Source organism: Thermus thermamylovorans, assembly GCF_004307015.1.
GTDB lineage: Bacteria > Deinococcota > Deinococci > Deinococcales > Thermaceae > Thermus > Thermus thermamylovorans.
Map to the genome: position 1 here is coordinate 55379 of NZ_SIJL01000008.1, position 53287 is coordinate 108665.

The window sequence follows — 53287 nt, forward strand, 5'->3', positions numbered from 1 at the left end:
GGCCAGCTCCAGGTGGAGCCCTTCCTGATCATCGGCATCATCGCCGGGGTGCGGAGGATTCTGGTGGTGACCGCCGAGGGCCTACAGAAGTTCCCCTTCGCCCTGGACCACCCGGGTTTCCAGGCGGTTTTGGCGGAGCTTTTGCTCCTCTCTCTCATGATCCTGGCCTTGGCCTGGGCCTACCGCCTGGTGCGGAAGGTATAGTGGCCCTGTGCGCTTTGCGGCTTCCATCCTCACGGCGGACCTGACCAGGCTAGGGGAGGAGATCCGGGAAGCGGAGGCGGCCGGGGTGGACTGGATCCACCTGGACGTGATGGACGGGGTCTTTGTCCCTAACCTCACCTTCGGGCCTCTCCTGGTGGAGGCGGTCCGGCGGGTCACGGCCTTGCCCCTGGACGTGCACCTCATGATCGTGCACCCGGAGCGCTACCTGGAGGACTTCGCCCGGGCCGGGGCCGACCTCATCACCATCCACTTCGAGGCCACCCCCCACGCCCACAGGGCGGTGCAGAAGGTGAAGGAGCTCGGGAAGAGGGCGGGGCTGGCGGTGAACCCTGCCACCCCCTTGGAGGCCTTCGCGCCCCTTCTGCCCGAGCTGGACCTGGCCCTCCTCATGAGCGTGAACCCAGGGTTTGGGGGGCAGAAGTACATCCCCGCTGCCACGGGGAGGTTGGGCCGCCTCAAGGAGATGCGGGACCGGCTGAACCCCGGCTGCCTGATCGAGGTGGACGGGGGTGTGAACAAGGACACGGTGGGGGAGGTCTTTGGAGCGGGGGCGGACGTGGCGGTGGCGGGGAGTGCCCTTTTCAACGAGCGTTCCCTAAGGGAGAACCTGGGGGAACTGAGGAAAGCCCTGATCCGCCTGAAGGGTCCGTAAAAGGGCTTATCTCAGATCTAGCTGTGCCCTACTTTAAGAAAAACCCCGCTTTCTCTGGAGTGCTCTAAGATACTCTCCCCTGAGGCTAGCGAAAAGGGCCGCAGTGGCGACCAGCAAAAAGAGAAGAGCTATGGGGCGGTTAAGAAAAATTCCTAGATCACCTCCGGATAAGGTTAGAGCCATGCGCAGGTTTTGTTCCAGTGGTCGGAAAAGGATGATGGCAAGTAAAAGGGGAACTACGGGAAAGTTAAAGCGTTGAAAGACAAACCCCAGGACGCCGAAGAGGAGCATCAGGCCAACATCAAAAAAGTTGTTGCGGATGCTGTATGTCCCGAGAAGCACCAGGGTAGAGATAAGAGATGCCAAGTATGGGCGCGGTAGGTTCAGGGCCAGCAAAAGGAGTCTGGCTCCTAGCAGAGCTACCAGGGAGGTCAGCAGAATAGCCAAGGCTACCACGGCAAAGATCTCGTAGACAAAAGTGGTGTTTTGCTGGAAGAACAAGGGTCCCGGAGCCAGACCGTGAATGATCAGTGCTCCCAGAAGGACCGCTGTCACGGGATCCCCGGGAATCCCAAGGGTTATGAGGGGCATCAGCGCTCCCGGACTGACTGCGCTGTTGGATGCCTCGCAGGCCACCACCCCTTCCGGAGCCCCCTTTCCTAGCAAGGTCCGCCGCTCGCGTGGGAGCACACGGCGTATCGCTCCATACGCAAGGAACACCGCGATTGGCCCCCCCGTTCCCGGGATAGCGCCTACCATCGTACCAATAAGGGCACCTACCGCTGCGACCCGGACCATGGACCATGAGAGGGCACGTTGAAGGAGTTGCCTTACACGAAAGGGCATGGGTTTTACGAATACGTCTTTTCGACCGCCGAGCGCCTGTACCAGCTGAGGAAAAGCAAAGAGACCTATGAGGGCGATAAGAAAAGGAATCCCATCCTGTAGCTCTAGCTGCCCAAGGGTGTACCGAGGAACTCCCGTAACGGGATCCAAACCCACTAGTGCCAGGGCTGCACCGATGCCTGCGGAAAGAAGGCCTTTGAGGAGGTTACCGCTGCTGAAGACGATGACCAAGGTTAAAGCGCTAAGGATTAGCATTGCGACTTCCGGAGGGCCAAAGCGTATGGCGAAGCTGGCGACGACAGGCGTGAAGGAAACCAAAACCAAGAATCCCAGGACACCCCCGAACAGAGAGCCGATGATGGCCAGGAAGAGGGCCAGGTCGGCTTGACCCTTCTGGGCCAGGGGGTAACCGTCCAGAGCCGTTCCCGCTGCCGATGGCGTTCCGGGCATGTTAAGGGTTATGGCGGAAAACGCGCCTCCAGTAAAGCCGGCTACGTAAGTTCCGAGGAGGAGGGCGATAGAGGCTTCAGGAGAGAGGTAAAAGGTAAAAGGTAGAAGCAAAACCATGGTTAGGGTGATGGTGATTCCGGGCAAGGCGCCACCCAAGAGGCCGAGGACAATGCCAATTAGCAGCGAGATTAGCGTTGGCAAAGTAACTACATTGGCTAGCGCGTGCCCAAGCTCTACCATTACCTTCCCCCGATACCCGGCACGGGAACTCCAAAAACCTCGTGAAAAATCACATAGAGACCTATAGTGATTCCGATAGACCAGAACAGCGGCTGCGTAGGCCGATGGGCTAACCTGACCCCACAGAAGTGCAAGACGAGGAGGATATAGGGGGGAGTGGCGATTAAGAAGCCCAACTGGTGGATTCCTAGAGTGTAGAGCCCGGTGAGCCCTACAAGGAGGAATAGGGTTCTCCAGTTACTTTCTTTCCCTGGATCCTGATCCAAGGTCGAAGAGGGTTTGCCCCTGCGGGCGTTCCAGGCTTCAATGGCATTAATAAGGGTATAAGTTGCGAAAAGAAGGGCCAGGATCCCACTCACCAGCAGAGGCACGAGACCAGGGCTAAGATAGGTGGGCGAAAACCCCCCCAAAAGGTCCAGAGCCCCCAGGCCATACCAAATGGCGAAGGCCATTCCGGCTATACCCAAGGTCAGCTCGGAGAGATTCCCCCGATGGACAGGCATCTTTTGGGAGCCCCCTTTCACTTTATTTTCTCCGGCCCGCCCCCTCCTACATGTCTGAGAGACCTGGCCTAGCGGCCTGCTCCTAACGCGGAACGGATCACGAAGTCTTGTTGGTCCAAATAAGCAGCAAAGGCTTGGGGGCCCATGTAGCGGGGGATAAAAGAGTTGCGTTCGCCGAAGTGCCGCCACTCAGGATCTCCCGCTGCCCTTCGGACTGCTTCTGCCAGGATCTGGATCCTTTCTGCAGGTATGCCCCGAGGCCCAACCAATCCCCTAAAGAGTTCAAGGCTTAAGTTGAACCCCAAATCTCTGAGTGTGGGCGCTTCTGGGACTGCAGGATCCCGTTCCCTAGTGGTAACCACCAGAACGCGGAGCTGGCCAGCTTTGACGTGTTCTATGGCCTCGGGGATCGGTAAGGAGGCCACTTCGACGTCCCCCCGAAGCAAAGCGGGTACCCGCGCACCTGATCCCAAAGGGACACGTACAATCTGAATTCTGAGGGCATTGGCTACCGCAATGGCGGCCATGTCTGTACCACTTCCTACCCCCGCGGTAGCGACCCGTACCCTTCCTGGGTTGGATTGGGCAAAGCGGGCCAAGTCTTCCAGCGTTCTCCAAGGAGCGTCTGTCCGAATCACCCAAGCCATGGCCTGGACAGAAACCATGGCTATGGGAGTAAGCTCCCTATGGGAAAAGGGCATTGTGCCCATACGGTAATTGGTCAGCAGCGCAGGCGAAGCCCAAGCGACGGTATAGCCATCTGCGGGTGAGGTGCGTAGGAAAGCGTAACCCACGGCCCCCCCCCCCACCGGGCCGGTTAACGGGCACCACAGGCTGCCCGATTTTGGCTTCCAGAAGACGGGCGAAAACTCTGGCTTCGATGTCCGCCGAGCCCCCCGCTTCGAAGGGAATAACAAGGTTCACTGGCCTTGAGGGAAAGCGTTCTTGGGCCCATGCCCAGAGAAGAGCTATCCCTACACCTAAGAGTGTCGCCAAAAAAACCGTCTTCTTCATCCCGCATCCCTCCTCTTCGACATCAGTCCAAGCACTAACGGGGGACTTCCGGATATCCACCGCGTGCTAACGTACTTAAGAGGGCGATTTTGGCGGCATCTTCCAACAGATCCGCAAGGTAGAAGGCTTCTGCAACAGAGCGCCCTAAGGTTATGGAGCCATGGTTCTTGAGCAGATAAGCCCAAGCGTTCGGGAATAGCCCTATACCTTTCTGTACGATGTTATGCAACATCTCCGATCCCGAAGGCGCATAGTCCAAACAAGGCACGTAGCCAAACCGGGCTTTGGCGCCATCTACCACTAAGGGGAGGGGCGAACCCCAAGTGGCAAAGGCAGTGGCATGGGGGGGGTGAAGGTGAAAAACGGCTTTGACTTCTTCCCTGAGGCGATAGGCTGCCAAATGCATTCCCAACTCTTTAGAAGGGGTCAGATTGCTTGCTTTATCCACAAGTTCGCCATCGAGATTTACCGCTATCAGGTTGCGAGGTGCCGTATCCCTTAGGGAAACGCCGCTGGCGGTGATCAAAATCAGCTCTTCACCGGGGACACGGGCGCTCACGTTCCCTCCTAAACCGGCAATCAGCCGCCGCTCCCAGGCCAGTTTTGCGAAACGGCATAGCTCTTGTTTAATTTCCTCGATGCCTTTACCCTTTGGCACGGCCCCCCCCCAAAAACTTCCTGAGTTCTGAAATGGCAACCTTGACCACTTGAGAGGAATTGATGGGGGCATTGAGAATATGCAAGTGGTGTCGGCTGCTGAGGTTCGACTGCACGGTGCGCACAAAAATCTCTATTCCCTCCGGGTTCCAAAAGGGCCCCCCTTCTTCCCCATACTGGGAAAAGCCTTTCAAAGGAATAATAAGTGCAACGGGGCCGCGAGCAGGGTTTAGGCGGTGGCACAGAGCCTCAGCCACGCGGGCGAATTCTTCCGTCTTCAAAGCGACGTTCGCGTTAAAGGGGTTGTGTAGAAGTGTCTTCCGATCCCTTAGGTGTTCTGGGATCGTTGATGGGGCTCCAAAAACATAGTAATCTAAACCTCCAACCGAAACCACCATGGGGAGCCCGAGTTCGGCTGCAGCCTGTAACCTCCCTGGCTGAGTGGGTGTGTAAATGTCGTAGCCAAGAGCCTCACCCACCAGCTCGTGGGTAGTGAGGTCAAGTACGGCGGAGAACCATCCGGCCCGAATGAGGTCTTCCATAGCTGCTCCCCCCGCTCCCGAGGCGTGGAAGACTACGCCTTCCATTCCCAGGACGGGGAGCTGCTGGAGGCAGTTTTCCACCAAGGGGGTGGTGTTGCCCAGAGCGGAAAGGGCTACTAAGTTTTTAAGGTCTGGGGAAGGCAACAGCGCACCCCAGGATCTCGCCATTTGGAGCAGACTTGTTGCGGCTCGGGATAGGATTTGCCTACTTAGCTGATTAGGGCCACCCACAAAGTCAACAACGGAAAAAATGACAAAGATATCTCGTGAGCCGACGAATGGCCTTATATTCCCTGACGCCACAGTGGACAGCAAGATTTTGGGTACACCCAAGGGTAAGGCTTGGAGGGCGGTGCCGCCTGCAGCGCTTCCTTGATTTCCTCCCAAGGCAAGCGCACCCTGGATCAGGCCTGCTGACCAGAGCCGGACCAGGACTCGGCCCGCACCTTTCCCCATCGCGGCAATGGCCTCGGCCCTGGAAAGCTTGCTCAGCTCTTCCAGGGTAAAGCCTACTGCCCCCCTTTCGGATATTCAATGCATACCCCCTTGACAAGCCAAANTACTGCATTAGCTACTTCTTCCCGCGAAACGCTGGGGGAAAAGGGAGGGGATCGGTGGATGCCGATATCTACCAAGTAAGGTTGAGCGCCTTGATCCTCGAGGACATCGCGTAGGAAGGCGGCTTCCCAGCCCTTAGTATCTAGGGTTGCCACAATGGCCAAGCCGATCCCCCCCATTTTGCCCCCTAATACCAGGCCCGTTCAGGGAAGTCCAAGGTGGTTAGCGTGACGGGAAACCTTTTGGCCTCTTCTACAAAAGCTGCTAGGTGCTCGGCCATCTTGGCCAGGACCTTCTGTCCCTTCTCCGCGGATGCGCGGAAGGGGTTGCCAATCGTCGCCCAGTCCGCGTACTCGTGGTGCTCCATAGGAACCCATATGTTCTCTGACCCTTGGAAGATCACCGTGCCTGTACCATCTTTCTTGCTAAAGGCAGGCCCCATCCAACTCGGGGCGTGAGCCCTTCCTTCCCGTGCCCGCTCCATGAACACGGCGTGGGGAACCAGCGCCATCATGGCTGAGGTTTCCAGTTCTCCAGAGTGCCATCCTGGCGTTTCCTCGGGTGGTCCTTCCAGGATTCCCTTAAGAAGTTCTATCTCTCTCTCTGTGGGCGTTTTGTAGAAGGCTAGGAAAGCACCCGTTGCATAGCGTAGAGCTCGGAGAATCTCGTCAATGGGTTTGGTGTTAGAGCCGTGGTGGGAGACAAAGATGATCTTTTTAAATCCGTGAAAGATAAGGCTCCGAGCGACGTCGTGGAGTACTCGCCTGTAGGTTTCAGCTGCTAAGGTTACTGAGCCGGTGCCTTCTCCGGGCAAGCCCATGTGGTGTGGAGAGTAGCCGAAGGGCATCAATGGGGTGTGCAGGACGTCGGCTGCTTCTGCTGCTTCCTGGACGACGTGATAGGTGATCAGGCTGTCGGTCCCCAGGGGGATATGGGGACCGTGCTTCTCAGTACTACCCACCGGTACGAGGACCGTATCACAGCCCTCCTTTAACCGCTCAGCCACGTCCACATAGGGCATCTCTAGTAGGTTCCTGAGCCGCTTTGACATCTGTTCACCTCCCAGCGTCTACTCCCGGTTGGGGATGGGCGAAGAGGTTTGGGGAGTTGACAGGGCTTAGGCTATCGCATATCATATATTTTGTCAAGCCCTGGGGGTTTAGTCCCTGTGGGTGAGTTGGTGCTAGTGGGGGAAACGAGAATGCGGCGTCGGGTGAATGTGCTTACCAGTGTAGGCGGAGCGGTCGATCGTTCTTTGTTGGCGGATCAGGCCTATGAGGCTATACGGAAGGAGATCCTAAACGGGTCCTATCCTCCCGGAGCTTGGTTGCGGATTGAACCGCTGGCCCAAAAGCTAGGTGTGAGTATTGTGCCAGTCAGAGAAGCCCTTACCCGGCTTGTAGGAGATGGCCTTTTAGAGAAGTTCCCTCATGTTGGGTTTAGGGTAAAAGTCTTTACCAAGGAGGAGATCGTTGAGGTCTACGAACTGAGGTGTGCATTGGAAAAGTACGCGGCTGGGTTAGCTGCCCGGCGCATTCTGCCAGAGGAGATCAGGGCCCTTGAGGAGCTGCACAAAGCTATGGTCAGCCTTGCGCAGAGCCGGAATGGTTTGGTTAAGTTTCATGAATACAACCAGGAGTTTCATTCTAGGCTTATCCGTGCGGCGAAAAACAAGTATCTAGAGAAGATGGCTCTGGAGATCGCCCTAAAAGTGGAGTTCTTAGTGGGGCGAGCGGCTCACATCCCCGGGCGGATACAGCAAGCTTTGGGGGAACACCAAGCGATCCTAGAGGCAGTGAAGGAGGGCAATGTAGATCAAAGCCAAGTTTTGATGGAGGAGCATCTGATCCGTGCTCTTGAAGACTTGCTTTCCTGGTGGGAGGAGCAGAGGGGTGATTCGGGGGGTGAATAGGCATGACCGAAGCTTTCCCTAAGACGATGAGGGCATGGGTGCTCGGCGGTCCGTGGGAGCTGGTTCCTACAGAGAAGCCTGTTCCAATGCCGGGTTCGGCTGAGGTCCTGATCAAGATCCAGGCGGTGGCAATTTGTGGCACCGACCTGGAGATCTTGGAGAAGGGTTTGCCGGCGCAGGTGGACAATGAACTTCCCTTCCACAAGGGCCTTGTTATTGGTCATGAGTACGTGGGAACCGTGGTTTCTTTGGGGCCTGATGTGGATGAGTTCCAAGTGGGAGACCGCGTGGCTGTCGAAGTGCATGCCGGCTGTGGGCGCTGTGAGCGTTGTCGACAGGGCATGTATACGTCCTGCCTGAACTATAGCCGCAGAGAAAAGGGACACCGTGCCAATGGACTGACGACTGATGGTGGGTTCGCAGAGTATGTGGTAAACCACGTCAATACTGTTCACAAAATCCCGGAGCATATCCCATGGGACGAGGCCACCTTAATTGTTACCGCTGGCACTGCTATGTACGCTATAGATGTCCTTGGGGGGTTGGTAGCTGGCGATACGCTAGTGGTCGTTGGCCCGGGGCCAATAGGCCTAATGGCTGTGGCCTGCGCAAAGGCTCTTGGAGCGCGCGTAATCCTTACAGGAACCAGAGATAATCGCTTGGAATTAGGGCGAAGCTTGGGTGCTGATTACGTGATTAACGTTAAAAGGCAACCTGATGTGGTAGAGGAGGTGCGGAGACTGACAAACGGTTTTGGAGCTGATCTTGTAATAGAGTGCTCTGGTGCACCCAACGCGGTGAACGAGGGCCTTTGGATGCTCAAAAGGGGGGGCAGAATTTGCCTTGCGGCCTTTAGTCACGAACCGCCCGTTGTGGACACCGCATATATGGTGCGCAACAACATTTACATGTACGGCATTCGTGGCGAGGGGCAAATGGCGGTGCGCAGGGCCATTGGTTTGGTAGAGCAGGGAAGGCTTAATCTGAAGCCTTTGGTAACCCACCGTTTTCGCTTAGACGACTTGCCGCAGGCGATACGCACAGCCAGAGAGAGGGCAGGAGACGCCATCAAGGTTGTGGTGCTTCCCTAGGCAATAGAGGTGAGGAGGTAGAGGGGGGCCGTGTGTCGTGGTCTATACGCCAGTAGGTATGCCCCTACTAGGAGGCAATAGCCTTGAACCATATGACAGTGTTCCAGATCCTTCTGAGAAAAGGAATGTACGTCCATTCCGTACCACCTGACACCAAGGTAAGACAAGCTTTAGAGAGGATGATCTCTCTAGATATAGGGGCCCTTTTGGTAACGCAAGGAGGACGGCTCCTGGGTATCTTCTCGGAGAAGGGTTTTGCACGGGGTGTGATGTGTGGGAGCTCGGGTTGTTTTTTAGACAGACCGGTTGCTGATGTAATGGAATGGTCAGTTTTCACGATAAATCCCAAACAGACCGTTTTGGATGCCATGACTTTAATGACGGAGAAAAGGGTGCGGCACCTGCCTGTGCTAGACGATAAAGGCCATGTGATAGGTGTTCTCTCCATTGGCGACGTTGTAAATGCCCTTCTAAAGGAACAGGCCTTTTTGATCCAACAGCTGGAAGCATACATCCGAGGGGATAGTTAGGGGAGGAAACGTATGGAAGCACCCATAAAGCGATATATGCGCCCCGGCATCGTCCATTTCAAGGCGTATCCTGTAGAAGAGGGTACCGGTCCTATCTTAGAGAGCTTGGAAAAGCTTGCCGAGGATACCTTCTTCTCGGTGGTAGAGGTGGGATGGATCAAGGATCCCCGGGTTAGGGACGAGGCTAGATATATTCTAGAGCAGAGCCACTTAGAGGTAGCCTACGCTACGCAGCCGGCTTTGTTTAGCCAGAAGCTAAGTCTGAGTGCTTTAGATGCCGAGGTGAGAAGGCGGGCTGTGAACCAAGTGAAGAACTGCATTCGGGAGGCCTGCCATCTTGGGGCACGATGGATTCGCCTTGCTGCCGGCAAGGACCCCGGTCCAGAACGCAGGGAGGAGGCCAAGCAAGTGCTGGTTGATGTTATATTGGAGCTGAGGGAGTTTGCTAGGGATTACGGGGACCCCCTGCTGACCCTCAAGGTGTTTGATAGGGGCGTGGATAAGGAGTCCTTAATTGGTCCGTCTACCGATGCCCTAGATATCGCCAAGGCTGTTAGGAGGCACTACCCAGATTTTGGCTTGGTTGTGGATCTCTCCCATTTTCCCTTGCTGCGTGAGTCCCCAGAGCAAGCTATCCCCATGGTGAAAGACTTTCTCACGCATGTACATATTGGCAATTGTTTTACCAAGGACATTTGCCATGTCGCTTACGGGGATTTGCAGCCTCGCTTTGGGTTGCCGGGGGGAGAGATAGATGTAAACGAGGTTCGGGGCTTTTTCCGCTTGCTCCTAGATGTGGGTTTTTTAAACCCTGACCGCCGCCCGGTGGTTAGCGCGGAGGTGCGGCCCTTGCTGAGAGGCGAGCGGCCCGGTTTGATAGTGGCCAATGCCAAGCGTGTTATGGAGGAAGCGTGGGCGCTGGCCTGAAATAGATTAAGAACTGGCCCCCGTCCTTCTAGGCGGGGGCCTTTTGGTCGGGGAGGCCGGATTTGAACCGACGACCACACGCACCCCAAGCGTGTGCGCTACCAGGCTGCGCTACTCCCCGGCGCGCAAAGGTTAGTCTAGTGCCCCAAAGGGCCTCCGTCAAGTAGACTCGGGAGCATGGAGATCAAGGACCTCAAGAGCCTGGCCCGTTACAGCCCGGAGAAGATGGCCAAGATCCCCGTGTTCCACTCCGAGCGCATGTTCTATGACCTCTACGCTCTCCTGCCCGGGCAGACCCAGAGGGTGCACGTCCACGAGGGTTCGGACAAGGTCTACTACGTCCTGGAAGGGGAGGTGGTGGTCCAGGTCGGGGAGGAGGAGGCCCTTCTGGCCCCGGGGATGGCGGCCCTGGCCCGGGCTGGGGTGCCCCACGGGGTGCGCAACGAGTCGGCGAACCCGGCTCTCCTCCTGGTGGTGATGGCCCCCAAGCCTTGACTGGGGGCTAGGGGAGGCTACCGCCCCACGCCCGCCTCGTCGTTAGTCTGAAGGGCCACCTTGCGGATGGGGGGCCTGGCGGAAGAAGGGGCATGCCTCTCCTCGGGTTGGACAGGGAAGGTTGCAGCGGGGGTGCCGCGTGGAGGCCGCGTCAAGCCACTAGCAGGTGCTGGCCTCGGATTCCGCCAGCCTGGATGCCTGCTGGGGGTTGGCCGAAGGAGGCCGCTTCCGTTCCGCTCTCGAGGTGGCGAGCCTCCCGGAGTAGGATCTTAGGGCTGCCTTTTTCGCGCGTTTTTCACAACCACCCCCTACCCTGCCTTCTAGGAGGCCCTTATGCGGATCCTGATGGTGGAGGAGGTCGTGTAAGGATTTATGTGTAAGGGTCCGTGTTTAATAGGGGGGCACACCTTANTGGAGGACGATCCGGCGGTGGCCAAGGTGCTGGAGCTGGCTCTGAAGCGAGCGGGATACGAGCCTGTGGTGGTCGGTGACCATGCTGCCGCTAGGGGGGCTTTGTGCCGGGACTGGGACGCCGTCATCTTGGACCTCAACCTGCCCGGGGGCTCGGGCCTGGACCTCCTGCGCTACCTGAGGGGGGAGCTTAGGAAGAGCACCCCCGTCCTGGTGCTCTCCGGCCTCAAGCAGGAGCGCAACGCGGCTGAGGCCCTGGCTCTGGGGGCGCAGGATTACCTCACCAAGCCCTTTAGCCCAGGGGAGCTGCTCCATCGCTTGGAGCGGTATGTGGCGGCGCGGTGAGCGGCTTTACGCCCTCTTGGTCTTCCTGGTGGTGGTCCTCGAGGGGGTGGCCCTAGGGGGGCTGGTCCTGGCCTTCTCCGGAAGGCTTCTGGGCCTGTGGGATTACCCCGCGGCCCAGCGGATTCTCTTCCAGGCGCTCCTCCTCACCGGGGTGGCCCTGGCTTTCCTCTCCGCCTATATCCTCCTCTACCACGCTTACACCCAAGCCAGGGAGCTTCAGGACCGGCGGGACTACGAGGCTTGGCTTTCCCGCTTTACCCGCGCCCTCTTCGCCGAGGAATCCCTCCCCCCTCCTCCCTGGCCTAGGCCGGCCCTGGAGGCCTTGCTCGCCCTCAGAGAGATGCTCAAGGGTGAGCTCTCCCAACGCCTGGCCGACTGGCTGCGCCGGGCCGATCCGCCCTGGGACCGGGTGCTGCGGGGGCGGTTTGCCTTCCGTCCGGCGCGGCTGGAGGCCCTCGAGGCCTTGGCCCAGGCCCGCTTGCCGGAAACCTTGGACTTGATCCTGACCTACCTGGACCATCCAGACCCCGTTCTCCGCCTGGCCGCGGCCCGGGCTGGGGCGCGGGTGGCCCGGGAAGAGGGGGTTCTCTCCTTTGCCCAAGCCCTGCTCCAGGCCGCCCTGCCCCGGGGGGCGCTCCTGGAGGCTTTGCTCCTTCTGGAGGAGCAGATCGGGCCGGCAGCGAGCCTCCTTCTCGAGGCGGGGGGCGTGGAGGAACGTTGGGCGGCCCTGGAGGCCATCGGCCGGCTCAAGTTCCAGGGCCTGGCGGAGGCGGCTTCGGCGTTTCTCGAGCATCCCGACCCGGAACTCAAGGCAGCGGCTATGCGCGCCCTCCTACGCCTGGGCCACTCCCCCAAAGGGTTTGAGGAGGTGCTGCTCGCTGCCCTCAAAGACGAGCGGGAGTTCCTGCGGGTCCACGCGGCCCGGCTCCTCGCCCTGCTGCGCAACGACCTGGCCCGCCGGGCCCTGTGGCAAGCCCTCAGGGACCCCTCCTTCTATGTGCGGCGGGCGGCTGCGGAGGGGCTCCGCCTCCTGGATCCCGGGCTTCTTGCCCAGGCTGCCCGAAAACACCCCGATCCCTACGGCCGGGCCATGGCCGAGCAGGTCTTGCGGGAGGCAGCATGAGCCTTCTCCCTGCCCTTTTGTTCGCCTACCAGGTTCTGGTGCTCTGGTACTTTGCCATCCTCAACCTCCTCTACGCCCTCTTCGCTCTCTTCGGGCTCGGCATGGTGGCCCGCTACGCCCGGGAGCTCTCTGAGCTTGCCCTCAAGGACCTTCTGGAGCGGGAGGCCTACCTGCCCATCTCCATACTGGTGCCCACCTACAACGAGGAGAAGTCCATCGTGGCCTCCGTACGTTCCTTCCTGAACCTTCACTATCCGGAGTTTGAGGTGATCGTGGTGGCCGATGGACCCACCGACCGGACCCTGGAGGTTTTGCAGGCGGCCTTCCGGCTGGTGAGGGTGGACTGGGTGTTTCGCCGGGTCCTGCCTGCCCGGCCTATCCGGGGGGTGTACCGTTCCCTGGTCCATCCCAACCTGATCGTGGTGGACAAGGAGAACGGGGGCAAGGCCGACGCCCTGAACGCCGGGCTGAATCTGGCCCGCTACCCCCTCTTCTGCGCGGTGGATGCCGACAGTCTCCTGGACGCCCAGGCCCTCCTCCGGGCCAGCCGCCTCTTCCTGGAGGACGACCGGGTGCTGGCCGTGGGGGGGACCATAAGGCCCCTGAACGGCGCCGTGGTCCGCGAAGGGGCGGTGGAGGCGATGCGACTGCCCCACGGCTTCTTGGAGAAGATGCAGGTCCTAGAGTACGCCCGGGCCTTCTTCCTGGGCCGGGCGGGGTGGAGCGCCATGGGGGCCCTGCTCATCATCTCCGGGGCCTTCGGCCTCTTCCGCCGCGAGGCCGTCCTCCGGGCGGGGGGCTACCGTGCGGACACCGTGGGGGAGGACATGGAGCTGGTGGTACGCCTCCACCGTCGGGCCCGGGAGGAAGGGCGCCCCTACCGCATCCTCTACACCCCGGACCCCATCTGCTACACCGAGGTTCCCTCCGACTGGAAGACCCTCCGCCGCCAGCGCAACCGCTGGCACCGGGGGCTTTGGGAGGTCCTCTGGCGGCACCGAGCCATGCTCTTCAACCCCCGCTACGGCCGCCTGGGGTTTGTAGCCATGCCCTACTTCCTCCTCTTCGAGGCCCTGGCCCCGGTGGTGGAAGTTTTGGGCTACCTGCTTCTACCGGTCCTCTACCTCCTGGGTCTCCTCAGCGCCGAGTTCGCCCTCCTCTTTCTGCTCCTGGCCGTGGGGTATGGGGTCCTCCTCTCCCAGCTGGGAGTGGGGATGGAAACCCTCCTCCTTAAGCGCTATCCCCGGCTCTCCGACCGCCTGGCCCTCCTTTTCCTGGCCCTGCTAGAGGCCTTAGGCTACCGCCAGCTCCTGGCTCTGGAGCGCTTCTTGGCCACCTTCCAGGTGTGGCGCAAGCGGGGGGTCTGGGGGGAGATGCGCCGCAAGGGCCTGGAGGGGGACCGTCAGGGCCCCTAGGGCTCCCCCGGGATCTTTGAACCGGGTAAAATCTCCCCCATGGAGACCGCCATCACCCGCATGTTGGGTATCCGCTACCCCATCGTGGCCGCCCCCATGTTCCTGGTCTCCGGGGCCCGGCTCCTCTTGGCGGTGGCCGAGGCCGGAGGGATCGGGGTCGTCCCCAGCCTCAACTTCCGCACCCATGCCGCCTTCCGGGAGTTTCTGGAAGGCTTTCCCCAGAGCCTGCCCTTTGGGGTGAACCTGATCCTCAAGGACAACCCCCGCCTGGAGGAGGACCTGGGGGCCGTGGTGGAGCGGAGGGTGCCCCTGGTGGTTACGTCCCTGGGGGACCCCACCCGGGTGGTGGAGCGGGTCAAGGCCTACGGCGGTGCCGTCTGGTGCGACGTGGTGGGCCTGCGCCACGGGAGGAAGGCGGTGGAGGCCGGGGCGGACGCCCTGGTGGCCGTGGCCAGCGGGGCCGGGGGGCACGCGGGGGGGATTAGCCCCTTCGTTCTGGGCCCCTGGCTCAAGGAGGAGCTGGGGGTACCCGTCCTCATCGCCGGGGGCATCGCCACCGGCCGCCAGCTCCTCGCCGCCTTGGCCTTAGGGGACGGGGCCTACATCGGCACCCGCTTCATCGCCACCCTGGAGTCCGAGGCCCCCCTGGAGTACAAGGAGGCCCTCCTTCGGGCCACCCCGGAGGAGGTCCAGTACACCCCTGAGGTCACCGGGGTGCCCGCCAACTTCCTGCGGGAGTCCCTGGAACGCTTCCGCCAGGGAGGGGGCAAGGCCTGGAAGGAGGTCTACTCCGCCGGACACGGGGTGGCCTTCATCCGGGAAATCCCTTCCGCCAAGGAGGTGGTGGCCCGGCTTTTGGCGGAGTACCAGGCGGCCAAGGAGGCGCTGCCCTAGGCATGCTGGGGGTGTTGCTTCTCCCCGAGTTCTCGGAGCTGGAGGCGGCCATCGCCCTCGAGGCCGCCCGTCGCCTGCAAGTCCCTGCCTACACCGTGGCCAAGGGGCGTAAGGGCATCCCGGCCCTGGCGGGCTCGGTCTGGACGCCCACCTACGCCTTTCCCGCCGCCCCCCCACCCCGGGCCCTCCTCATCCCAGGCGCCCGGAGGCCCGCCCGCATGGCCCAAGACGCCGCCTACCTGGCCTTTTTGGAAGAGGTCTGGGAGGGACTGGAGGCCCTCTTTCTGGGCTTCAACGCCCATCTTTTTCTGGCCGAGGCGGGAAGGCTCCCGCCCCGGGTGGCGGCGGCGGAGGAGGTGGCCGGGTCCTTGGCCCTGCAGGGCTACGAGGTTCTCGCGTTAGCCTTCCACCGCGAGGGCAAGGTCTACAGCACCCGGGGTGGGCTGGCCCTCCTCCAGGCTTTGGAGGACTGGGCCAAGAAAGCGGTTGTCCTCTGAGTTTGGACAGGCGTACACTAGGCCCATGACCGTCAGGGAATACCAGAAGAAGCGCCGCCGTGACCGCATCTTCCAGGCGGCCATGGCCCTCTTCCGTGAGCGGGGTTTCCAGGAAACCACCGCCAGCGACATCGCCAGGGCCGCCCACATCTCGCGGGGCACCTTCTTCAACTACTTTCCCTACAAGGAGGCCGTCCTCCTGGACTATGGCAGCCTTCTCCTCTCCCGCTTGCGGGAGGAAGTGCGGCGGCGGCTGGCCCAGGGGGTGGACCCCCTGGAGGCCTTGCGCCTCCTCTTCCGCGAGCTCGCCCAGTTCACGAAGGCGGAGAAGGACCTCCTCCTGCCCCTTCTCTACGAACTCCTGAACCCCGACCCCTTGCGGGCCAAGGCCGCCTTCCAGGCCCTCCCCCTTGGGGACCTCATCGCCGAAGTGCTCAGGCCCCTGCAGGAGAAGGGGGTGGTGCGCTGCGATTTGTCTTCGGAGCGCATGGGCCGCACCCTGGCGGACCTCTACTTCCTGGCCGCTTTGCGCTGGGCCGCCTACACGCCCCACCGGGACCTGGAGGAGGAGCTGGACAAGTTTTTGAGCCTGGCCCTGGAGGGTATCCTCGCCCGTGAGGCGGAGCCCGGGAAGGCCCAGGCCTAAGCGCCCGGCCGTGGCGCAAGCCGCGACGGGGTGCTTAGTCCGCCGCCACCCGGAGCCTCTCGGCGATCTCCGGGATCCTGGCCAGGAAGACCCCGGTAGGGCTTCCCGTGGCGGCTACGGCCTCGGGGGTGCCCTCGGCTACGATCTCCCCGCCCCGGTCTCCCCCTTCTGGGCCCAGGTCGATGACCCAGTCGGCGGTCTTCACCACGTCCAGGTTGTGCTCGATGACCACCACGGTGTTGCCCGCGTCCACCAGGCGGTGGAGGACCCCGAGGAGCTTGGCCACGTCGTCGAAGTGGAGGCCGGTGGTGGGCTCGTCCAGGATGTAGAGGGTGCGGCCCGTGGCCTTGCGGCCCAGCTCCGTGGCCAGCTTGATCCGCTGGGCCTCCCCCCCGGAGAGGGTGGGGGAGGGCTGGCCCAGGCGCATGTACCCCAGGCCCACGTCCACCATGAGCTGGAGCTTGCGGGCGATGGTGGGCACGTTTCCGAAGAAGTCCAGGGCCTCCTCGGCGGTCATGTCCAGCACGTCGGCGATGCTCTTGCCCCTGAGCTTCACCTCCAGGGTCTCCCTGTTGTAGCGCTTGCCCTTGCACACCTCGCAGGGCACGTAGAGGTCGGGCAGGAAGAGCATCTCGATCTTCACCGTGCCGTCCCCGCCGCAGGCCTCGCACCGGCCCCCTTTCACGTTGAAGGAGAAGCGCCCTGGGCCGTAGCCCCGCTTCCTGGCCTCCGGGGTCTTGGCGAAGAGGTCGCGGATCTCGTCGAAGATGCCGGTGTAGGTGGCGGGGTTGGAGCGGGGGGTGCGGCCGATGGGGGACTGGTCGATCTCGATGACCTTGTCCAGGTGCTCCAGGCCCTCCAGGGCCTCAAAGGCCCCCGGGGTGATCTTGGCCCGCATGAGCCTCTGCGCCAGGGCGGCGTAGAGGACGTCGTGGATCAGGGTGCTCTTCCCCGAGCCCGAGGGGCCGGTGACGGCCACGAAGCGGCCCAGGGGGATTCGCAGGGTCATCCCCTTCAGGTTGTGCTCCCGGGCCCCCCGGAGGACCAGCCACTTGCCGTTCCCCTTGCGGCGCTCCTTGGGCACGGGGATCCTCTTCTCGCCTCTAAGGTAGGCCCCGGTGAGGCTCTCGGGGCTTTGCAGGATGGTCTCCAGGGGGCCTTCCGCCACCACCTCCCCCCCGTGGATTCCCGCCCCCGGGCCCATGTCCACGATCCAGTCCGCGGCCCGGATGGTCTCCTCGTCGTGCTCCACCACGATCAGGGTGTTGCCCAGGCTTTGGAGTCGCTTCAGGGTGGCGATGAGGCGCTGGTTGTCCCGGGGATGCAGGCCGATGCTGGGCTCGTCCAGCACGTACAATACTCCGGTGAGCCCCGAGCCCACCTGGGTGGCCAGGCGGATGCGCTGGGCCTCCCCCCCGGAGAGGGTGTTGGCCGCCCGGTCCAGGGTGAGGTAGTCCAGGCCCACCCCCACCAGGAAGCCCAGGCGCTCCACGATCTCCCTGAGGATGGGCCGGGCGATCTGGGCCTGGAAGGGGGTGAGCTTCTCCTCCAGGCCCTGGAAAAACTCTAGGGCCTCCCGCACCGTCAGGGCCGAGACCTCAGCGATGTTCCGCCCCGCCACCCGCACGGAGAGCACCTCCTTCTTGTAGCGGGTGCCCCCGCAGGCGGGACAGGGCTTCAGGGACATAAAGCTTTCCAGGACTTCCTTCACCCCCTCCGACTCCGCCTCCTGGTAGCGCTTGGCGAGCCAGGGGATGACCCCCTCGTAGTGGACCTCCAGCCGGAAGGTCTCCTTCCCCCCGCGGCGGAAGACCACCTCAAAAGGCTCGGGGAGGCCATGGAGCACCGCCTGGCGCACTTCCTCCGGGAGGTCCTTGAAGGGGGTCTTGAGGTCGAAGCCCAGGTGCTCCGCCAGGGCCCGGAGCCGGTCCCAGAGGTAGCTCCGGCCCGTGTCCCGCCCCCGGGCCCAGGGCAGGATGGCCCCCTCGGCCAGGGAGAGCTCAGGGTTCACGATGAGCTCGGGGTCGAACTCCTGCCTGTACCCCAGGCCGGAGCAGGCGGGGCAGGCCCCGTAGGGGGCGTTGAAGGAGAAGATGCGGGGTTCCAGCTCCTCTAGCACCGAGCCGTGCTCGGGGCAGGCGAACTTCTCCGAGAGGAGCTCCTCCTCCCCCGTGTCGGGGTAGAGGACCCGCATGAGCCCCTCCCCCCGGAGGAGGCAGAGCTCCACCCCCTCGGCGATGCGGGGGCGCTCCTCCTCCTTGAGGACAAGCCGGTCCACCACCAGGTCGATGTCGTGCTTCTCGTACTTCTCCAGGTTCAGGCCCTGGGCCTCCTCCAGGAGGTAGATGACCCCGTCCACCCGCACCCGGGCGTAGCCCTCCTTCTGGAGTTGCTGGAAAAGCTTGCGATACTCCCCTTTCCTCCCCCGCACCAGGGGGGCCAGGAGGATGGCCCGGGTGCCCGGGGGGCGCTGCAGGAGGCGATCGGTGATCTCGCTGGCGGACTGCTTCTCGATGGGGCGGCCGCACTCCGGGCAGTAGGCGGTGCCCACCCGGGCGAAGAGGAGGCGGAGGTAGTCGTGGACCTCCGTCACCGTGCCCACGGTGGAGCGGGGGTTGTGGCTGGTGGTCTTCTGGTCGATGGAGATGGCAGGGGAGAGGCCCTCGATGCTCTCCACCTCGGGCTTGTCCATGACCCCCAGGAACTGGCGGGCGTAGCTGGAGAGGCTTTCCACGTAGCGCCGCTGCCCCTCGGCGTAAAGGGTGTCGAAGGCCAGGGTGCTCTTCCCCGAGCCCGAGACTCCGGTGATGACGATGAACTTGCCCCTGGGGAGCTCCAGGTTGACGTTCTTGAGGTTGTGCTCCCTGGCGCCCCGGATGACGATGCGGTCCATCCGTGGAAGTATACCACCCCTTCCGGGGAGGGACCAGGGGCTAGGGGCGCAGGTGGATCAGGGGAACCCCCAGGTCGGGGGTCCGGGCCAGGGGGCCATCGGCGGTGAGCAGGGGGGCGGAAAGCCTCCGGGCCAGGGCCACGTAAAGGGCGTCGTAGGCCGTGACCCGCTCCTTGAGGGCCCAGGCCTCCTCCAGGAGGTGGCGGTGGTCCACCCGCCGCAGGGGCCAGCGGGCCAGGTCTTCCAGGGCCTCCCGGGCCCGCACCTCCCCCAGCTTTCCGGAGAGCACCGCCTTGCGCAGGATGGCCAGCACCTCCGCGTCCAGAAGGGCAGGGGCGAAGAGGAGGGCGCCCTGGACCAGGGCCGCCACCTCCTGGCCCAGGGGGGTGCGGAGGAGGTACTCGCCCGCGGCGGAGGCGTCCAGGACAAGCCGCCTCACTCCCTTTCCTCCCGGGCCTCCTCCAGGAGCCTGGCCGCGGGCACGCCCAGGTCCGCGGGTTCCCGCCTCCCGAGGCGCTCCTCCCACTCCTCGGCCTCCAGCTCCCTCCAGAGGGCTTCCAGGGCCAGCTCCTTCAGGGTGATCCCCCGGGCCCGGGCCCGGCGCAGGAGGCGCTCCTTGAGCTCCGGGGGAAGGCCCTTGATCTGGAGGGTGCTCATGGCATGATTGTAGCATGCGGGTAGAATGAAAACATGGCTTCCCGCATGCGCCTCGAGGCGGAAGAGGCCCCCCAGGTGGTGGAGCGCCTCCTCCGGGAGAACGAGGCCGAGGTGAAGGCCTTGGCCGCCTTCCTAAGGCGGCGCCCCCCCGCCCTCGTCCTCACCGCCGCCCGGGGGAGCTCGGACCACGCGGCCCTCTTCGCCAAGTACCTCCTCGAGGCCCGCCTCCTCTGGCCCACCCTCTCCCTGGCCCCTTCCGTCCTCACCCTGTACCGGGCCTTGCCCCGCCCGCCCCTGCCTTCCCTCCTCCTGGCCTTCAGCCAGAGCGGGGAAAGCCCCGACGTGGTGGAGATGGTGGCCGCCTACCGCCGCCAGGGGGTCCTCACCCTGGCCCTGGTGAACCGGGAGGATAGCCCCCTGGCCCAGGCGGCGGAGGTGGCGTTGCCCCTCCATGCGGGGGAGGAACGGGCGGTGGCCGCCACCAAGAGCTTCCTGGCCATGCTGGCCGCCGCGGCCCAGCTCCTCGCCCACCTCCTGGAAGGGGCGGGGCTCCGGGAGGCCCTGCCCGCCCTCCCCGAGGCCCTCCACCGGGCCCTGGAGGCCGGGGGGGAGCTGGCCTACCTGGAGGACGCGGAGGGCCTTTTTGTCCTGGGGCGGGGTTTCACCTACCCCGTGGCCCTCGAGGCGGCCCTCAAGCTCAAGGAGGTGGCCGCCCTGCACGCGGAGGGGTTTTCCGCGGCGGAGTTCCTGCACGGGCCCCAGGCCCTTTTGGAGGAGGGCTTCCCCCTCTTGGCCCTGGTGCAGGGGGACGAGGCCCTGGAGGGCTTCCTGAAGACCCTGGAGGGCCTCCGGGCCAAGGGGGCCCACCTCCTCGTGCTCTCCCCGGAGCCCGAGGCCCTGGCCCTGGCCCACACCCCCCTCCCGGTCCCGGTCTCCCTGGCCCCCGAACTCACCCCCCTCCTCCTGGCCCAGGCCTTCTACCCCAAGGCCGAGGCCCTGGCCCGCGCCCGGGGCCTGGATCCGGACCGGCCCCGGCACCTGGCCAAGGTGACCCGGACCCGCTAGAAGACCTTCTCCCCCAAGGGGACTTCCCGCTCCACGGTGAGGAGGACCACCCGGCCCTCCCCGTCCTTGGCCCCCAGGACCAGGACCTCGGAGGGGAAGCCCGCGATCGCGCGGGTGCCCAGGTTCACGGCGCAGACCACCAGGCGGCCCTTTAGCTCCTCCGGGCGGTAGAGCTCGGTGATCTGGGCCGAGGAGGTCTTCACCCCCAAAGGCCCCAGGTCGATCCAGAGCTTGTAGCTGGGCTTCCGGGCTTTCTCGTGGGGCTCGGCCTTTAGGATGCGCCCCACCCGCAGGTCCAGGGTTTGGAAGGCTTGCAGGGCGTCCATATGCCCAAGTTTAGGGGGCGCAGGGGGGCTGTGATATGGGAAAGGAGGGCGCCCTAAAAGGCGCAAGGGCAAGGCCAACCCCGCCCCCCACTGGGGGGCGGGGTTTTTGCGTCCTGGAGCTGGTGGGCCGTGCAGGACTCGAACCTGCAACCAACCGGTTATGAGCCGGCCGCTCTGACCGATTGAGCTAACGGCCCGCGCCGGGAACCCATTGTAGCACAGGGGTTGGCCTGGAAAGACAAAGGGGCTTGGCCTGCGCTAAGCTGAAGGTGGAGGTGGCACATGACGGTGAACGAGAGCACCGCCGACCGGGTCGTTCGGTTTATCCTGGCTCTGGTCCTGTTCTACTTCGCTTTCCAGTCGGCCTCGCCGTGGAACTGGATCCTGGGCGTGGTGGGGGTGGTCCTGCTCTTCACGGCCGTCACCGGCTTCTGCGCCCTCTATAGGGTCTTGGGCATCAGCACCAAGAGGTAGGGTCGGCTTACCCCTGCCCTGGACCTCGGGCTACCTGGGGTGGCCTCCGTTCCAAAGCCGAGCCGGGGAGCCATGGGCTGGCCCTTTGCTCCTGGGGATTGGATCCGGGTGGAGTTTTGGAAGTTCCCCAGGGATGCTCTCCATTACTGCTGGGAGGCGCGGGTGGTGGAGGTGAGGCCCGGAGGGATCCTAACCCTTTTGCCGCACGGCGGGACCTTCCACCATGTGGCCAAGGGGAAGGCGGTGGTCCTGGACCACGACGCCTATGTGGCCTTCTTCCCCGGGGCCTGGTACTCTGGTGGCCCGGACGTGCGGCAGGGAAGGGTTCTAGAGTATTACTGGAACGTGCAGACCCCGGCGGAGTGGACGGGCAGGGCCTTGCGCCAGTACGACCTGGAGCTGGACGTGAAGTGCCGGGCCGACCACACCTGCGAGGTCTTTGACCGGGAGGAGTTCCTGGCCAAGCGGGCCCTCTACCCCAAGGCCTGGGTGGAGGAGGCGGAAAGGGCGGTGGAGGCCATCTTCCGCCACATGCGGGAGGGCCGCTGGCCCGTTTTGCCTCCCGGGGAACCCCTTCCCTGGATGGAACGGATCTAGGGCGTTAGGATGGGGAGGGGGAAGGGCGCAGGATCCCGGGCTCCGGGCCCCCAAGCTTTGAGGGGAATAGGGGTAGTTGTGCCGGGCGGGACCCAGGGAGTAGAGCCAGGAGGCGCAAGCGGCCCCGTTGCTTGAGGGCGTCCTCCCAGCTCATCTGGGCCAAGCCCAGGGTACGGCCCAAGGGGGCGGGGCCCTAGACTTCGGCCAGACCTTGGGCTAAGCCGTCCGCCGCTTCCCGCACTCCCCGGGAAAGCCCCAAGGCCTCCTCCCCCCGGCCTGCTCGTTGTCCACGATGGCGGCCAGCACCCCGTAAGGGAGGCCGAGGGCGGAGGCGGCGGCGCGGATCTCCCGGGCATGGGGGAGGACGTGGTGGGGGGCGGTGGGCAGGCCCTCGAGGTCCACCCTCTGGCCCCGCCGGGCCTGGCCGATGGCCTCCACCCAGCGCCCGGCCGCCAGGAGGGCGCTTTTGCATTCCGGGTAGGCGGCCCGCTTGCCGGAGCATGGGTTCTTGACCTCGAGGCGCGGCAGGCGGTCGTAAGCCCGGGCGGCTTCCTCCCCCAGGTGGAGGCCGACCAGAGCCTCCCGCTCTTCCCTTGGGTAGGGGAGAAGGTCCCTGAGGCTTGGGGAGGGGGGTAGGGAAGGGGGCATGGTTCAGGGCTGGGGGTCTTCCACCGGGGCCGGAGGCACCTCCACCGTGGCCGCCACGGGATAACCCACGTAGGTGCGCCGCCCGCCCATGGTCCTCTCGAGCACCTCCCGCCACTCGGAAAGGTTCAGGAAGCGGTCCGCCTGGTTGCGAAGCTCGAGGTCGGCGAGCTCATGCAGCCCCAGGAGGTGGATCTCCTTGCCCAGGGAACGCAGGGCGCTGAAGGCGTAAGCCAGCTCCCCAGAGCCGCTGGCCACCACCGCCCGGTCCCAGCGGGGAGCGGTGGTGAGGAGGTCGGTGGCCATCATGGTCTCGAACCGGGGCTCGCCTCGGACCAGGCGGCTCCTTACCGTGTAGCCCATGAAGACCAGGGCATCGATGAAGCGCTGCTGGCGTTCGTCCTCAGGGTCGGTGATGGGCACGTAGTAGAAGGCGTTGTAGAGCTGTTCCGGGGTGGCGAACTGGGTGAGGACCCGGCGGTGGTCCACGTTCCAGCCCAGGCGCTTGGCCGCATGGTACATGTAGGAGCCGTCGATGAAAAGGGCAACCCGCATATGCCCCCATCTTAGGGCAAGGCCCCAGCGGGGGCTACCCCAGCCGGAGCCCGGGGCAACTTTAAGTGCCGGTGCCCGGGCTCCAACGAGGCGGGGAGAGGGGGGTCGCCCCTGGCCTTCTTGGGGCCCCCGTCGTGGCCTGCACCACGACGGGGGGCTTAGGCGGGGGCCTTCTCCTCGGCTCTTTCCGAGGAGTGGCCGGGGTTCACCTTGAGGGCGGGGTTGGCGTAGGCGGCGGCGTGGTTGGCGGCAATGGCCGCCTCCCCGAAGCCCAAGGCGATGAGGGGAAGCTTTCCCGGGTAGGTTACGATGTCCCCGCAGGCGTAGACCCCGGGGATGCTGGTGGCCATGGTGGTGTCCACCTTGATCTTGTTCTTTTCCAGCTCCAGCCCCCAGCCTGCCAGAGGTCCCAGCTTGGTGAGGTAGCCCGCCAGGATCAGGACCGCGTCCACCTCCAGCGCCTGCTCCTCCTGGGTCCCGTTGTGGAAGATCACCGCCTGGCGCACCCAGCGGTCCCCCTCGATCCGCCGCACCTCGTAGGGGGTGAGGACCTTGAGCCGCCTCTCCTCGTGGGCTTGCATCAGCTCCCGCACGCTGGCCTCGTGGGCCCGGAACTGGGGGCGGCGGTGGATGAGGGTGATTTCCTCTGCGGTGCCCAGGAGGTTCAGGGCCCAGTCCACGGCGCTGTCCCCTCCGCCCACGATTAGGACGCGTTTCCCCTGGAACTCGGCCTTGGTCTTGACCGCGTAGTAGACGCCTTTCCCCTCCAGCTCCCGTTCTCCAGGAGCCCCCAGGCGCCGGGGCTCAAAGGCCCCCACCCCTGCGGCCACGATCACCGCCTTGGCGGTGTAGCTGTTGCCCGCGGAGGTGGCGATCCGGAAAAGGCCATCTTCCCTGTGCAGGGTTTCCGCCCGCTCCCCCAGGCTGTATAGGGGGTTGAAGGGGGCCACCTGCTCCACCAGACCTTTTACCAGATCCTTAGCGTACACCTTGGGAAATCCCGCCACGTCGTAGATGTACTTCTCCGGGTAGAGGGCTGTGAGTTGTCCCCCCGGCTCCGGCAAAGGATCCAGAAGGCGAAAGGAAAGGCCCCGCATGCCCACGTAGAAGCCGGCGAAAAGCCCTGCCGGCCCCGCGCCGATGATGATCACGTCCGTGTGCTCCATGGCCCCACCTCTTCCGGCCATTCTACGCCCTGGCCCGGGTCCGGGCGGCCCCATCGAGGGGAGGGACAGAAGGCCCGTGCCTCAGTCCACCCGCAGCACCACCTTGCCGAAGACTCGCCGCTCCTCCAAAAGCCGGTGGCCTTCCGCCGCTTCCCCTAGGGGCAGCACCTGCCCCACCACCGGCCTGAGCTTCCCTGCCTCTACGAACCGCAGTATGGGGAAGAGGCGGCTTTTGGAGCCCATGGTGGAGCCCAGGATACTAAGCTGGCGGAAGAAGACGTGGGCGAAGGGCAAGGTGCCCTCGTAGCCCGAGGAGGCCCCGGCGATGGCGATCTTCCCCCCGTTCGCCGTGGCCCTTATGACCCCCTCGAAGTAGAGGGCGCCGGTGTGGTCCACCACCTTGTCCGCCCCCTTCCCCCCGGTGAGGCGGCGCACCTCCTTGGGCCATTCGGGGTGGGCGTAGTTCACGGTTTCGTCGGCGCCAAGCTCCTTGGCCTTTCTGAGCTTTTCCTCGGAGCCCGCCGTGGCGATGACCCGGGCTCCGAAGAGCTTGGCGATCTGGATGGCGGCCACGCTTACCCCGCTGCCCGCGGCCATCACCAGCACATCTTCCCCAGGGCGCACCCCGAGCTTGTCCACCACCATCTGCCAGGCGGTGAGGAAGGTGAGGGGGATGGCGGCGGCTTCCTCGAAGGAGAGGTTGGCTGGCTTCCGGAGGAGGTTCACCTCGGGCACCACCAGGTACTCGGCGTAGGCCCCCCAGCGGTGCTCGCCCAGGATCTCGTACCGGGGGCAGAGGTTGTCCTCCCCCGCCAGGCACCGCTCGCACCCCCCGCAGGAGAGGCCGGGGTTCACCACCACCTCGTCCCCTGGGGCGAAGGCGGTAACCCCCGGGCCCACCCCCTCCACCACCCCGCTGGCGTCGGCCCCCAGCACGTGGGGCAGGGGTAGCTTGGGGCTGGCCACCCCTTTGCGCACCCAGACGTCCAGGTGGTTGAGGGCCGCCGCCTTGACGCGAAGGCGCACCTCCTTGGGACCCGGTTCCGGGAGCGGCACCGTGGTAAGCCGGAGCACTTCCGGCCCCCCCCTGGCCTCCATGAGCACTGCCCGCATCGTCCCTCCCATACGGGGGATTTTTTCACGCCCCGCCCCGGGGGTCAAGCCAAGGGGCCGCGGCCCACCCGCAAAGGGAAGGAAGCCTCTCCCAGCGGCCTCCTGGGGGTGCAGGCCGGGGTAGGGCACCAAGGGCAGGGGTGGCTCTGAACCTGGACAGACACATGTGAGACGCTGAATGGGATAAAAAGATGGGGAACCGANAAGAGATGAGGAAAAGCCTCTTGTGGGTAGGCCTTTTGGCCCTGGTAGGCACGGCCGGCGCCCAGAACTTCGTCTGGCCCCAAGGGTGGACGACCGCGAGGCCGGAGGAGGTGCGCCGGGGGGGCACCCTGAGGGCTGCGGTCATCTCCGACTACCGCACCTTCAACCCCTTCATTACCGCGGAGGCAGGGAACGTGCCCAGCATCCTGGCGGGGCCTTTGGGCCTGGTGCGGCGGGACCCCACCACCGGGGACTGGATCCCCTACATGGCGGAGTCCTGGACCATAAGCCCGGACCGCCTGCAGATTACCTTCCGCATCCGCCGGGGGATGCGCTGGTCCGACGGTCGGCCCATCACCGCCGACGACTGGATCATGACCTGGCGCATCCACACCGACAAGGACGTGGGCTCCAACAGCTACGACTCCTTCTTCCTGGACGGCCGGCCCATCACCCTCACCAAGATCGACGACTTCACCATCCGCTTCAACTACCCCCGCACGGACGCCGAGGCCTTTAGCGTGGCCAGCTTCGAGCCCTGGCCCGCCCACATCTTCGGCCCCGTGTACCAGCGGGAGGGGGCGGAGGGCATCAAGCGGATGTGGACCCTGGCGGAGCGCCCGGAGAACATCGTCTCGGGCGGGCCCTGGCTCATCGAGAGCTACCGCCCTGGGGAGCGCATCGTTTTCCGGCGCAACCCCACCTTCGGGGAGTGGAACCGGGACGCCGCCGGCAACCCCCTGCCTTACCTGGACCGCTACGAGATCCGCATCGTGGGCGACGTCAACGCCGCCTTGGCCGAGTTCCTGGCGGGCAACATCGACGTCTTCAACCCCACCACCGTGGACCACATCTCCCAGATCCGCCGGGCCATCGAGGAGAGACGCCTGGACGCCACCATCAAGGTCAACGCCTCCCCCATCGCCTCCAGCCAGTTCATGGTCTTCAACTGGAACAAGGCCTCCGACCCCTTCAAGCAGAGCCTCTTCCGCTCCGACAAGTTCCGCCGGGCCATGAGCCACCTGGTGAACCGGCAGGCGGTGGTGGAGCTGGTCTACGGGGGCCTGGGCACCCCCATGTTCACCAGCGTCTACCCGGTGCTCACCCAGTGGGTGAACCCTCGGGCCCCCCGTTTCGACCACAACCCGCAGCAGGCCCAGCGCCTCCTGGCGGAGCTCGGCTTCACCCGGAGGGACCGGGAGGGCTTCCTCATCGATGCCCAGGGGCGGAGACTGGAGTTCAACCTGGCCACCAACGCCGGCAACGTGCAGCGGGAGCAGATCGCCCGCCTGTTCGTGGACGAGGCCCGGCGGGTGGGGGTGCGGGTGAACTTCGCCGCCATCGACTTCAACGTCCTCGTGGGCCAGCTCCTCTCCACCGGCCCCGACCGGCCCTTCGACGCCATCATCATCGGCCTCACCGGCGGGGGGCTGGACTGGCCCTTCGGCGCCAACGTGGTGCCCTGCAACGGCAACCTCCACATGTGGAACCGCTCCGGCCAGTGCCTGGACCCTCGGGAGACCCTGATGGACGCCCTCTACTCTCGGGGCCGGGCGGAGCTGGACTTCCAGCGCCGGCGGCAGATCGGCTTCCAGATGCAGGAGATCGAGGCCCAGCTTCTTCCCATGATCCAGATCGCCGGGCCCAACTTCCACACCGCCTGGAACAACCGGGTGGGCGGCCAGCACCCCGACCCCCTGATCTCCAGCATCTGGGGTGCTAGGCAGCTGGAGCTGACCTTCGCCCGGAGATGAGCTAGACGAGCCAGCCCCCCGGGGCCCCCGGGCCCCGGGGGTTCTTTGGAAAGCCATGACCACGTACATCCTCCGCCGCTTCCTCTACCTCATCCCCACCTTTTTCGGGGCCACCTTCCTGGCCTTCCTCATCATCCAGCTCGCCCCCGGGGACTACATCACCCAGTTCGAGCTGGACCCCCGGTTCACCCCTGAGACCATCGCCCGCTTCCGCGCCCAGTTTGGCCTGGACCGCCCCGTTCACGAGCAGTACCTCCTTTGGATGCACAACCTGCTCCACCTGAACCTCGGCTATTCCTTCGCCTACCAGGCCCCGGTGCTGGAGGTGGTCTGGCCCCGGGTGGTGAACTCCATGATCATCGTCATCCCCGCGACCGTCCTCCTCTTCCTGGTGGCTATTCCCGTGGGGGTGTACGGGGCCCTGCGCCAGTACTCCCTGGGGGATCGGGTGGTCTCCTTTCTGGCCTATGTGGGCCTGGCCATCCCCAACTTCTTCCTGGCCCTGATTTTTATGTACCTCATCCTCCAGGTCTACTTCCGCACGGGGGTGATGGTCTTCCCCGTTTCGGGGATGACCTCTACCGGCTTTGAGCAGTTTCCCACCTGGCAGAAGATCCTCAACGTGGCCTGGCACGCGGTGATCCCGGTGATCGTGGTCACCACCAGCGATATCGCCGGCTTCTCCCGGGTGATGCGGGGGCAGATGCTGGAGGTCCTCTCCCAGGACTACATCCGCACCGCCCGGGCCAAGGGCCTGGCCGAGCGGATGGTGGTCTACAAGCACGCCTTGCGGAATGCGGTGATCCCCTTTGTGGCCAACATCGGGGCCATCCTGCCGGGTCTCATCTCCGGGGCGGGGCTGGTGGAGGTGGTCATGGCCTGGCCGGGGATCACTCCCCTCCTTCTGGACTCCTTGCGGCAGCAGGACCTGTACACCGTGGCCGGTTTCCTCACCATGGGCCTGGTCCTTCTCATGATCGGCAACCTCCTCTCGGACCTGCTCCTCACCTGGGTGGACCCCAGGATCCGCTACGAATAGGAGGGTCGCCTTGCGCGCCGCCACCGCTCCCCCTTCCGCCAGCCTGACCCAGGTAGCCCTGCGCCAGTTCCGCAAACACCCCTTGGCGGTCTGGGGTCTGCGCATCCTCTTCGTCCTCTATGGGCTTGCCGTCTTCGCTGGCTTTTTCAGCCCTTACGATCCCAACTACTACGAGGTCTTCCCTCCGAGGAGCCACCATCCCCCCTCCCGCATCTACTTCGTGGACCCGGAAACGGGGAGGTTCACCCGGCCCTTCGTCTACATGACCCAGCGCTCCATCGATCCCCTGACCCTCCAGCCTCGCTACGAGGAGGACCCCTCCCAGGGCCGGTTCTACCTCCGCTTCCTGGTGCGCACCCCCGAGCAGCCCTACACCATCCTCCGGGTGTTCCGGGCCGACCTCCGCCTCTTTGGCGTGGACCCCCCGGCCAGGGTCCACCTCATGGGCACCGACAACTTCGGCCGGGACCTCTTCAGCCGCCTCATCTATGGCGGGCAGGTCTCCCTCACCATTGGGATCCTCTCCGCCCTGGTCTCCTTCGCCTTGGGGCTGCTGCTGGGAGGGATCGCGGGGTACTTCTCGGGCCGCCCCTTCACCCTCTCCCTGCCCCTCAGGGAATGGCGCGGCCGGGGTCTCCTCCTGGGGCCGGTGTCCTGGGCTTTCTGGGGCGGGCTGGCCTTGGGGGCTTTGTACCTGGCCTGGGAGTACTACACCCTCACCGGCCTCGGGGTGCTCCAGGTACTGGCCGCGGGCGCGGCCTTGTGGCTGGCCTACACCCTCTTCCGCACCCTGCCCTTCCGCTCCCTCCGCCTGGACCCTGACAACCTGATCATGCGCCTGGTGGAGATCATCGCCGCCATCCCCACCCTCTTCCTCCTCATCTCCTTGCGGGCGGTCTTCCCCATCACCATGGACCCCCTCATCACCTTCTACCTGGTGGTGGGCCTCCTGGGCTTCATCGGCTGGGGGGGCCTGGCCCGGGTGGTGCGGGGGATCGTCCTCAGCGTGCGGGAGATGGACTATGTGCAGGCGGCTAGGGCCCTAGGGGCCTCGGATGCCCGCATCATCGCCCGGCACGTCCTTCCCGCCACCGCCAGCTACATCATCGTGAGCCTCTCCCTCACCATCCCGGGCTTTATCCTGGCCGAGTCGGGCCTCTCCTTCCTGGGCCTCGGGGTGACGGAGCCCTACACCAGCTGGGGGCTACTCCTGCAGGCGGCCCAGGCCGGGGGGTTCGCCAGCTTCGTGGACCGTCCCTGGGTCCTCTGGCCGGGGTTTTTCATTTTCATCTCCATCATGGCCTGGAACTTCGTGGGGGACGGCCTGCGGGATGCTTTCGACCCCCGGCGCAGGCGTTAGCCCCTTCTCTTTTGTTGGGGTATAGCGTATAACGGTTGAGGTGCTTGGATGGTGGTGCCTGAAGGAGCGCGCATGGACGAAAAGCGGCTTTTGGAGGTGAGAGACCTCAAGGTCCACTTCTTCACCGACGAGGGGGTGGTGAAGGCGGTGGACGGGGTTTCCTTCCATGTGAACAAGGGGGAGACCCTGGCGGTGGTGGGGGAGTCGGGTTCGGGGAAGAGCGTGACCGCGCTTTCCATCATGCGGCTCATCCCCACGCCCCCCGGCAGGATCGTGGGCGGGGAGATCGTCTTCCGCGGCAAGGACGGGAAGGTGCGGGATCTGGCCGGGCTTCCCGAAGTGGAGATGCGCCGCATCCGGGGCAACGACATCGCCATGATCTTTCAGGAACCCATGACCTCCCTGAACCCCGTCTACACCGTGGGGGACCAGATCGCCGAGGCCATCATGCTCCACCAGGGGAAAAGCCGTAAAGAGGCCATGGAGCTGGCGGCCCACATGCTGGACCTGGTGGGGATCCCTGAGCCCAAGAAGCGGCTTGCCAACTACCCCCACCAGATGTCCGGGGGAATGCGCCAGCGGGTGATGATCGCCATGGCCCTTTCCTGCAACCCCTCCCTGCTCATCGCCGACGAGCCCACCACCGCTCTGGACGTGACCATCCAGGCGCAGATCCTGGAGCTCATGAAGAAGCTTCAGGAGGAGATCGGCATGAGCATCCTCTTCATCACCCACAACCTGGGGGTGGTGGCGGAGATGGCGGACCGGGTGGTGGTGATGTACGCAGGGCGGGCGGTGGAGCAAGCGGACGTGGTCCCCCTCTTCAAGGAGCCGCGCCATCCCTACACCCAGGGGCTTCTCCACTCGGTGCCCCGGCTGGACCTGGCCGCGGAGCACCGCCAGCGGCTCGAGGCCATCCCTGGCAACGTGCCCAACCCCCTTTACCTCCCCCCGGGGTGCGCCTTCCACCCCCGGTGCAAGCACTACGTGGAGGGGCTTTGCGACCGGGAGGTGCCCCCCTTGGAGGAGGCGGAGGACGGCCGCCAGGTGCGCTGCGTGCGCTGGCGGGAGATCCGGGAGGTTAGGGCATGAAGGACAGCATCCTCCTGGAGGTCAAGGACCTGAAAAAGCACTTCCCCATCCGGGGTGGGGTCCTCTCCCGGGTGGTGGGGAGCGTCAAGGCGGTGGACGGGGTCTCCTTCAGCATCAAGAAGGGGGAGGTCTTGGGCCTGGTGGGGGAGTCGGGAAGCGGCAAGACCACGGTGGGCCGCACCCTCTTGCGCCTCATCGAGCCCACGGGAGGGCGCATCCTCTTTGGCGGCCAGGACATCACCGACCTGCCCAGGGACAAGCTCCGGCCCTTCCGCCGCCGCATGCAGATCATCTTCCAGGACCCCTTCAGCTCCCTGAACCCCCGCATGACCGTGGGGGACATCATCGCCGAACCCCTTATCATCCACGGCCTGGGCAAGACCCAGGAGGAGCGCACCGAAAGGGTGGCGGAGCTTTTGAAGCTCGTGGGCCTCTCCCCGGACCACATGCGCCGCTACCCCCACGAGTTTTCCGGGGGGCAGCGGCAGAGGATCGGCATCGCCCGGGCCCTGGCGGTGGCCCCGGAGTTCATCGTGGCCGACGAGCCCGTGTCCGCCCTGGACGTCTCCATCCAGGCCCAGGTGGTGAACCTCCTCATGGACCTCAAGGAGGAGCTGGGGCTCACCCTGCTCTTCATCGCCCACGACCTGGCGGTGGTGGAGTACATCTCCGACCGGGTGGCGGTGATGTACCTGGGCAAGGTGATGGAGGTGGCCTCCTCCCGGGAGCTCTACCGCAACCCCAAGCACCCCTACACCGAGGCCCTGCTCTCGGCGGTGCCCATCCCGGATCCCACGGTGAAGCGGGAGAGGATCGTCCTCCAGGGCGACATCCCTTCCCCCATCAACCCCCCTTCGGGCTGCGTTTTCCGCACCCGTTGCCGCTACGCCCTGCCCGAGTGCGCCGAGGTGGTCCCCGAGCTCAAGGAGGTGCGCCCGGGGCACCTCAAGGCCTGCATCCGGGACGACGTCCTCTAACGCCACCCCGCGCCGCCCCTGTCGGCGCGGGGGCCCCGGCCGAAGCCCCCGCGCCGGGGTATACTCTTCCTATGCTCGTCAAGGACGTGATGCGGGCCCCCGTGGTCACCGTGGGGCCGGACTGGACCCTGGAGGACGCCTTTCGGCTCCTCCTGGAACGGGGCATCCGCCACCTGCCCGTGGTGGCGGAGGGAAGGCTTTTGGGAATCATCACCGACCGGGACATCCGCCTGGCCACCAGCCACCTGAACCCCCAGGGTCCCTGCCCGGGGTGCGCCCAGGTGGGGGAGGTGATGACGGAGGGCGTGGTCACCGCCCATCCCCTGGACCCCGTGGAGGAGGCGGCCCGGGTGATGCGGGAGCGGAAGATCGGCTCCCTACCCGTGCTGGAGGACGGGGAGCTGGTGGGGATCGTGACGGGGATCGACCTGCTGGACGCCCTCCTCCGGCTCACCGGGGTCACGGAGCCTTCCGGGAGGCTGGAGGTGCGCCTCCCTGACCGCCCCGGGGAGCTCGCCCGCCTCACCGGCTTCCTCGCCGGGAGGGGGGTCAACATCCACTCCCTCCTCTCCTATCCCGAGGACGGGGACTTCGTGCGGGCGGTGGTGCGGGTGAACACCCTGGAGACCCACCTCCTGGCGGAGGGCCTGCGGCAGGAGGGGTTTGCCGTCCTCTGGCCGCCCCAGAAGCCATGGTGATCTACCGGGAGGCCTACCGCCTTTACGACTTCGGGCCGGGGCACCCCTTCAGCCCCGTGCGCCTGGAGATGCTCACCTCCCTCCTCCAGGCCCTGGGGGTGTGGCGGGAGCCCCTCTCTCCCCCGGAGGCCACCCGGGAGGAGGTCTTGAGCGTCCACTCGGAGCGCCTGGTGGGGCGGGTGGAGGCGGCGAGCCGGGGGGAGCGGGTGCCGGATCTGGAGCACTACGGCCTCGCCACGGGGGACACGCCGGTCTTCCCGGGGATGGACCGGGCGGCCCGGGCGCTGGTGGGGGGGACCCTGGAAGGGGCGAGGCGCCTGCTGGCGGGGGAGAAGCGGGTGCTGCAGCTGGGCGGGGGCCTCCACCACGCCCAGTACGACCGTGCCTCGGGCTTTTGCGTGTACAACGACCTCTCCGTGGCCATCCGCCACCTGACCCGGGCCGGGCTTAGGGTGGCCTACCTGGACATCGACGTCCACCATGGGGACGGGGTGCAGTGGATCCACTACGAGGAAGGGGGGGTTCTCACCCTGAGCCTCCACGAGTCCGGGCGCTACCTCTTCCCCGGCACCGGGCACGTGTACGAGGTCGGCAAGGGGGAGGGGGTGGGGCGGAAGCTCAACCTGCCCCTGGAGCCCTTCACCGAGGACGAGAGCTACCTGGAGGTCTTCGAGGCCCTGGTGCCCTGGGCCCTTTCCGCCTTCCGCCCGGATGTGCTGGTGGTGCAGGCGGGAGCCGACGCCCACTATCTGGACCCCCTGGCGGACCTCCTCCTCACCACCCGGGCCTACGAAAGGCTGTTCCGCCTCCTCCTGGAGTATGCGGAGGCCTTCGCGGGGGGGAGGGTGCTCCTCACCCTGGGGGGCGGGTACAGCCTGGACGGGGCGGTCCGGGTCTGGGCCCTCCTTTACCACCTCTTCCACGGCCTCCCCCTTCCCGAGCACCTGCCCGAGGGCTGGCGTCTGGCGTGGGAGGCGAGGCTGGGGAGGCCCCTCACCCCCACCCTCCACGACCCCGAGGCCCCCTATCCGGAGGTTCCCCGAAGGCCCGAGATCGTAAAGCGCAACCGCCTCACCCTGCAAAGGCTCACGGAGCTGGTGGGGTCCCGCCTGCTAGACTAGCGGGGTGAGGGTCGTTCTGCGCCTGCCGGAGCGCCAGGAGGTGGAGGTGAAGGGGGATAGGCCCGTGCGGGAAATCCTCCTGGAGCTGGGCCTGAACCCGGAAACGGTGGTGGTGATCCGGGGGGAGGAGCTCCTGACCCTGGACGAAAGGGTGGGGGAGGGGGAGACCCTGGAGGTCCTCTCCGCCATCTCCGGGGGGTGGGGTGAAAGCGGCCATGGTGTGTAGGGTTTGCGGCCAGAAAGCCCAGGTGGAGCTTCGGGGCAGGGGCTTTTCCCTGTGCAAGGAGCACTACCTGGAGTGGTTTGTCAAGGAAACCGAGCGCGCCATCCGCCGCCACCGGATGCTCCAACCGGGCGAGCGGGTTTTGGTGGCGGTTTCCGGGGGCAAGGACTCCCTGGCCCTTTGGGACGTCCTCCACCGCCTTGGCTACCGGGCGGTGGGCCTTCACCTGCAGCTCGGCATCGGGGCGTACTCGGAAAGGAGCCTCGAGGTCACCCAGGCCTTCGCCCGGGAGCGGGGCCTGGAGCTTCTGGTGGTGGACCTCCGCCAGGCCTACGGCTTCGGGGTGCCGGAGCTCGCGGAGCTCTCGGGGCGGGTGGCCTGCTCCGCCTGCGGGCTTTCCAAGCGCTACATCCTCAACCAGGTGGCGGTGGAGGGGGGCTTTAGGGCCGTGGCCACGGGGCACAACCTGGACGACGAGGCGGCGGTCCTCTTCGGGAACCTCCTCAACCCCCAGGAGGACGCCCTGGCCCGCCAGAGCCCCGTGCTTCCCGAGCGCCCGGGCCTCGCCGCCCGGGTCAAGCCCTTCTACCGCTTCAGCGAACGGGAGGTCCTCTCCTACACCCTCCTGAGGGGCATCCGCTACCTGCACGAGGAGTGCCCCAACGCCAAGGGGGCCAAGGGCCTCCTCTACAAGGAGGCTCTGAACCGGGTGGAACAGGAGATGCCCGGGGCCAAGCTCCGCTTTCTTGAGGGTTTCCTCGAAGAGATCCAGCCCCGCCTGCAGGCGGGGGAGGAGGTGGCCCTGCGGGAGTGCCAGCGCTGCGGCTACCCCACCACGGGGGCGGTCTGCTCCTTCTGCCGCATGTGGGAGGCGGTGTACCGCCGGGCCCAGCGGCGGCGCCTCCTCCCCGAAGGGGCGGCCTTTTCCCCCAAGGCCCCGGTCAGGTCCTAGCCTGCCAGCGCTCCAGCACCCTGAGCCGGCTCGGCCGCTCCTCCCGCCACCGCTGCCGCTCGGCCAGGAGGCGCATGGCCTCGGGGAAACCCTCCTCGGGCCAGCCCTCCTGGGAGGTCTCCCGGTAGGCCTGGAGGAGGGCTTCCTCCAGGAAGTCCGCGGCCGGGTCCACCCACGCCTCGAGGCCCTCCTCCCGTTCCGCGGCCAGGTAAAGGGCCCGCTCCAGGTCGTAGGCCAGGCGGGCCAGGTCCTTTAGGGGCGAGCCCCGCTCCCCGCGGCCCAGGGCCAGGAGGTAGACCTCCCCCTCCAGGGCCAGGAAGGCCCCCAGGCCCCGGTTGAGGAGGGGCACCCCCACCCCCTCCCCCTCGGCCTCCCGCAGGGCCCGGTGCAGGAGGGCCAGCCGGACCCCCAGGAGCCGGGCCAGGGCCTCCAGCTCCCGCAGGGCCTCGGCCAGAAGCCCCCTGGCCCCCCCGTCGGGGGCGTGGCCCCGGAGCCGCAAAAGCCCCTCCAGGGCCAGGCCCTCCGCCAGGGCGAAGGCCTCCTGGGGGCGGCCCGGGGGTAGGGCCCCGCTCAGGGCCAGGACCCGGCGCCGCTCCCCCCGCTCCCAGTAGAGCCCCCCCTGCGCCCCCAGGGCCCAGGGAAGGCCCAGGCGGGGGAGGAGGCTTTCCGTGCGCTCCAAGCCCCCGTCCTGGACCAGGCCCACCTGGAGCCACACCCCTTCCCCCGCCGCCAGGCCGGGGTGGAGGAGCTCCAGCCCCTCGGGGACCGGCCCCCGGTGCCGCCCCCGGTAGTGGGCCCGCAGGCTTCGCCCCTCAAAGCCTTGGGCCAGGCGCCGCAGGAGGAGGGAGTAGAAACCGGGGTCCTGGGAGAGCTCGAAGAAGTGGCCCCCCCCGCCCCGGACGCCGGCGAAAAGCCCCGGGCCCTCCCCCTCGGGGCGGAAGGCGATGGGCAGAAAGACCTCCTGGGCCTCCCCCTGGGCGTCCTCCAGGCGCAGCAGGGTGAGGTAGAGGGGAGGGTCCTTCTGGAGGCGCAGGGCGTCCAGGAGCTCCACCTCCTTGGGCTTCAGGGCCAGCCAGCTCCGCTCCCGGAGGGCCCCGGCCAGGGCCTGGAGGAAGGCGGCCCGGGCCCCCTCCTCCGCCAGGGTGTCGATGAAAAGCCCCTCCACCCCCCCCGCCAGGGGAACCGCGGGCACCCGCTGGGGGGCCTCCTCCGCCCAGTCGGGGAGGTGGAGGCGCTCCACTTCCTCCCGGGGCCTCAAGGCGAAGAGGGCGAAGCCGTGGGGCCCCAAGGAGAGCCGGTAGCGCCCCTCCACCGGGGGGAAGGGGCTTTGCGAGAAGAGCTCCACGGGGACGAGGCTCACCTCCCCCTCCAGGGGGAGGTCGAAGGCCTGGGTGTAGCGGGAGAGGTTGGCCACCACCAGGACCCTCTCCTCCCCGTACTCCCGCAGGTAGGCCAGGATGCGGCGGTTGGCCACGGGCAGGAGGCGCAGCCCCCCCCGGCCGAAGACCCGGGCGTGCTGGCGGCGGAGGACCAGGAAGCGCCGGACGAAGTTGAGGAGGGAGTGGGGGTTCTCCCCCTGGGCCTCCACGTTGACGAACTGGTAGCTGTAGGGCCCCTCGCTCACCGGGGGCAGGTACAGGCGGTGGTAGGGGGCGCGGGAGAAGCCCGCGTTGCGGTCCGCGGACCACTGCATGGGGGTCCTGACCCCGTTCCGGTCCCCCAGGAAGGGGTTGTCCCCCATGCCGATCTCGTCCCCGTAGTAGAGGACGGGGCTCCCCTTGAGGGTGAAGAGGAGGGCGTGGAGGAGCTCGTACCGCCTCCGGTCCCCCCCCAGAAGGGGCATGAGGCGGCGGCGGATCCCCAGGTTGAGGCGGAAGCGGGGGTCGGGGGCGTAGACCTCCCAGAGGAACTCCCGCTCCTCCTCCGTGACCTTCTCCAGGGTGAGCTCGTCGTGATTGCGCAGGAAGAGGGCCCACTGGGCGGTCTCGGGGATCCCCTCCGTCTCCCGCAGCATGGCCTCGATGGGCCCCCGGTCCTCCCGGCGCAGGGCCAGGAAGATCCGGGGCATCAGGGGGAAGTTGTAGGCCATGTGCACCCCGTCCCCCTCTCCGAAGTAGGGGAGGGTCTCCTCGGGCCACATGTTGGCCTCGGCCAGGAGGACCTTCCCCGGCCCGTAGCGCTCGTCCAGGGCCTTGCGCAGGCGCTTCACCGCCGCGATGGTCTCGGGGAGGTTTTCGCAGCTGGTCCCCTCCCGCTCGTAGAGGTAGGGGATGGCGTCCAGGCGGAAGCCGTCCACCCCCAGGTCGGCCCAGAAGAACATCACCTGGTGCATGGCCCGCTCCACCTCGGGGTTGTCCCAGTTGAGGTCCGGCTGGTGGTGGTAGAAGCGGTGCCAGTAGTAGGCCCCGGCCACCGGGTCGTAGGTCCAGTTGCTGGGCTCGAAGTCCTGGAAGATCACCCGAACCCCCTGGTACTTCTCGGGGGTGTCGCTCCACACGTAGAAGTCCCGCATGGGGCTCCCCGGCCGCCTGGCCTCCTGGAACCAGGGGTGGTCGCTGGAGGTGTGGTTGAGGACCAGCTCCACGATCACCCGCATCCCCCTTCCCCGGGCCTCGTCCAGAAAGCGCCGGAAGTCCTCCAGGCTGCCGTGGACGGGGAGGATCCGGTAGTAGTCGGCGATGTCGTACCCGTCGTCCCGCAAGGGGGACTGGAAGAAGGGCATGAGCCAGAGGGTGTCCACCCCCAGGGCCTCGAGGTAGGGGAGCTTCTGCCGCAGCCCCTCGAAGTCCCCGTAGCCGTCGTCGTTGGCGTCGAAGAAGGAGCGCACGTGGAGCTGGTAGATGACCGCGTCCTGGTACCAGAGGGGGTCCACGGCCCAAATCTAGGGCCCCGGGAGGTAGGTTTTCAAGTAGTCCAGGACCGCCTCCACGTCCCTGAGCCGCCCCCCGGCCTGGGTAGGGCCTTCCCCCACCTTGAGGGTGAGGCCGAGGCCCTTGAGGGCCCGGAAGGCGGCCTCGTCGGTGAGGTCGTCCCCCACGTAGACCGGGGTGCGCCCGGGGTGGCGCCGGAGGAGGCGGAGGGCGGCCTGGCCCTTGTCCACCCCCTTGGGCTTGAGCTCCAGCACCATCTTGCCGGGGAGGGCCTCGAGGCCGAGCCGCTCCAGGAGCTCCCCTTGGGCCTCCAGCCAGGCCTCCAGGCAGGCCCGCGCCTTTGCCTCGTCCGCCGCCTCCCGGAAGTGCAGGGCCAGGGCGAAGCCCTTGTCCTCCACCCGCACCCCGGGGCAGACGGGGAGCCGGGGGCGCAGGGGGGCGAGGTCCACGGGGAAGAGGGGCCGGGCCTCCCCCCCCACCACCCCCTCCTCCAGGCCGTGCCCCCCCACCACGGGGAGGCCGGGAAGGGGGAGGAGGCGGGCCAGGTCCGCCACCCGCCGCCCCGTGATCACGTAGAGAGGGTAGCGGGCCATGAGCCCCTTGAGCACCTCCAGGGCCTCGGGGTGGGGGAGGGCCTCCTCGGGCCTCGGGGCGATGGGGGCCAGGGTGCCGTCGTAGTCCAGGAGGAAAAGGGGGTTTGCCGCCCGCATCAGCCCTCCAGGGAGGCCAGGAAACGCTCCGCCCAGCCCTGGACCTCCAGGGCCTCCACCCGCCCCTTGAGGGCCTCGAGGCGCTCCTGGCGCTCGCCCAGGGGCATCCTCAGGGCCCGGTCCAGGGTGGCCGCCATCCCGTCCAGGTCGTAGGGGTTCACCAGGAGGGCCTCTTTCAGGTACTCCGCCGCCCCCGCCAGGGAGGAGAGGACCAGGACCCCTTCCCCGGCGGTGTAGGCGTACTCCAGGGCCACCAGGTTCATCCCGTCCCGCAAGGGGGTGATGAAGGCCACGTCCGCCGCCCGGTAGAAGGCGGCGAGCTCCTCCTGGCTGTAGGTCTGGTAGAAGTAGCGCAAGGGCACCCAGTCCTCCCGCAGGAAGTTCCCCAGGATCCTCCCCGCGGCCTCGTCCACCCGGCGCTTGAGCTCCCGGTAGGCGGCCACGGAGGTGCGGCTCGGGGTGGCGATCTGGAAGAAGGCCACCCGGCCCCGCCAGTGGGGGTAGGACTGCAGGAGGCGCTCGTAGGCCAGGAGCCGTTCCAGCACCCCCTTGGTGTAGTCCAGCCGGTCCACCCCCAGGATGAGGCGGTCGGCCCCGGCGAGCCGCCGCAGGGCCCGGGCGTGGGCCCCCACCCCGGGGTCCTCGGCCAGCTCCCGGAAGCGGCGGGTGTCGATCCCCAGGGGGTGGGCCTCCACCCGCACGGAGCGCTCCCCCACCCGCACCCGGTTCCCCTCCACGGGGAAGCCGTAGTAGGCCGCGGTGCGGAGGAAGTTCTCCACGTACTCCGGGGTATGGAAGCCCACCAGGTCCGCCCCCAGGACCCCCTCCACCAGGGCCCTCCCCCAGGGGAGGATGCGGAAGACCCCGCTGGAGGGCCAGGGGATGTGGAAGAAGAAGCCGATGGGGGCCCGGATCCGCTCCCGCAAAAGCCCCGGCAGGAGGAGGAGGTGGTAGTCCTGGACGAAGACCACGTCCCCTTCCCGCCAGGCCCCGCTCACCGCCTCGGCGAAGCGGCGGTTGACCCGCAGGTAGTCCTGGAAGTGCTCCCGCCTTAGCTCCACCCGTTCCAGGAAGTAGTGGCACAGGGGCCAGAGCACCCGGTTGGCGAACCCCCCGTAGTAGCCCTGCCACTCCCGCTCGGTCAGGGGGACCCGGAGGAGGCGCACCCGGCTTTCCCGGGGAGGGGCGATGGGTTTCTCCCCCCACTCCCCCGCGGCCACCCAGACCCCGCCCCGGGCCTCCAGCACCGGCAGGAGGGCGGTGGCCAGCCCGCCCACCGCCGGGGCCAGGCCCTCGGGGGTCAGGCGGAAGGGGGCGCGGTTGGCCACGACGATGAGGCTCACAGAAACAGCTTATCCCCAAGGCCCCCTGCCCGTGGGGGGATGAAAAAAAGGCCAAGGCCTTTAGTCAAAGCTAAGCATTCCTCCCTCCCCTCCAACACGCCGTTTCCTCGGGGGGCCTGCGGGGTCCGCCAAGGCCCGATGAGGGCCTGGCCCCGCCGCCTTCCTCCCGTTCTCATGGGGCGGGTCTAAGGTGGTCTTCCGGAGGTGATAGGGATGCGTTGGCCATCGGCTATGCTCCTCGTCCTCTTCCTGCTCCTGGGCCTGGGCCAGGCCCAGCGCTGCAGCACCCAGAGGCCCATCGTCTTCGCCGATTACGACTGGGAAAGCGCCCGGGTCCACAACCGCATCGCCCAGTTCATCCTGGAAAGGGGTTATGGTTGCCGCACGGACACCCTGCCCGGCACCTCGATCCCCCTGCTCACGGGGCTGGCCCGGGGCAACGTGCACGTGTCCATGGAGATCTGGTACAACCTGAACCGGGAGGCCATCGAGCCCCTGGAGGCCCAGGGGCGCATCCAGCGCCTGGGGGTGAACTTCCCCGATGCGGTGCAGGGGTGGTTCGTCCCCACCTACGTGGTCCGGGGGGATCCCCAGCGGGGCATCCGGCCCATGGCCCCCTCCCTGCGCTCGGTCTTCGACCTGCCCCGGTACAAGGAGCTCTTCCGCGACCCCGAGGAGCCCAGCAAGGGGCGCTTCTACAACGGGGTTCTGGGCTGGTTCGCGGAGCGGATCAACACCCGCAAGCTCTACGCCTACGGCCTCCTGGACCACTTCACCAACTTCCGCCCGGGGACCGGGGAGGCCCTGGCGGCGGCCATCGCCTCCGCCTACCAGCGGGGGCAGCCCATCCTCTTCTACCACTGGGGCCCCACCTGGGTCCTGGGCCGCTTCGACCTGACCATGCTGGAGGAACCCCCCTTTGACCCCGAGGTCTGGCGGGAGCTGGAGCGGGAGGAGAGGCCCCGCCGGGCGGTGGCCTTCCCCCGGGAGGAGGTCTACATCGCCGTGAACACCCGCCTCCTGCGGGAGGCCCCCGAGGCGGTGGAGTTCCTGCGCCGCTACCGCACCTCCAACCAGCTGGTGAGCGAGCTGCTGGCCTACATGGAGGCCAACCGGGCCACGGAGGAGGAGGTGGCCCTGCACTTCCTCAGGACCTACCCGGAGGTCTGGACCGGCTGGGTTCCCGCCGAGGTGGCGGAGAGGGTGCGGCGGGCCCTGAACTGAGCCCGGCCTGGCCTGGGGGGGTCCGCCCTTCCAGGCCCTATGGAGGTCCGCGGTGGAGCTCCCTTTGGGCGAGTGGGTGAACCGGTTGGTGGACGAGCTGGTCTGGCGGTACGGGGAGGTCTTCGAGGGGATTTCCCAGGGGCTTTTGCGCTTCATCCTGGCCTTCGAGGCCCCCTTCCGGGCCCTCTCCTGGCCCTGGCTGGCGGGAGGGGTGGCCCTTCTGGCCTGGTTCCTGAGCCGCAGGCTATCCCTGGCCCTGGGGCTGGCCTTCGCCGTGTGGTTGCTGGCGGGCCTGGGCCTTTGGGACCAGGCCATGCAGACCCTGGCCCTGGTGGTCGCCGCGGTGGTCCTCTCCGTGGCGCTGGGCCTCCCCTTGGGCATCCTCATGGCCAAGAGCGACCGCTTCCGGGGCCTGATGCTCCCCCTGCTGGACGCCATGCAGACCATGCCCAGCTTTGTCTACCTCATCCCCGCCCTCCTCCTCTTCGGCCTGGGCAAGGTGCCCGCCCTGCTGGCCACCGTGGTCTACGCCGCCCCCCCCATGATCCGCCTCACCGACCTGGGCCTGCGCCTGGTGAGCCGGGAGGTGGTGGAGGCAGCGGAGGCCTACGGGGCCACCCCCTGGCAGCGCCTCCTCAAGGTGGAGCTGCCCCTGGCCCTCCCCAACCTCCTCACCGGGGTGAACCAGACCACCATGATGGCCCTGGCCATGGTGGTCATCGCCTCCATGATCGGGGCCCGGGGGCTGGGGGAGGAGGTGCTGCTGGGCATCCAGCGGCTGGACGTGGGCCGGGGGGCCGAGGCCGGGGTGGCCATCGTGGCCCTGGCCATCCTCATGGATCGCCTGACCCAGGCGGTGGGGCAGCGCAGCCTGCGGCGCTACCGGGAGGAGGGGCGATGAGCTACATCCGCCTGGAGGAGGTCTACAAGGTGTTCGGCCCCCGGGCCCGGCAGGTGGTGGAGGCCCTCCGGCAGGGCCTACCCCCGGAGAAGGGCCGGGCCCGGCACGCGGTGGGGCTCCGGGGGGTGAGCCTCGAGGTGCGGGAGGGGGAGCTTTTCGTCATCATGGGGCTTTCCGGCTCGGGCAAGTCCACCTTGCTGCGGGCGGTGAACCGCCTGGTGGAGCCCACGGCGGGGCGGGTCTGGGTGGGGGAGACCGAGGTGACGGCCCTCCCCCGAGGGGCCCTCCTCCGCTTCCGCCAGAGCACCTTCGGCATGGTCTTCCAGCACTTCGCCCTCCTCCCCCATCGCACCGTGCTGCAGAACGTGGCCTTCCCCCTGGAGCTCAAGGGCCTCCCCCGCGGGGTGCGGGAGGAGCGGGCCCGGGCCTGGCTGGAGCGGGTGGGCCTCCGGGGTTACGAGGGCCGTTACCCCGCCCAGCTTTCCGGGGGGCAGAAGCAGCGGGTGGGCCTGGCCCGGGCCCTGGCCGCCGACCCCCCGGTCCTCCTCATGGACGAGGCTTTCAGCGCCCTGGACCCCCTGATCCGCCGGGAGATGCAGGAGGAGCTCCTGCGCCTGCAGGGGGAGCTCAGGAAAACCGTCCTCTTCGTCACCCACGACCTGGACGAGGCCCTGAGGCTCGGGGACCGCATCGCCATCCTCAAGGACGGGGCGGTGGTGCAGGTGGGCACCCCCGAGGAGATCCTGGCCCGCCCCGCGGACGCCTACGTGGCCGCCTTCGTGGAGGGGGTGAGCCCGGCCAAGGTCCTGCGGGTGGAGGGCCTCCTGCGGGAGGCGGTGACGGTGACCCTGGGCCGGGAGGGGGTGCGGGCCGCCCTGCGGCGGATGGGGCAGGCGGGGGTGGGGACGGCCTACGTCCTGGACCCCCAGGGGCGGTTCCTGGGGGTGGTGCGGGCCGAGCGCCTGGCCGAGGCCCTGCGGGAGGGGGAGGCCCAGGACCTCTCCCCCCACCTGGAGCCCCTGCCCGCCCTCGCCCCCGGGCAGAGCCTGGAGGAGGCCCTGCCCCTTTTTGGCCGGACCCCCCTGCCCCTGCCGGTGGTGGGGGAGGACGGGCGCTTCCTGGGCATCGTCACCCGGGGCCGCCTCCTCGCCGCCCTGGCGGATCGGGGTGGAACCCCTTCCAAGCCGGCCCCTCCCGGGGTAGACTCCGGGGCATGAGCTGGTGGCAGGAGGCGGTGATCTACCAGGTCTACCCCCGGAGCTTCCAGGACACGGACGGGGACGGGATCGGGGACCTCGAGGGCATCCGCAGGCGGCTTCCCTACCTCAAGTCCCTGGGGGTGGGGGCCCTCTGGCTCTCCCCCTTCTACCGAAGTCCCATGCGGGACTTCGGCTACGACGTGGCCGACTACTGCCAGGTGGACCCCACCTTCGGCACCCTGGAGGACTTCGACCGCCTCCTCCGGGAGGCCCACGCCCTGGGGCTTAAGGTGCTCCTCGACCTGGTGCCCAACCACACCTCGGACCAGCACCCCTGGTTTTTGGAATCCCGCAGCTCCCGGGAAAACCCCAAGCGGGACTGGTACATCTGGAGGGATCCCGCGCCCCAGGGCGGCCCTCCCAACAACTGGCAGAGCTTCTTCGGGGGCCCCGCCTGGACCCTGGACGAGGGGACGGGGCAGTACTACCTCCACCTCTTCCTCCCGGAGCAGCCCGACCTCAACTGGCAGAACCCCGAGGTGCGGGAGGCCATCCAGGAGGTCATGCGCTTCTGGCTTAAGCGGGGGGTGGACGGCTTCCGGGTGGACGTCCTCTGGCTCCTCGCCAAGGATCCCCTCTTCCGGGACGAGCCGGGAAGCCCCCACTGGCGCCCTGGCCTCCCCGACCGGGCCCGGCACGAGCACCCCTTCACCGAGGACCAGCCGGAGACCTACGCCTACGTGCGGGAGATGCGCCAGGTGCTGGACGCGTTCAGCGAGCCCGGGCGGGAGCGGGTCATGGTGGGGGAGATCTACCTGCCCCTTTCCCGCCTGGTGCGCTACTACCGGGCGGGGTGCCACCTCCCCTTCAACTTCAGCCTGATCACCGAGGGCCTCCCCGACTGGCGGCCCGAGAACCTCGCCCGCCTGGTGGAGGCCTACGAGGGCCTCCTCACGCGCTGGGACTGGCCCAACTGGGTCCTGGGCAACCACGACCAGCCCCGCCTGGCCTCCCGCCTGGGGGAGGCCCAGGCCCGGGTGGCGGCCACCCTCCTCTTCACCCTCAGGGGCACCCCCACCTGGTACTACGGGGACGAGCTGGCCCTGCCGGGGGTGGAGATCCCCCCGGAAAGGGTGCAGGACCCTGCCCTCCGCCGCCAGCGGGACCGCGCCCCCACCCCCCTCCTCCCCCTGGGCCGCGACCCCAGCCGTACCCCCATGCCCTGGGACGCCTCCCCCCGTGCCGGCTTCTCCACGGCGGAGCCCTGGCTCCCCCTAAACCCCGACTGGCCCACCCGGAACGTGGCCGCCCAGGAGCAAGACCCCCGCTCCATGCTGCAGTTGGTGCGCCGCCTGATCGCCTTGCGGAAGGAACCCGAGCTCCTCCACGGGGCCTACCGCACCTACCGGGCGGCAGGCGGGGTCTACGCCTACCTGCGGGGGGAGGGCTGGCTGGTGGCCCTGAACCTCACCGACCGGGCCCAGGCCCTGGACCTTCCCCGGAAGGGGCGGGTGGTCCTCTCCACCCACCTGGACCGGGAGGAGGGGGTGGGGGAGACCCTCGCCCTGCGCCCGGACGAGGGGGCGGTGGTGCGGTTAGGCTAGGGGCATGGAGGACCTCTTCGCGGGGATGGCCGAGGGGTACGAGGCCTGGTACGAGACCCCCTTGGGGGCCTTCGCCATCGCCGAGGAGGAGCGGGCCCTGAAGGCCCTCCTCCCCCCCGGGGAGAGCCTCCTGGAGGTGGGGGCAGGGACGGGGTACTGGCTCAGGCGGCTTCCCTACCCCAGGAAGGTGGCCCTGGAGCCCTCCCCCGACATGCTCCGGGTGGGGCGGGCGAGGACGCCGGAGGCGGCGTGGGTGGCGGGCCGGGGGGAGGCTCTGCCCTTTCCGGAGGGGAGCTTTGACGTGGTCCTGGTCTTCACCGTGCTGGAGTTTGTGGAGGACGTGGGGAAAACCCTTTCCGAGGCGAGAAGGGTCCTGCGGCGCGGGGGAAGCCTGCTGGTGGGGATCCTCGAGGCCCTCTCCCCCTGGGGGGCCCTTTACCGCCGCCTGGGGGAGGAGGGGGTAAAGCCCTGGAGCGGGGCCCGCCTCCTCACCCGGGAGGACCTCCGCCGGCTCCTGGGCCCCCCGGAGGCCGAGGGGGAGGCGGTCTTCCTGGCCCCCGAGGCCAGGCCCCCCTTCGGGGAGGCGGACGCCGCCGGCAGGCGGGCGGGGAACCGGCCTGCCCTATACTTGGGGAGATGGCGGTGAAGGCCCTCTTCGCCCTCTACCCCCTGCTACAGGGGGACTTCCGGGCGGTGGAAAAGGCCCTCTCGGCCCTGGAGGCGAGCGGGGTGGCCTACCGGGTCTTCCCCACCCACACCGAGCTCTCCGGGGAGGAGGAGGGGGTCTTCCAGGCCCTGAAGGCGGCCTACCTGGCCGCGGCGGAGGAGGGGGGTACGGTCCTCTGGGCCCTCCTTACCAACGCCTGCGAGACGAGGGACCCCTTCCGCCAGCCGGAGCGGCTGGCCCGCTTTCCCCCCCTGGAGATCGCCCGGAAGGCCCTGGAGGGCCTCGAGGCCCGAAGCGCCCTGGACCTGGGCACGGGAACCGGGGTCTTCGCCGAGGCCTTCGCCCGCTTGGGCCTCTTCGCCGTGGGGGTGGACCCTCGGGCCGACCGCCTGGAGGTGGCCCGGGCCCGGGTCCCTGGGGCCCGCTTCCTGGAGGGCCGCGCCGAGGAGCTCCCCTTCCCCGAGGGGAGCTTCGACCTGGCCTTCTTCGGCCTCAGCCTCCACCACCTGGACCCCCTCCCCGCCCTCCGGGAGGCGGCCCGGGTGGCCTGGCGGGTGGCGGTCCTGGAGTGGCCCCACCGGGAGGAAGGGGTGGGCCCTCCCCTGGAAAGGCGGTTCACCCCGGAGGCCCTGGCCGCCCTCTTCCAGCAGGCCCTGGGGAGCCCGCCCCGCCTTTGGCAGGAGGCGGGCTACCTCTTGGCCCTCTGGGAAAGGGGCGGTGGCGGGACCTTGGGGGAGGACCAGGAGCTGCCGCAAGGGCTTTGACCCCTCTCCGCGCTGGTTCCATCAGCGTGGGGGCCACGGCGGAAGGACGGGCGGACCTCTTTGGAGCGGAAGGGGGGAGGATGGGGCGACAAAGGGTATCGCACCCTCCCCTTTACCCTAGGAGGGAGGGGCTGTAGGCGGAGCGCCACACCCCTCGGTAGCGCTCCACCTCTGCCTGCCAGCGGGTTTCGTCCCAGCCCAGGGCGGGTTGCAACCAGGGGCGGAGACGCTCCAAGAGGGGGATGCCCCCTTCGGGCAGCGTGAGCCCCAGGCGGACGCGGCGGAGGAGGAGGTCGTCCAGGTGGACCACCCCTTCCCTTTCGGCAGCCCAGCGCACCTCTGCCCAGAGGGTGCGGGTTCCCGGGATGGCCTCCAGCTCACCCGGCCTGGCGGTGCGGATCATGGCGGCAGCGGCTTCAGGCCCGTACCGCGCCAAGAGGCGGAGGTGCCAGGGGTCTTCCAGTTGCAGGATCCCTTCAGCCTCCCTCTTCCCTAGGGATGTTCTGGCCCTGCGCGGGGGCTCTCCCAGCCTTCCCCGCACCCGGGCCAAGGCGGCGCGGGCCATGGTCCAAAAGGTGGTTAGTTTACCCCCGGTTACCGTGAGGAGGCCCTCGTCCCAAAGGGCGTGGTCCCGGGGCTCCCGGGAAGGGTCCTTCTTCCCCGTGGCTACCACAGGGCGTACCCCGGAAAAGGTGACGAGGACATCCCTTTGGGAGAGGCCGAGGTCGGGGAAGAGGTGCTGGACGGCAGCCAGGAGGTACTCCCCCTCCTCGGGGTGGATGCGGGGTTCCCCCTCTAGGCCCTCCCGGTGGTCCACGTCCGTGGTGCCCACCAGGGTGACCCCCTCCCAGGGGAGGGCGTAGAGGGGCCTGCCGTCCCGAGGATGGAAGAAGGAGACCCCCAGGGCCAGGGGCACCCGCCAGGCGGGGAAGAGGAGGTGGCTTCCCCGCAAGGGGCGCAGCCTCGGGGGATGCCCCAGGCGGCCCCGCAGAATGTCGGCCCAGGCCCCCGTGGCGTTGACCACCACCCGGGCCCATACCTCAGCGGTGCGACCCGTGAGGAGATCCTGCACCACCACCCCTTCCACCCGGCCTGAGCGGGTTTGGCAGAACCCTTCCACGCGGGCGTAGTTGAGGGCCGAGGCCCCGGCCGCCACCGCTTCCCCCAAAAGCCGCAGCACCAGCCGGGCATCGTCGGTGAGGGCATCTTGGTACACAAACCCCCCGCGGAGACCCTCCTCCCGGATGCGGGGGGCGAGGGCCCTTAGGGCCTCCACCCCCAGGCCCCGGTGGGTGCGGCGCAAGGCCATGGCGTCGTACAGGAGAAGCCCTAGGCCGAGAAGGGGGTAACCCACGGGGCCGCGCTGGTAGACAGGCAGCAAGAGCCCCAAGGGGTTCACCAGCCCGGGGAACTCCCGCAGGAGGCGCTCCCGGTCCCTCACCGCGCGCCAGGTTACCCGGAACTGGCCCTGCCGCAGGTAGCGTAGCCCCCCGTGTACCAGCTTGCCCGAACGGCTCGAGGTTCCCGAGGCGAAATCCCCCCCTTCCAAGAGGAGGGCGCGGAACCCCTGGCGGCTGGCCTCCCAAAGGAGACCCGCCCCCGTGATCCCCCCTCCGACCACCACCAGGTCCCAGGCTTGGCCTAAAGAGGACCAGACCGTATCCCGATCCCACGGCATGCCGTCCTCCCTAGACCAGCTTGCCGGGGTTCATGAGGCCCCAGGGGTCCAGGGCGCGGCACAGGGCCCGGAGGGCTTCCAGCCCCCAAGGGCCCTTCTCCGCTTCCAGGTAGGGCAGGTGGTCCGTCCCCACCCCGTGCTGGTGGCTAATGGTGCCCCCGTGGGCCACGATGGCCTGGCTGGCGGCCGCCTTGAGCTTGCGCCAACGGGCCAGGTTGGTCCCGGGGTCCCGGTGAAGGCGGAAGAGGTAGGTGGTGTAAAGGTTGGCGCCCGTGGGATACACCCGGGAGAGGTGGGAAAAGGCGTAGACCCGCTCGCCCTCCTCCCCTAGGGCCTCGCGGAGAACGGCTTCCACCGCCAAAAGAAGGCGGGGCACTTGGTTCCAGGTGCCCGCGGTTTCCAGCGTATCCACGGCATACCCCATCTCCCAAAGGGTGTTGCGCAGGTAGGGCTGGCGGAAACGGTGGTGGGCCCAGAAGCGGCCTGGAGCCTGGCCCGCGTACACCCCGCCGTGGGCCCGGGCGATCCCTAGGGCTTCCCCCAGAGCCTGGGAAACCCTGGCCCGGGTTCCCGAGGCCCCTAGGAGCAGGAGGGCCCTTCCCGGCCCGGCTCCCCGGAGGGCCAGCCAGGCCTCCAGGAGGGCGAGGCCCCGGCTCTGCCCGGCCAGGGCCAGGTTCACCGCCGTCTCCTCGGGGGTGCTCAAGCGCACCAGGCTGAGGGGCACCTCCTCCTGGGCCATGCGCCGCACCGCCTCGAGGCCTTCCCCAAACTCCCGGAAAAACACCGCCGCGAAGGCCTCCGCCTTGGGCAAGGGGCGGATGCGCACCGTTGCCTCGGTGAGGACGCCGAGCCGACCTTCGGAGCCCAAGGCCGCCTGCTTGAGGTCGGGTCCGGCGGCGGAGGCGGGAAAGGAGGGAAGGAGGAGGGTTCCGGCCGGGGCCTCCAGCCGCCCGCCGGCGAAGAGGTCCTCGATCCTCCCGTACCGCAGGGACTCCTGCCCTACGGAGCGGGTGGCCACCCACCCCCCCAGGGTGGAGTAGGGGAAGGACTGGGGGAAGTGGCCCAAGGTGAAGCCCCAGGCCCGCAGCTGGGCCTCCAGGTCCGGCCCCTGAACCCCCGCCTCAAAGGTGGCGAGAAGGCTTTTTTCGTCCAGCCGCAGGAGCCGGTTCATCCGACGGAGGTCCAAGGAGAGCACGGGGGCTTCTCCGGGGAGAACCGATACCTGGCCCGCCACGCTGGTCCCCCCGCCATAGGGGATAACCCGGGCCCCAACCTCTCGGGCGTACGCCAAAAGCGCCCGCACCTCCTCGTTGGTGGTGGGGAAGGCCACCCCATCGGGGAAGGCCGGGATCTGGCCGCTCCGGAGGAAGATCCAGTCGGGTAAGCTCTGCCCCCGGGCGTGGCGGAGCCGCTCCTCGGGATCGGGGCTCACCAGGGGATGGGGAGGCAGACGGGAGGGAGGGACACGGGAGAGGACCTCCTCGAGGGTAGCCTCCCGGGGAAGCGTTCCGGGGCCCAGCTGCTCCTGGAGGAGGACCCGGGCCTTTTCCGATAGGGGGAAGACCACCCCCTCCTCACCCCAGCCGTTCCAGCGGCGCATGGCCTACCCCTAGTATGCATAACCCGAGCCCCCGCTTATGGGAAGAGGCGGTGCGCCTTTTTAAAAGCCCCCGTGGCCCTTCCCCAGAAAAATCAAGGCCAAGCCCAGGGGCTTGGCCCTTTGGTGCCGGGGGCGGGACTCGAACCCGCACGCCCTCCGCGGGCAACAGATTTTGAGTCTGCCGCGTCTACCGGTTCCGCCACCCCGGCCTGCGCTCCCTAAGGATAAGCCCCAGGAGGAAAAGCGTCAACGCCAGGCCCACCGCCCAGTCCCCGTAGCGCACGTAGGGGGTCTGCCCTCCCCGGAAGGCGAAGGGGGCCAGGAGGTAGCCCTCCCGGTGGGAGGGGATTTCGGCCACCGCCCGGCCCAGGGGGTCGATGCTGGCGGTGATCCCGTCGTTCCCCGCCCGGAGGAGCCAGCGCCCCGTCTCCACCGCCCGCAGCCGCCCCAGGGCGAAGTGCTGCCGCCCCCCGAAGGAGGGGCCGAACCAGGCGTCGTTGGTGAGGAGCACCAAGGCCCTGGCCCCCTCCCGGGCCAGGGCCCGGGCCACGGAGGGGAAGGCGGACTCGTAGCAGATCATGGCCCCGTAGGGGCCCAAAGGCGCCGTCCTTTCCCCTGGGATGCGGTCGGTGAGCCCCTCCAGGCCGAAGGCCCGGAAGAAGAAGCCGTAGACCCCCCCCAGGCCCTCCCGGAAGGGGAACCACTCCCCGAAGGGCACCAGGCGGGTCTTGTCGTAGTGGGCCAGGATCCCCTCCTCCCCGTAGAGGACGGCCCGGTTGGGGCCGAAGAGGTTGAGGCCGGTGAGGAGGAAGCGCCCCTCCAGGATCTCGGCGGTCCCCTGGGGAATCCGCCACACCGCGGTCTCGGGCCAGACCACAAGCCGGGCCTCGGGGTGGGCCTCCAGGCCCGCCTGCGTGAGGCGCAGGTAGGTGGCCTCCTCCAGCTCCCCGTGCACCTTCTGCAGGGGGTTGATGTTCCCCTGCACCAGGAGGGCCCGCTCCTCCCCCGGCGCCTGGGGCAGGGGGAGGAGCCAGAGGAGCCCCCAGGGGAGGAGGAGGGCCCAAAGCCGCCGCTGGAACCCCCAGGCGAAGAGGAGGACCACCAGGGAAAGGAGGTAGACCCCCCCGAGGGCGGCGAGGAGCCTTCCCGGGGCCTCCAGGAGGGCGTAGCCCAGGAAGCCCCAAGGGAAGGCCAGGGCCCCCCTCTCCGTGAGCCACTCCAGGAGAACCCACCCCCCCACCCGGGCCAGGGGGGTGGGGGTGAGGGCGAAGAGGAGGCCGAAGGAGAGGGCCTTGAGGAGGACCAGGGGTAGGAAGGGCACCGCCCCCCAGGGGCCGAAGAGGGCGGTGAAGCTCTGGGGGAGCCATACCAGGTGGAGGCCCCAGAAGCCGAGCCCTGACAAGAAGCCGGTGCGGAACCCTCCCCCGAGGAGGAAGGCCAGGACCAGGGGGGCGAGGAAGCCCAAGGGGAAGGGGGGCAGGGTGAGGGCCAGGAGGAGGCCCAGGAGGAGGGGCCGCACCCCCATACCATACCCGCCCTCCCTGAGATTTCCCAAAACCTGGAAGGGATGGCAGAATGGGGCCATGCGCCTGGGCGTCCTTTCCGACATCCACGCCAACCTCCCCGCCCTGGAGGCGGCCCTCGAGGCCCTGCGCCGCGAGGGGGTGGACGAGGTCCTGGTCCTGGGGGACCTGGTGGGCTACGGTCCCCACCCCAAGCAGGTGTTGGGCCGCCTCATCAAGGAGGGCCTCCCCGCCCTGGCCGGGGCCTGGGACCTGCGGGTGGCCTACCCCCTGCCGGGGGACCTGCCCGAGGGGGTGGGGAAGGCCACCTTGGCGTGGACCCGGAGCCAGCTTTCCGAAAGGGAGCTCGGCTATCTGCGCTCCCTGCGCCTTTCCTACCGCAAGGGCCTGGGCCAGGGGCGCCTGGTGGCCTCCCACGGCACCCCGGGCAGGCCCGAGGAACACCCGGACCTCCTGGGCCCCTTCAGCGCCCTTCTGCCCCTCCTGGAGCGCTACGGGGCCCGCATTGCCCTCCTGGGGGGGCGGCACCTGCCCCTGGCCCGTCGGGTGGGGGCGGGGCTGCTGGCCGACCCGGGGAGCGCGGGGCTAAGCCTCTCCGGGGAGCCGGGGGCCGACGCCATGGTCCTGGACACGGAGAGCCTCGAGGTCCGCTTCCTCAAGGTTCCCTACGACCTGGGCCCCCTTCTCTTCGACCTCCGGGCCTGGGGCCTGCCCCCGGTTCTGGAGAAGGTCTACCGCACTGGGCGCTTCCCCCAGCAGGGCTAGGGCCTCGGCCCGGATCCCCGCCTCGGGGTCCCCCAGGAAGCCCTCGATCCCCAGGCCCGCCCGGTGGAGGGCGTGGAGGGCGGTGCGGCGCACCAGGGGGCTGGGGTCCCCTGCCGCCTCCCGCATCAGCCCCTCCCCCAGGCCCAGGTTGCTGAGGACGATGAGGGCGTTCCGGGCCATGCGGGCCCTTCCCGGCCGGGCGAAGGCGGTGTCCCCGTATTTTCTCTGAAAGGCGCGTCCGGAAAGGCGGAAGAACTCCGCGAGGTCGGGGTGGGCCAGTTCGGGCTCGGGGCGGAAGCCCCGCCAGGCCCTGCCGAACCTTTCCCACGGGCAGACCTCCGTGCACCCGTCGCATCCCAAGAGCCAGTCCCCTACCCCCGGCCAGAGCCCCGGGGGGATGAAGCCCCGGTGCTCCACCGTGAGGTAGCTCACGCAGCGCCCCGCCTCCAGGGTGCCGTCCCCCAGGAGGGCCCCCGTGGGGCAGGCCACAAGGCAGCGGGCGCACCGCCCGCAGCGGTTCGGGTGGGGCAGGGGGGCCTCCACCTCCAGGGGGGTGAGGAGGACGCCGATGAAGGCGTGGACGCCCAAGCCCTGGGAGAGGAACATGCCGCTTTTTCCGATCCAACCCTTGCCCGAGAGGAGGGCCAGGGTGCGTTCGGGAAGGGGGCCGTGGTCCACGTAGCCCTTGGCGGGAAGCCCAAGCTCCCGGGCCAGGGCTTCCAGGCGCCCGAGCTCCTCCCCAAGGAGGCGGTGGTAGTCCCGCACCCAGGCGTAGCGGGCCACCCGGCCCACCCGGAGGCCCCCCCTGGGCACCCCGGGGTCGGGGTAGGCGTAGGGGGCGAAGAGGAGGAGGGCGCCCCTGGCCCAGGGGAAGCGGGCCTGGGGGCGGAAGCGCTCCGCCACCCCCCTTTCCAGGTAGGCCATGCCCCCATGCCTCCCCGCCTTCAGCCAGCGCCGAAAGCGCCCTTCCGCTTCCTCCAGGGGAGCCAGGGGAGCCCAGGCCACCCCCAGTCCCCGTTCCCGCGCCGCCTCCTCCAGGAGGCCCCTGGGGTCCACTCCCTTAGCCTAAGCTTTTGGGGCCCCCGCCGCGGTGCCTGGGGGCTATAATCCCCCCATGGAAGCCCTGAGGATCGCCCTTTTAGGCGGGGGCACCGTGGGGAGCGCCTTTTACGGGCTCGTCCAGGAACGCCTGGCGGACTTCCACGCCCTGGGCTTCTCCCCCCGCTTCTTGGGCGTGCTGGTCCGGGACCCCTCCAGGCCGCGCCCCATCCCCCAGGAGCTCCTGCGGCTGGAGCCCCCGGACCTCCGGGAGGCCGACGTGGTGGTGGAGGCCCTGGGGGGGGTGGAGGCGCCCTTGAGGCTGGTCCTCCCCGCCCTGGAGGCCGGTATCCCCCTCATCACCGCCAACAAGGCCCTCCTGGCCGAAGCCTGGGAAGCCCTGCGCCCCTACGCCGAGGAGGGGCTCATCTACCACGAGGCCAGCGTCATGGCGGGCACCCCGGCCCTCTCCTTCCTGGAGACCCTCAGGGGAAGCCGGCTTCTGGAGCTCCACGGG

54 protein-coding genes, 3 tRNA genes and 2 pseudogenes (2 of these 59 cut by a window edge) are annotated in these 53287 nt (G+C 67.5%); 33 read left to right on the plus strand and 26 right to left on the minus strand.

The annotated features are described in order from the left end of the window. Positions 1-204 carry the final stretch of a phosphate-starvation-inducible PsiE family protein gene (locus ETP66_RS07380; protein WP_130841996.1) on the plus strand. Its footprint begins 231 nt before the window's first position, so 204 of the gene's 435 nt are visible here — the last part of the coding sequence; its start codon lies off the left edge, out of view; it ends in the stop codon at positions 202-204. A gap of 7 nt (positions 205-211) precedes the next feature. After that, positions 212-877 carry a ribulose-phosphate 3-epimerase gene (gene rpe / locus ETP66_RS07385; RefSeq protein ID WP_130841997.1) on the plus strand — a complete coding sequence of 222 codons (666 nt, stop codon included), beginning with the start codon at positions 212-214 and terminating at the stop codon, positions 875-877. A gap of 33 nt (positions 878-910) precedes the next feature. Here the strand turns inward: rpe and ETP66_RS07390 are convergent, their stop codons facing one another. The 8 genes and pseudogenes from ETP66_RS07390 to ETP66_RS07420 all read right to left on the minus strand — a co-directional run bounded on the left by ETP66_RS07390 (position 911) and on the right by ETP66_RS07420 (position 6738). Continuing rightward, the gene (locus ETP66_RS07390; protein ID WP_130841998.1) at positions 911-2413 is read right to left on the minus strand and encodes a tripartite tricarboxylate transporter permease; all 1503 of its coding nucleotides are present in this window, start codon (positions 2411-2413) and stop codon (positions 911-913) included. Next, entirely contained in the window at positions 2413-2916 is a 504-nt protein-coding gene (locus ETP66_RS12540) for a tripartite tricarboxylate transporter TctB family protein (protein WP_130841999.1), read from the minus strand. Before ETP66_RS12540 ends, ETP66_RS07390 begins: the two co-directional genes overlap by 1 nt. Before the next feature lie 68 nt (positions 2917-2984). Beyond that, positions 2985-3725, minus strand: coding sequence for a tripartite tricarboxylate transporter substrate binding protein (locus tag ETP66_RS12545; RefSeq protein ID WP_430731878.1), 741 nt, complete (start codon positions 3723-3725; stop codon positions 2985-2987). Positions 3726-3964: 239 nt separating this feature from the next. Further along, positions 3965-4588, minus strand: coding sequence for a class II aldolase/adducin family protein (locus ETP66_RS07405; protein ID WP_161569073.1), 624 nt, complete (start codon positions 4586-4588; stop codon positions 3965-3967). After that, a complete protein-coding gene (locus tag ETP66_RS07410; protein WP_430731879.1) occupies positions 4575-5297 on the minus strand; it encodes a hypothetical protein in 723 nt (240 codons plus the stop codon). The genes ETP66_RS07405 and ETP66_RS07410 overlap by 14 nt, the downstream gene beginning before the upstream one ends. After that, positions 5298-5660: pseudogene (locus ETP66_RS12550) on the minus strand (Tm-1-like ATP-binding domain-containing protein); the annotation flags it as partial. Next, entirely contained in the window at positions 5639-5866 is a 228-nt protein-coding gene (locus ETP66_RS12555) for a Tm-1-like ATP-binding domain-containing protein (RefSeq protein ID WP_130842003.1), read from the minus strand. The pseudogene ETP66_RS12550 and the gene ETP66_RS12555, both read right to left, overlap by 22 nt. Positions 5867-5874: 8 nt before the next feature. Continuing rightward, complete coding sequence (locus tag ETP66_RS07420) at positions 5875-6738, minus strand: creatininase family protein (protein ID WP_130842004.1); 864 nt, start codon at positions 6736-6738, stop codon at positions 5875-5877. Between the two features lie 150 nt (positions 6739-6888). On the opposite strand from ETP66_RS07420, the gene ETP66_RS07425 reads away from it, so the two are divergent. The 4 genes from ETP66_RS07425 to ETP66_RS07440 all read left to right on the plus strand — a co-directional run bounded on the left by ETP66_RS07425 (position 6889) and on the right by ETP66_RS07440 (position 10147). Beyond that, the gene (locus ETP66_RS07425; RefSeq protein ID WP_130842005.1) at positions 6889-7599 is read left to right on the plus strand and encodes a GntR family transcriptional regulator; all 711 of its coding nucleotides are present in this window, start codon (positions 6889-6891) and stop codon (positions 7597-7599) included. A 26-nt stretch (positions 7600-7625) separates the two neighbouring features. Continuing rightward, on the plus strand, positions 7626-8690 hold the full coding sequence (locus tag ETP66_RS07430) for a zinc-dependent alcohol dehydrogenase (protein WP_201738501.1): 1065 nt from the start codon (positions 7626-7628) through the stop codon (positions 8688-8690). A gap of 92 nt (positions 8691-8782) precedes the next feature. Next, positions 8783-9220, plus strand: a complete 438-nt coding sequence (locus ETP66_RS07435) for a CBS domain-containing protein (RefSeq protein ID WP_130842007.1) — start codon at positions 8783-8785, stop codon at positions 9218-9220. Positions 9221-9256: 36 nt separating this feature from the next. Continuing rightward, positions 9257-10147 carry a sugar phosphate isomerase/epimerase family protein gene (locus ETP66_RS07440; RefSeq protein ID WP_201738502.1) on the plus strand — a complete coding sequence of 297 codons (891 nt, stop codon included), beginning with the start codon at positions 9257-9259 and terminating at the stop codon, positions 10145-10147. A gap of 44 nt (positions 10148-10191) precedes the next feature. Here ETP66_RS07440 and ETP66_RS07445 read toward each other — a convergent pair. Further along, positions 10192-10268, minus strand: a tRNA-Pro gene (locus ETP66_RS07445). A 56-nt stretch (positions 10269-10324) separates the two neighbouring features. Here ETP66_RS07445 and ETP66_RS07450 point away from each other — a divergent pair. The 7 genes from ETP66_RS07450 to ETP66_RS07480 all read left to right on the plus strand — a co-directional run bounded on the left by ETP66_RS07450 (position 10325) and on the right by ETP66_RS07480 (position 15973). Further along, a complete protein-coding gene (locus ETP66_RS07450; protein WP_130842009.1) occupies positions 10325-10642 on the plus strand; it encodes a cupin domain-containing protein in 318 nt (105 codons plus the stop codon). 372 nt (positions 10643-11014) lie between these two features. Then, on the plus strand, positions 11015-11398 hold the full coding sequence (locus ETP66_RS07455) for a response regulator transcription factor (protein ID WP_130842010.1): 384 nt from the start codon (positions 11015-11017) through the stop codon (positions 11396-11398). Further along, on the plus strand, positions 11382-12521 hold the full coding sequence (locus tag ETP66_RS07460; protein ID WP_130842011.1) for a HEAT repeat domain-containing protein: 1140 nt from the start codon (positions 11382-11384) through the stop codon (positions 12519-12521). Before ETP66_RS07455 ends, ETP66_RS07460 begins: the two co-directional genes overlap by 17 nt. After that, positions 12518-13936, plus strand: a complete 1419-nt coding sequence (locus tag ETP66_RS07465; protein WP_130842012.1) for a glycosyltransferase family 2 protein — start codon at positions 12518-12520, stop codon at positions 13934-13936. The genes ETP66_RS07460 and ETP66_RS07465 overlap by 4 nt, the downstream gene beginning before the upstream one ends. A 39-nt stretch (positions 13937-13975) precedes the next feature. Then, the gene (locus ETP66_RS07470) at positions 13976-14830 is read left to right on the plus strand and encodes an NAD(P)H-dependent flavin oxidoreductase (RefSeq protein WP_130842013.1); all 855 of its coding nucleotides are present in this window, start codon (positions 13976-13978) and stop codon (positions 14828-14830) included. 2 nt (positions 14831-14832) lie between these two features. Beyond that, positions 14833-15327, plus strand: coding sequence for a hypothetical protein (locus tag ETP66_RS07475; RefSeq protein ID WP_130842014.1), 495 nt, complete (start codon positions 14833-14835; stop codon positions 15325-15327). Positions 15328-15352: 25 nt separating this feature from the next. Further along, positions 15353-15973 (plus strand): TetR/AcrR family transcriptional regulator, encoded by a 621-nt coding sequence (locus tag ETP66_RS07480; RefSeq protein WP_130842015.1) that lies wholly within the window; start codon positions 15353-15355, stop codon positions 15971-15973. A 34-nt stretch (positions 15974-16007) separates the two neighbouring features. Here the strand turns inward: ETP66_RS07480 and uvrA are convergent, their stop codons facing one another. The 3 genes from uvrA to ETP66_RS07495 are packed head-to-tail and all read right to left on the minus strand — an operon-like array spanning position 16008 to position 19523. Then, positions 16008-18866, minus strand: coding sequence for an excinuclease ABC subunit UvrA (gene uvrA / locus ETP66_RS07485; protein WP_130842016.1), 2859 nt, complete (start codon positions 18864-18866; stop codon positions 16008-16010). 40 nt (positions 18867-18906) lie between these two features. Beyond that, positions 18907-19305: a type II toxin-antitoxin system VapC family toxin gene (locus ETP66_RS07490; protein WP_130842017.1), complete on the minus strand. Its 399-nt coding sequence runs from the start codon at positions 19303-19305 to the stop codon at positions 18907-18909. After that, the gene (locus ETP66_RS07495; RefSeq protein ID WP_130842018.1) at positions 19302-19523 is read right to left on the minus strand and encodes a toxin-antitoxin system HicB family antitoxin; all 222 of its coding nucleotides are present in this window, start codon (positions 19521-19523) and stop codon (positions 19302-19304) included. Before ETP66_RS07495 ends, ETP66_RS07490 begins: the two co-directional genes overlap by 4 nt. A gap of 33 nt (positions 19524-19556) precedes the next feature. Here ETP66_RS07495 and ETP66_RS07500 point away from each other — a divergent pair, with 33 nt between their 5' ends. Further along, positions 19557-20588 carry an SIS domain-containing protein gene (locus ETP66_RS07500; RefSeq protein WP_130842019.1) on the plus strand — a complete coding sequence of 344 codons (1032 nt, stop codon included), beginning with the start codon at positions 19557-19559 and terminating at the stop codon, positions 20586-20588. Here ETP66_RS07500 and ETP66_RS07505 read toward each other — a convergent pair. Beyond that, positions 20585-20914: a tRNA-binding protein gene (locus ETP66_RS07505; RefSeq protein WP_130842020.1), complete on the minus strand. Its 330-nt coding sequence runs from the start codon at positions 20912-20914 to the stop codon at positions 20585-20587. The genes ETP66_RS07500 and ETP66_RS07505 overlap by 4 nt on opposite strands. Before the next feature lie 120 nt (positions 20915-21034). Next, positions 21035-21111 (minus strand) — tRNA-Ile (locus ETP66_RS07510). An 85-nt stretch (positions 21112-21196) separates the two neighbouring features. Here ETP66_RS07510 and ETP66_RS07515 point away from each other — a divergent pair. Further along, positions 21197-21388: a YgaP family membrane protein gene (locus ETP66_RS07515; RefSeq protein ID WP_130842021.1), complete on the plus strand. Its 192-nt coding sequence runs from the start codon at positions 21197-21199 to the stop codon at positions 21386-21388. Between the two features lie 72 nt (positions 21389-21460). After that, entirely contained in the window at positions 21461-21985 is a 525-nt protein-coding gene (locus tag ETP66_RS07520; RefSeq protein ID WP_130842022.1) for a ribonuclease FAU-1 family protein, read from the plus strand. A gap of 216 nt (positions 21986-22201) precedes the next feature. On the opposite strand, the gene ETP66_RS07525 is transcribed toward ETP66_RS07520, so the two are convergent. From ETP66_RS07525 to ETP66_RS07540, 4 genes are all read right to left on the minus strand, one after another. Further along, entirely contained in the window at positions 22202-22633 is a 432-nt protein-coding gene (locus tag ETP66_RS07525; RefSeq protein ID WP_330848619.1) for a hypothetical protein, read from the minus strand. A gap of 3 nt (positions 22634-22636) precedes the next feature. Further along, on the minus strand, positions 22637-23185 hold the full coding sequence (locus ETP66_RS07530) for a LabA-like NYN domain-containing protein (RefSeq protein ID WP_130842023.1): 549 nt from the start codon (positions 23183-23185) through the stop codon (positions 22637-22639). Between the two features lie 158 nt (positions 23186-23343). Then, positions 23344-24351, minus strand: coding sequence for an NAD(P)/FAD-dependent oxidoreductase (locus ETP66_RS07535; RefSeq protein WP_130842024.1), 1008 nt, complete (start codon positions 24349-24351; stop codon positions 23344-23346). An 81-nt stretch (positions 24352-24432) separates the two neighbouring features. Next, on the minus strand, positions 24433-25464 hold the full coding sequence (locus tag ETP66_RS07540) for a zinc-binding dehydrogenase (protein ID WP_130842025.1): 1032 nt from the start codon (positions 25462-25464) through the stop codon (positions 24433-24435). A 209-nt stretch (positions 25465-25673) separates the two neighbouring features. Between ETP66_RS07540 and ETP66_RS07545 the strand changes: the two genes are divergently transcribed. From ETP66_RS07545 to ttuA, 9 genes are all read left to right on the plus strand, one after another. Then, complete coding sequence (locus ETP66_RS07545) at positions 25674-27422, plus strand: ABC transporter substrate-binding protein (RefSeq protein ID WP_130842026.1); 1749 nt, start codon at positions 25674-25676, stop codon at positions 27420-27422. Between the two features lie 55 nt (positions 27423-27477). Further along, complete coding sequence (locus ETP66_RS07550) at positions 27478-28461, plus strand: ABC transporter permease (RefSeq protein WP_130842027.1); 984 nt, start codon at positions 27478-27480, stop codon at positions 28459-28461. Between the two features lie 10 nt (positions 28462-28471). After that, positions 28472-29821 (plus strand): ABC transporter permease, encoded by a 1350-nt coding sequence (locus tag ETP66_RS07555; RefSeq protein ID WP_130842028.1) that lies wholly within the window; start codon positions 28472-28474, stop codon positions 29819-29821. A 72-nt stretch (positions 29822-29893) separates the two neighbouring features. Then, a complete protein-coding gene (locus ETP66_RS07560) occupies positions 29894-30913 on the plus strand; it encodes an ABC transporter ATP-binding protein (protein WP_130842029.1) in 1020 nt (339 codons plus the stop codon). Beyond that, entirely contained in the window at positions 30910-31890 is a 981-nt protein-coding gene (locus ETP66_RS07565; protein ID WP_130842030.1) for an ABC transporter ATP-binding protein, read from the plus strand. Before ETP66_RS07560 ends, ETP66_RS07565 begins: the two co-directional genes overlap by 4 nt. A 71-nt stretch (positions 31891-31961) precedes the next feature. Further along, entirely contained in the window at positions 31962-32588 is a 627-nt protein-coding gene (locus ETP66_RS07570; protein ID WP_130842031.1) for a CBS and ACT domain-containing protein, read from the plus strand. Next, the gene (locus ETP66_RS07575) at positions 32582-33709 is read left to right on the plus strand and encodes an acetoin utilization protein AcuC (protein WP_130842032.1); all 1128 of its coding nucleotides are present in this window, start codon (positions 32582-32584) and stop codon (positions 33707-33709) included. Before ETP66_RS07570 ends, ETP66_RS07575 begins: the two co-directional genes overlap by 7 nt. 4 nt (positions 33710-33713) lie before the next feature. Next, positions 33714-33935 carry a MoaD/ThiS family protein gene (locus ETP66_RS07580; RefSeq protein WP_130842033.1) on the plus strand — a complete coding sequence of 74 codons (222 nt, stop codon included), beginning with the start codon at positions 33714-33716 and terminating at the stop codon, positions 33933-33935. Then, positions 33925-34884, plus strand: coding sequence for a tRNA-5-methyluridine(54) 2-sulfurtransferase (gene ttuA, locus ETP66_RS07585; RefSeq protein ID WP_130842034.1), 960 nt, complete (start codon positions 33925-33927; stop codon positions 34882-34884). Before ETP66_RS07580 ends, ttuA begins: the two co-directional genes overlap by 11 nt. On the opposite strand, the gene treS is transcribed toward ttuA, so the two are convergent. From treS to ETP66_RS07600, 3 genes are read right to left on the minus strand one after another with little or no spacing between them, the layout of a single operon-like run. After that, positions 34874-37756, minus strand: coding sequence for a maltose alpha-D-glucosyltransferase (gene treS / locus ETP66_RS07590; RefSeq protein ID WP_130842035.1), 2883 nt, complete (start codon positions 37754-37756; stop codon positions 34874-34876). The genes ttuA and treS overlap by 11 nt on opposite strands. Before the next feature lie 9 nt (positions 37757-37765). Beyond that, positions 37766-38464 carry a trehalose-phosphatase gene (gene otsB / locus ETP66_RS07595; protein ID WP_130842036.1) on the minus strand — a complete coding sequence of 233 codons (699 nt, stop codon included), beginning with the start codon at positions 38462-38464 and terminating at the stop codon, positions 37766-37768. Then, the gene (locus ETP66_RS07600; RefSeq protein ID WP_130842037.1) at positions 38464-39807 is read right to left on the minus strand and encodes an alpha,alpha-trehalose-phosphate synthase (UDP-forming); all 1344 of its coding nucleotides are present in this window, start codon (positions 39805-39807) and stop codon (positions 38464-38466) included. Before ETP66_RS07600 ends, otsB begins: the two co-directional genes overlap by 1 nt. Positions 39808-40038: 231 nt before the next feature. On the opposite strand from ETP66_RS07600, the gene ETP66_RS07605 reads away from it, so the two are divergent. Genes ETP66_RS07605 through ETP66_RS07630 form a run of 6 tightly spaced genes read left to right on the plus strand, consistent with a single transcriptional unit; the run spans position 40039 to position 46166 of the window. Beyond that, the gene (locus ETP66_RS07605; RefSeq protein ID WP_201738503.1) at positions 40039-41031 is read left to right on the plus strand and encodes an ABC transporter substrate-binding protein; all 993 of its coding nucleotides are present in this window, start codon (positions 40039-40041) and stop codon (positions 41029-41031) included. Positions 41032-41083: 52 nt separating this feature from the next. Next, positions 41084-41932, plus strand: a complete 849-nt coding sequence (locus ETP66_RS07610) for an ABC transporter permease (protein WP_130842039.1) — start codon at positions 41084-41086, stop codon at positions 41930-41932. Next, the gene (locus ETP66_RS07615; protein ID WP_130842040.1) at positions 41929-43149 is read left to right on the plus strand and encodes a quaternary amine ABC transporter ATP-binding protein; all 1221 of its coding nucleotides are present in this window, start codon (positions 41929-41931) and stop codon (positions 43147-43149) included. Before ETP66_RS07610 ends, ETP66_RS07615 begins: the two co-directional genes overlap by 4 nt. Beyond that, positions 43146-44735, plus strand: coding sequence for an alpha-amylase family glycosyl hydrolase (locus ETP66_RS07620; protein WP_130842041.1), 1590 nt, complete (start codon positions 43146-43148; stop codon positions 44733-44735). The genes ETP66_RS07615 and ETP66_RS07620 overlap by 4 nt, the downstream gene beginning before the upstream one ends. 4 nt (positions 44736-44739) lie before the next feature. Next, entirely contained in the window at positions 44740-45381 is a 642-nt protein-coding gene (locus tag ETP66_RS07625) for a class I SAM-dependent methyltransferase (protein ID WP_130842042.1), read from the plus strand. Continuing rightward, on the plus strand, positions 45372-46166 hold the full coding sequence (locus ETP66_RS07630) for a class I SAM-dependent methyltransferase (protein WP_130842043.1): 795 nt from the start codon (positions 45372-45374) through the stop codon (positions 46164-46166). The genes ETP66_RS07625 and ETP66_RS07630 overlap by 10 nt, the downstream gene beginning before the upstream one ends. A gap of 112 nt (positions 46167-46278) precedes the next feature. On the opposite strand, the gene ETP66_RS07635 is transcribed toward ETP66_RS07630, so the two are convergent. The 4 genes from ETP66_RS07635 to lnt all read right to left on the minus strand — a co-directional run bounded on the left by ETP66_RS07635 (position 46279) and on the right by lnt (position 50963). Beyond that, positions 46279-47844: a glycerol-3-phosphate dehydrogenase/oxidase gene (locus ETP66_RS07635; protein WP_201738504.1), complete on the minus strand. Its 1566-nt coding sequence runs from the start codon at positions 47842-47844 to the stop codon at positions 46279-46281. A 10-nt stretch (positions 47845-47854) separates the two neighbouring features. Beyond that, positions 47855-49444, minus strand: a complete 1590-nt coding sequence (locus tag ETP66_RS07640; protein WP_130842044.1) for an FAD-binding oxidoreductase — start codon at positions 49442-49444, stop codon at positions 47855-47857. 121 nt (positions 49445-49565) lie between these two features. Beyond that, positions 49566-49653, minus strand: a tRNA-Leu gene (locus tag ETP66_RS07645). Further along, positions 49632-50963 (minus strand): apolipoprotein N-acyltransferase, encoded by a 1332-nt coding sequence (lnt, locus tag ETP66_RS07650; RefSeq protein ID WP_130842045.1) that lies wholly within the window; start codon positions 50961-50963, stop codon positions 49632-49634. Before lnt ends, ETP66_RS07645 begins: the two co-directional genes overlap by 22 nt. 64 nt (positions 50964-51027) lie before the next feature. Between lnt and ETP66_RS12200 the strand changes: the two are divergent. Beyond that, positions 51028-51543: pseudogene (locus ETP66_RS12200) on the plus strand (metallophosphoesterase family protein); the annotation flags it as partial. Between the two features lie 9 nt (positions 51544-51552). On the opposite strand, the gene queG reads toward ETP66_RS12200, so the two are convergent. Further along, positions 51553-52788, minus strand: coding sequence for a tRNA epoxyqueuosine(34) reductase QueG (gene queG / locus ETP66_RS07660; RefSeq protein WP_201738505.1), 1236 nt, complete (start codon positions 52786-52788; stop codon positions 51553-51555). Positions 52789-52846: 58 nt separating this feature from the next. Here queG and ETP66_RS07665 point away from each other — a divergent pair, with 58 nt between their 5' ends. Next, a protein-coding gene (locus ETP66_RS07665; protein WP_130842047.1) for a homoserine dehydrogenase crosses the window boundary here: on the plus strand, positions 52847-53287 show its start. 558 nt of this gene lie beyond the right edge of the window; only the first 441 of its 999 coding nucleotides appear in the window; its start codon is at positions 52847-52849; its stop codon lies off the right edge, out of view.

Excerpts from the sequence above, each read along its gene's own strand:
- ETP66_RS07495 (WP_130842018.1), bottom strand. The coding sequence starts at position 19,523 with ATGAGCACCCTCCAGATCAAGGGCCTTCCCCCGGAGCTCAAGGAGCGC.
- ETP66_RS07450 (WP_130842009.1), top strand. The coding sequence starts at position 10,325 with ATGGAGATCAAGGACCTCAAGAGCCTGGCCCGTTACAGCCCGGAGAAG.
- ETP66_RS12540 (WP_130841999.1), bottom strand. The coding sequence starts at position 2,916 with ATGCCTGTCCATCGGGGGAATCTCTCCGAGCTGACCTTGGGTATAGCC.
- ETP66_RS07500 (WP_130842019.1), top strand. The coding sequence starts at position 19,557 with ATGGCTTCCCGCATGCGCCTCGAGGCGGAAGAGGCCCCCCAGGTGGTG.
- ETP66_RS07570 (WP_130842031.1), top strand. The coding sequence starts at position 31,962 with ATGCTCGTCAAGGACGTGATGCGGGCCCCCGTGGTCACCGTGGGGCCG.
- ETP66_RS07475 (WP_130842014.1), top strand. The coding sequence starts at position 14,833 with ATGCTGGGGGTGTTGCTTCTCCCCGAGTTCTCGGAGCTGGAGGCGGCC.
- ETP66_RS07635 (WP_201738504.1), bottom strand. The coding sequence starts at position 47,844 with ATGCCGTGGGATCGGGATACGGTCTGGTCCTCTTTAGGCCAAGCCTGG.
- ETP66_RS07420 (WP_130842004.1), bottom strand. The coding sequence starts at position 6,738 with ATGTCAAAGCGGCTCAGGAACCTACTAGAGATGCCCTATGTGGACGTG.
- ETP66_RS07460 (WP_130842011.1), top strand. The coding sequence starts at position 11,382 with ATGTGGCGGCGCGGTGAGCGGCTTTACGCCCTCTTGGTCTTCCTGGTG.
- ETP66_RS07575 (WP_130842032.1), top strand. The coding sequence starts at position 32,582 with ATGGTGATCTACCGGGAGGCCTACCGCCTTTACGACTTCGGGCCGGGG.
- ETP66_RS07605 (WP_201738503.1), top strand. The coding sequence starts at position 40,039 with ATGCTCCTCGTCCTCTTCCTGCTCCTGGGCCTGGGCCAGGCCCAGCGC.
- ETP66_RS07525 (WP_330848619.1), bottom strand. The coding sequence starts at position 22,633 with ATGCCCCCTTCCCTACCCCCCTCCCCAAGCCTCAGGGACCTTCTCCCC.
- ETP66_RS07515 (WP_130842021.1), top strand. The coding sequence starts at position 21,197 with ATGACGGTGAACGAGAGCACCGCCGACCGGGTCGTTCGGTTTATCCTG.
- ETP66_RS07615 (WP_130842040.1), top strand. The coding sequence starts at position 41,929 with ATGAGCTACATCCGCCTGGAGGAGGTCTACAAGGTGTTCGGCCCCCGG.
- ETP66_RS07505 (WP_130842020.1), bottom strand. The coding sequence starts at position 20,914 with ATGGACGCCCTGCAAGCCTTCCAAACCCTGGACCTGCGGGTGGGGCGC.
- ETP66_RS07630 (WP_130842043.1), top strand. The coding sequence starts at position 45,372 with ATGGCGGTGAAGGCCCTCTTCGCCCTCTACCCCCTGCTACAGGGGGAC.
- ETP66_RS07530 (WP_130842023.1), bottom strand. The coding sequence starts at position 23,185 with ATGCGGGTTGCCCTTTTCATCGACGGCTCCTACATGTACCATGCGGCC.
- ETP66_RS07440 (WP_201738502.1), top strand. The coding sequence starts at position 9,257 with ATGCGCCCCGGCATCGTCCATTTCAAGGCGTATCCTGTAGAAGAGGGT.
- ETP66_RS07640 (WP_130842044.1), bottom strand. The coding sequence starts at position 49,444 with ATGCGCCGCTGGAACGGCTGGGGTGAGGAGGGGGTGGTCTTCCCCCTA.
- ETP66_RS07470 (WP_130842013.1), top strand. The coding sequence starts at position 13,976 with ATGGAGACCGCCATCACCCGCATGTTGGGTATCCGCTACCCCATCGTG.
- ETP66_RS07520 (WP_130842022.1), top strand. The coding sequence starts at position 21,461 with ATGGGCTGGCCCTTTGCTCCTGGGGATTGGATCCGGGTGGAGTTTTGG.
- ETP66_RS07625 (WP_130842042.1), top strand. The coding sequence starts at position 44,740 with ATGGAGGACCTCTTCGCGGGGATGGCCGAGGGGTACGAGGCCTGGTAC.
- ttuA (WP_130842034.1), top strand. The coding sequence starts at position 33,925 with ATGGTGTGTAGGGTTTGCGGCCAGAAAGCCCAGGTGGAGCTTCGGGGC.
- ETP66_RS07545 (WP_130842026.1), top strand. The coding sequence starts at position 25,674 with ATGAGGAAAAGCCTCTTGTGGGTAGGCCTTTTGGCCCTGGTAGGCACG.
- ETP66_RS07620 (WP_130842041.1), top strand. The coding sequence starts at position 43,146 with ATGAGCTGGTGGCAGGAGGCGGTGATCTACCAGGTCTACCCCCGGAGC.
- ETP66_RS07565 (WP_130842030.1), top strand. The coding sequence starts at position 30,910 with ATGAAGGACAGCATCCTCCTGGAGGTCAAGGACCTGAAAAAGCACTTC.
- ETP66_RS07480 (WP_130842015.1), top strand. The coding sequence starts at position 15,353 with ATGACCGTCAGGGAATACCAGAAGAAGCGCCGCCGTGACCGCATCTTC.
- ETP66_RS07550 (WP_130842027.1), top strand. The coding sequence starts at position 27,478 with ATGACCACGTACATCCTCCGCCGCTTCCTCTACCTCATCCCCACCTTT.
- ETP66_RS07465 (WP_130842012.1), top strand. The coding sequence starts at position 12,518 with ATGAGCCTTCTCCCTGCCCTTTTGTTCGCCTACCAGGTTCTGGTGCTC.
- ETP66_RS07430 (WP_201738501.1), top strand. The coding sequence starts at position 7,626 with ATGAGGGCATGGGTGCTCGGCGGTCCGTGGGAGCTGGTTCCTACAGAG.
- ETP66_RS07435 (WP_130842007.1), top strand. The coding sequence starts at position 8,783 with ATGACAGTGTTCCAGATCCTTCTGAGAAAAGGAATGTACGTCCATTCC.
- ETP66_RS07390 (WP_130841998.1), bottom strand. The coding sequence starts at position 2,413 with ATGGTAGAGCTTGGGCACGCGCTAGCCAATGTAGTTACTTTGCCAACG.
- ETP66_RS07560 (WP_130842029.1), top strand. The coding sequence starts at position 29,894 with ATGGACGAAAAGCGGCTTTTGGAGGTGAGAGACCTCAAGGTCCACTTC.
- uvrA (WP_130842016.1), bottom strand. The coding sequence starts at position 18,866 with ATGGACCGCATCGTCATCCGGGGCGCCAGGGAGCACAACCTCAAGAAC.
- otsB (WP_130842036.1), bottom strand. The coding sequence starts at position 38,464 with ATGCGGGCGGCAAACCCCCTTTTCCTCCTGGACTACGACGGCACCCTG.
- ETP66_RS07425 (WP_130842005.1), top strand. The coding sequence starts at position 6,889 with ATGCGGCGTCGGGTGAATGTGCTTACCAGTGTAGGCGGAGCGGTCGAT.
- ETP66_RS07540 (WP_130842025.1), bottom strand. The coding sequence starts at position 25,464 with ATGCGGGCAGTGCTCATGGAGGCCAGGGGGGGGCCGGAAGTGCTCCGG.
- ETP66_RS07410 (WP_430731879.1), bottom strand. The coding sequence starts at position 5,297 with ATGGCGAGATCCTGGGGTGCGCTGTTGCCTTCCCCAGACCTTAAAAAC.
- ETP66_RS07535 (WP_130842024.1), bottom strand. The coding sequence starts at position 24,351 with ATGGAGCACACGGACGTGATCATCATCGGCGCGGGGCCGGCAGGGCTT.